Below are 57,671 nucleotides of genomic sequence, written 5' to 3'. Positions count from 1 at the left end.
TGGGTCGGGCCGATCTGAGGCTGCTCGGCGAAATATACCTCTATCTCTCGCTGGCGATGCTGTGGAACCTGCTTGCCGGATATGCTGGCCTCGTCTCCGTTGGGCAGCAGGCCTATGTCGGCCTGGGCGGATATGTACTGTTCGCGCTGACGGTATTCGGCGGGCTTCATCCGTTCACGGCCATTGGACTTTCCGTAGTGATCGGAGCGATCGTCGCGATACCGGTCGCCGCGCTTATTTTTCGGCTTCGTGGCGCTTATTTCGCGATTGGAACCTGGGTTATTGCCGAGGTGTTTCGGTTGGGTTTCGCCCAGGTGAGCGCGCTTGGCGGAGGGTCCGGGATTTCGCTGCCGGTGGATGTGGTGCGCTCGCTTGCCGACGGACGCGATGCGCGCGAGGCGACCAGCTACTGGCTGACGCTTGGATGCGCCGCTGCGGTTGTGGCCATCGCATACTTGTTTCTGCGGTCGCGCAACGGGCTGGCGCTGACGGCCATTCGTGACAATGAGCTTGCCGCTTCCTCCCTCGGCATAGATATCTGGCGTTCAAAATTCGTCGTTTACGTCGTCGTTGGCGGCCTGACGACGCTTGTTGGCTCGCTGATTTTTCTGCAAAAGCTGAGGATCTCTCCCGATGCGGCGTTCAGCGTCAATGACTGGACCGCCTATGTGATTTTCATCGTCGTGATCGGGGGAATTGGATCTCTGGAAGGCCCAATTATCGGCACGGTCGCATTTTTCCTTCTGCGCGAGACACTGGCCGACCTCGGATCAATTTACCTGATCGTGCTTGGAGCGATAGCGATTTCGGTTATGCTGGTGGCGCCGAAAGGTTTGTGGGGTCTCGTTCAGGATCTGACGGGTCTCCGTCTGTTCCCGCTTGGTTACCGGGTCGAGCCAAATGATTCTCGCAAAGAGTAACGCCTGTAATGGAGCCTTGCACGGAACGGAAAATGCGGGCCATTCAGCCCACATTCCAGTCGCGCCCTTGAGAAACTCTTCGGTTTATTCCGCTGCGTCAGGCCGTCTCGCCGGCATGTCGTCATTGTGCGGACGACGTTCCGGTCTCTCATCGCCATCGTCCGAGGTCACGCTTCCGACACCAGCATAGGCGGGTTGCGGAACGAAGGCGTTGCCGGTGATCCGACCCCACAGTCGCCTGATATTGTCGGGCATGGCCAGCATTGCCGGGATCATGACCAGGGTCAGCATGGTCGAAAAAGCCAGGCCGAAGATGATCGCGGTTGATAGCTGGACCCACCAGATCGCGGTGATGCCGCCGACGGAGATCGTCTGACTAAAGAAGTCCATGTTGATCTGCAACGCCATCGGCACCAGGCCAAGGATGGTCGTGATAGTCGTCAGCATGATTGGACGAAGTCGCTGGGCCGCAGTCTTGAGGGCGGCTTCACGCGTATCGGTCACGCCTTCCTCGCGCATCCGGTTGAATGTGTCGATCAACACGATCGCGTTGTTCACCACGATGCCCGCGAGCGCGACGATGCCTGTGCCGGTCATGATGATGGAGAAGGGCTGTGAGGTCACCACCATGCCGATCAGCACGCCCGAGACCGCCAGAATGACCGTCGAGAGCGTCAGGATCGTCTGGTAGAACGAATTGAACTGGGTAAGCAGGATGACGAACATCATGAACAGCGCGGCCATGGCGGCCTTGCCAAGGAATTCGCTCGCCTCCTGCTGCTCCTCGTCAGCACCCCGGAAACGCAACTGCACGCTTTCTGGGAATGTCTGCGTATCCAGCCATTTCTGGACTTCCTTGACCGCGTCGTCAGCCGTTGCAGGACGTCCATCGACCATGACGTCCTCTCCGAGATTGGCTTTGACGTCCATGGCGTATAGCCCGTCGCGTCTTGTGATCGATGAAACCTTGTGCTGGGCGCCCATGGTGATGAAGTTCGCGAGGGGAACCTGGCCGTTGGCGGTCCTCAGACGCAAGACCTCGAACTGGTCGAGCGTGCGTTCTTCTTCCGGCAGGCGCACGCGAATATCGACCTCGTCCTGGGAGTCGTCTGGTCGATAAGAGCCGATCAGGACACCGTTGGTGACGAGTTGGACCATCGATCCGACCTGGACGATACCGGCATTATAACGTCCCGCCAGTTCGCGATTGACGTCAATCTCCCACTCGATGCCCGGAAGCGGGCGAGCGTCCTCCTGATCGGTGAGCATCTCCATGGCGTCGAACTGCTCGCGGATGCGGCCAACGGTTTCAACCATCGTGTCGTAGTCCGTCGATTTCACTTCGAGACGCACATCCTTGCCGGTCGGCGGTCCGCCTTCGATCTTGCGCACTTCCACCTTGACGCCGGCGATGTCGGCTGTTCTCTGACGGATATCCTCGAAGATGTCGACCGCCTTGCGCCGGCAGCAATAGTCTGCGAGTTCAATCTGCAATTCGCCCACGACATCGGCCGGCTTGTCCTGGACGCCGCCGATTATCTGCGGGCCGCCACTACCGCCGCCGCCGGGAGCAGTTGCGGTCATCACGACGTTTTCAATGCCATTGATCCTGAGCACTTCATACTCGACCTCTGCGACAAGATCGCGAATGTCGCGGGCGGAGAGATTGCCGCGTGCCGATACCAGCACGATCGCAACATCCGGCTCTTCATCCACGAAGAATTCGACGCCCTGGTTGTTGGCGCCGAAATACATGTAGCTGCCTATGGTGGCGGCGATGATGACGACGATAACCGCGATGTTGCCTGCAAGTGATCCGACAGCGAGGTTCAGAAAGCGCAGATAGCCGCCCGTGAAGCCCGGCACTTTGGCGATGTCCAGCTTCGAATCCGAAGACAGCATCATCGCAACGTTGTCCGCTTCTGAAACGGCGTGGTCGCGACGCCGGTTGGCGATGAACTTCGATATGCGGTAAGTCAGAAACAATGCGATCGCCGCTGTCAGCGCTGTACCCGTAGCCTGTATGGTGAACCCCAACGGTGCAAGTGGACCGACAAAGGCGAATACGCCGGCAATTGCGGCCACGAACAAGGCGAGGATCGCATTGGACCGCTTGGAAACCACCGCAGCGATTTGAGCGAACAATGTTCCGGTAACCGGCAAAAAGACCAGGGCTGTGAGCAGAGACGCCGTGAGAACGATGATCACCATGCGGGGCAGGTAGCTCATGAACTCCCCGGACACGCCAGGCCATAGAAGCAGCGGCAGGAAAGCGGCGAGCGTTGTTGCCGTAGAGGACACCACAGGCCAGAACATCAGCTTCGACGCCCGCTGGTAGGCGGCGGCCGGCTTCATGCCTTCCGCGATCTTGCGGTCGGCGTATTCGGTCACGACGATCGCGCCGTCGACCAGCATTCCGACGGTCAGCACCATGCCAAACATAACCATCATGTTCACCACCATGCCGAGGCTGGCGAGAATCAGGAAGGCGAGCATGAACGAGCCGGGGATGGCGAGGCCAACAAGCAATCCGGAGCGTAGTCCAAGCGTTCCGACCACGCAGATCATGACCAGCAAAATTGCGGTCATGATCGACGATTGCAGCGACCCCAGAACTTCAAAGATGAAGCTCGACTGGTCGAGCAAATAGTTGACATGGATCGACTGAGGCCAGTCTTTTGTGTACTCGGCAACGACCCGGCGCACCTCGTCATTGTTCTCGATGATATTGGTGCCGATGCGTTTGGTGACTTCGATGGAAATCGCCGGCTGGCCGTTCACCCGTGTGAAGATGGAGGGATCCGTGAAGGTGCGTCGGATTTCGCCAACCTCGCCAAGCGTCACGACGCCTTCGCCGTTCTGCTTGATCGGAATATTGTAGACATCCTCGGCGTTCTCCACGAGCCCAGGCACCTTGACATTGAAGCGACCGTTGCCATCGTCGATAAACCCTGCCGCAACAAGCTGGTTATTTTGCGAAAGCGCATTCAGGAGCTCATCCTGCGTGATGTCGTAGGATTCCAGCTTCATGAGATCCAGAATGACCTCGAGAAGTTCTTCCCGGTCTCCCATCAGCTCGGCTTCGCGAACAGTTGAAACTGCTTCGATTTCGTCCTTCAGGCGGCGCGCGAGATGGGTCAGAGTGCGTTCGGGAACGTCGCCCGACAGCGTGACGATAATCGTCGGCTGGAGTGCGAAATTCGTTTCGGTGATCGTCGGTTCGTCTGCTTCTTCAGGCAAATCAGCCTGAGCCTGATCGACCTTGTCACGTATGTCGGCGAGCACCTCATCGGCTTCAGTTTCGACATTGAACTCAAGTACGATGCCGGCGTGTCCTTCAGACGCGATCGCGGTCAGTTCCTTCAGTCCGTCGAGCCCGCGCAACGTCGTTTCCATCGGCCGCACCAGCAGGCGTTCGGCGTCGTTGGGAGAAATACCTTGCTGAGTGATCGAGACATAATACACCGGAACGTCAATGTCCGGATTCGCCTCTTTCGGGATGCCAATGTAGGACATTATTCCGGCCGCGATCATGAAAACCATGAGCGCAAGGACCGTTTTCGGCCTTGTGATGATGGATTGGAGCGCAGAAGTCATGAGCGAGCATCAGCCTTCGCGGGAACTTGCCGGGCAATCTCGGCCGGAACCGGCTCCACGGTCTGACCCGCGATCACATAGTCCTGTCCGAGTGTGATGACGCGAGCTCCAGGCGCAAGCCCGGTCACCCACATGGTTTCAGGCGTGTGGGCGACGATCTTGACCGGATTGAAGGCGACGACATTGTCGCTGTCCACCGTTCTTACTCCAAGGACCCCATTGTCGTCGAGAGTGAGCCAGGACGCAGCGATTTTGTATGCCTCCGAGCCTTCAAGCTTTATCGTCGTTGTTGCAGTAACGCCGTCGCGCAGCTTGCCGTCGCTGTTGGGAAGTTCGATTTCCGTCAGGAAGGTGCGTGTCGCGGAGTCTGCGGCGGGCGCGACATAGCTGATCTTGCCATCGACCTTTTCTCCGGTGATCATTGATACTTCTGCGTCGTAGCCAATGCCGATGTCCCCGACATGCCGTTCGGAAACCTGTCCGACAAAGAGCATCGGATCCGGATCGATCAGGGTCACGCAGACATCGCCGTTCGAAAGATGGCTGCCGATTTCAGCAATCGGGTCGGTGACAATGCCGGACGCCGTGGCTTCAATCTCCACATGCGACATTTCATGCTTTGCGGAGGCCAACCGGGCGGCTGCGTTGTCCATGGCGTATTTCAGCGCCTTGACGCGGGTGTCCGAAATGTAGTCCTTTTCCTTCAGTTTAAGCGCGCCGTCATAATCGAATTTGGCCTGTTCCAGCGCTGCCTCGGCCTGAAGGATGTCGGTGTCCCTGACGCCCGGATCGAGCCGGCAAACCGGATCTCCGGCCTCCACCACATCACCTTTTTCCACGAAGCGCTCATGCAGTGTGCCGTTCGTTTCGGCGCGCACGGATATCACCGACTTTGCAGAAGTGCGGCCGTGTAACAGTAATGTCTCAAACCGCTGTTCGGGCTCGAGGGTGACGAAGCGGACCTTGAAAAGGTCGTCCTGATTTTCCTGACGTTCGGCCGGCGGCGCAACGGCGTGAGGCGAGTCGGCGTGGCCGCCGACGATGATCTCGCCCGACGACATCCATCCGATCACTGCGCCGGCAATTATCAGCGCGGTAATGTGCGAACCTTTGATGCGAAAAGCCATGGTTGCGTTCCTGTAATGCTCTATTCGGCGGCTTGCGCTTGGTTGTCTGGGACGAGCGCTTCGAGTTCGTGACGGTGTTTGATGAAGTATTCGAGCGCCTGCTGCTTGACCTGGCGGCCGAATTTAGCGACCCAGATTTTGCCGCCAGAAGTGTTGTCGCAATGTTCGAGAATCTGATCGAGCATCTCGATTTCGGCTTCCATGTCCTTCACGTGGCGGTCGATCGCCCGGACGATCGTCTCCCGATCGAGTATTTCAGCGCACATGGCCATCAGCAGAAATTCGGATTTGAAAGAGTCGCGTCGGGGAAGTACGCGAAGCGATTCATGCAATTCCTGGCGACCCTTGTCGGTGATGGAATACACTTTGCGCGACGGCTTTCCGGACTCAAACTCCTCGCGCACTGTGACGCATCCATCGTCCTGCAGGCGGGAAAGGGCTGGATAGATCGATCCGAAGCTGGCGTCGACGAAAAAGGAGAAATGCTCTTCAGTCGACATCTTCTTGATCTCGTAACCGGTGGCTTCGGAGAAATGCAGTATGGCCAGGCAGAGGGTGCGTACGTTCATTAATTGTCGGGTCCGGTACTGACGCTTGCGGCGAGAAGTCGCGAGCGAGTGCATGCTTCGCGGCTATATAGTGACTCAATATATATCGAACAAGTATATACTCGGTCGTTTTTGCGTTTGCAAAATACTGAAACCGAGATTGTATCGCAAAACCGTGTCTGGCCAGCCGAAGCCGATTTATGTTTGTCGTGCGAATACAGTTAGTTAATTGATATATATGAATCAATTTTCACGCTACGGATCATCCATGGTGCTGATGTTGCAACGCACAAAATAGACGAATACGCGTCGTCTTTCAACGGCTGCTGCTTCAATTCGGAGCCTGAAAAGCCTTGAAGCGCCCTTCGGGGACGTCAAAGAACATCCCGGTTTCGGTTAGCTCTGGATCGCATAATGCAACGAGACTGCCAGCGATTTCCGACGGATGCGGCAAGGTCATTGGATCTTCCCCGGGCATGGCGAGCGCGCGCATGGCGGTGCGCGTCGGACCGGGATTGACGCAATTCACGCGCAGCGGGCTGTTGATCGTCTCCGCCGCCCAGCAGCGCGCCAGCGCCTCCACGGCGGCCTTGCTCGACGCATAGAGACCGTGAAAGGGCCTGCAACTGTGGGCCGCTCCGGATGTTACAATGACGGCGCGACCGGCGTCAGATTTCGCGAGCAAAGGATCGACAGTTCGAATCACGCGCCAGGTCGCATTGACATTGGTGTTCATCGCTTTGTCGAATATGCGCGCTTCGTAGTGGCCGACGGGGGAGAGCGTGCCCAGAATTGCGGCGTTGGCGACAAGAATGTCGAGCTTGCCCCAGCGTTCGAATATGGCTGCTCCCAGCTTGTCGATCGCTTTCATGTCAAGGAGATCCTGCGGGACCAGTGTCGCCGATCCGCGTCCCTGTTCTCGAATTGCATCGTCCAGCTCCTCGAGGCCTCCAACGGTGCGGGCGACGGCGATGACATGCGCTCCTGCATCGGCGAGCGCAAGCGACGTGAAATATCCGATTCCCCGGGAGGCTCCGGTGACCAGAGCTATACGGCCCGTCAGGTCTGTCATTTGTGATTACCCGTTATTTGCGAGCAGGGAGAGGACGCGTGTGGAATCCGATTGTTCCTGATCGGTCAACGCCGTCGGATAGTCGCTTGTAAAACACGCATCGCAGAATTGCGGACATTGATCGTTGCGCTGCGGTTCATCTACGGCGCGATAAAGGCCGTTGATCGACAGAAACGCAAGGGAATCAACGCGGATGAAATCGCGCATCTCCTCGATCGACATGCGCGAGGCGAGCAGTTTGGATTTCTCAGGCGTGTCAACGCCGTAGAAACAAGACGCGGACGTGGGAGGCGACGCAATGCGCATATGCACTTCCGCGGCGCCCGCATCACGCACCATCTGGACAATTTTCTGCGACGTCGTGCCCCGGACGATGGAATCGTCCACTAGCACGATCCGCTTGTCCTTGATCGCCCATCTATTGGCGTTGTGCTTCAGTTTCACGCCCATGTGGCGTATAGCAGATTGCGGCTGAATGAAGGTCCGTCCCACGTAATGGTTACGGATAATCCCCAGATCGAATGGTATCCCGGCTTCCTGGGAGAAGCCGATTGCCGCCGGGGTGCCTGAATCCGGCACCGGGACGACCATGTCTGCGTTGACTGGCGCCTCGCGGGCCAGTTCCTGTCCGATCTTTTTGCGCACCTCGTAGACGTTGCGCCCCTCAATCGTGGAGTCAGGACGCGCAAAATAGACATATTCGAATATGCAGAAGCGCGGGTTGGTCTTTTCGAACGGAAAATAGCTGCGGGGGCCTTCCTCGGTGAGGACGATGACCTCGCCCGGCTGGATGTCCCTGACGATACGCGCTCCGATGATATCGAGCGCGCAGGTTTCCGAGGCGAGTATGTATGCGCCGTCGAGATCGCCGAGCACGAGAGGGCGGATGCCCAGCGGATCGCGCGCGCCGATCATCTTTTTGCCGGACAGGCCGACGAAGGAGAACGCGCCTTCCAACTGGGTAACGGCGTCGATGAATTTCTCCACGATACGATCTCGCTCGCTCACAGCAATGAGATGCAGCACGGTCTCGGTATCCGAAGTCGACGAAAAGATCGCGCCGCGTTTTTGCAGTTCGCGCTGTTTCGTCAACGCATTTGTCAGATTGCCGTTGTGCGCGATGGCGAATCCGCCGCCTGCGAATTCCGCGAAAAGAGGCTGCACGTTGCGCAGACCCTCGCCACCGGTTGTGGAATAGCGAGTATGGCCGATAGCGCGGCTGCCGGGAAGCCGGTCCATGACAGACTGTTTGGTGAAGGTGTCGCCGATCAGGCCGACATGTCGCTCGACCGAAAATTGCTTTCCGTCAAACGAGACAATGCCGGCTGCTTCCTGGCCCCGATGCTGCAGGGCATGCAGGCCAAGCGTCACGACCGCGGCGGCGTCCGGCTTTCCGAAAATACCGAAAACACCGCATTCGTCGCGGAAGCAGTCAGCCTCGTGTTCAGTTGCTGTCTGTTGCGTCTGAGTCACTGATTTGAGCCTCATCGTCAGAACCCGTTTCTGTTCCGCGCAGCCGTTCGATAATCGATGAATCGGCGTCTTCGGGAAGCAGGTTAACAAGCTGATCCCCAAGCGAATCCAGCATCGGTTTCGACTTGGCGTCCGCAACCCATTGCGGCTGCTGTGGCGGCGCAACGAGCCAGTTGAAGAACAGCATGGCTACCGCCACAAGCAGGATGCCACGCGCCGCGCCGAACAGGAAACCCAGCGTACGGTCGAGCGCGCCAATCCGGCTGTCGATTATGAAATCGGCGATCTTCATCGTAATAATGGAAACGACGATCAGCACCACGATAAAAATGGCCGCGGCCGAAATTATCAACGCCACATCGTCATTCGAAACATATTGCTGCACGAACGGCAGGAGCGTTGGATAGAACTTGTATGCGGCAAAGGCGGCAGCCGCCCATGACACGACGGCGAGAACTTCCCGTGAGAATCCTCTGACCATGGCGAGCACGGCCGAGAACAGGGTAACGGCAAGCACTAATCCGTCCAGCAGGGTAATCGGCATATTGAATCAACCTCGCGATGCAATCGAAAAGCCTGGTACTGCGCAGGGTCCTTACCCGGCGTCTCCGGTTCTGACTATTCTATTCCCCGACGTCTTGCAAATCCCGGATATCCGATCCGGCTATGCGCGCCACCAGATCGGACAGGTTTTCAACAAATCTCCATTCTCCGTGGGGTCTGGCAGGCATATCAGCGGAGCCTCCGGACAACACAGCCTGTGCGAATCCGAGCTTTTCGGCTTCCTTGAGTCGCTGCAGCGTATGCGCAACCGGGCGCACGGCCCCGGAAAGACTGATCTCGCCGAAATAGACGCAATCGGCGGGCAGGGCCAAGCCGGCAAGCGAAGACACCAGGGCGGCGGCGATCGCAAGATCCGCCGCGGGTTCCGTGATCCGATACCCGCCGGCGACGTTGAGATAGACGTCATGCTGACCGAGCCGGACGCCGCAATGGGATTCCAGGACGGCAAGAATCATCGAAAGGCGCGCTGAATCCCATCCGACCACGGCGCGCCGCGGCGTACCGAGCGGCGAGGGAGACACCAGAGCCTGGACTTCCACCAGAACCGGCCGCGTGCCTTCCATGCCTGCGAACACCGCGGCGCCCGGCGCCTTCTCGTTTCGTTCGCCAAGAAACAATTCGGACGGGTTTGCGACCTCACGCAGACCTGCGTCTGACATTTCGAACACGCCAATCTCGTCAGTTGGCCCGAAGCGGTTCTTGACGGTGCGCAGAATTCGGTAGTGGTGGCCCCTGTCGCCTTCGAAATACAGCACGCCGTCGACCATATGTTCGACCACCCGCGGTCCGGCGATCTGGCCGTCCTTGGTGACATGCCCGACGAGAACGACCGCTGCGCCGGTCTGCTTTGCGAAGCGGATCATTGCCTGTACGCCCGTACGCACCTGAGTAACCGTTCCCGGCGCCGAGTCCGCGAAATCACTCCAGAGCGTCTGGATGGAATCAACGATCACGAAATCCGGACGTTTGTTCTGATCAAGCGTGGCAAGAATGTCCTCGACATTGGTTTCAGCCGCCAGCATGACATTGCTGTCGGCTGCGCCGAGCCTTTGCGCGCGTAGCCGGACCTGGGCTGTTGCTTCCTCTCCGGAAACATAGATGACACTATGGCCGTTGCGGGAGAGGGCTGCGGCCGCCTGCATCAACAGGGTTGATTTGCCGATGCCGGGATCGCCGCCGACAAGCATGGCCGAGCCGCGCACAAAGCCGCCGCCGGTCACGCGATCGAGTTCGGCAATGCCGCTCGAGATGCGCGGCGCGTCCTCTATTTCCCCGGAAAGCGGCGTCAGCGCAACAGGGCGTCCTTTTCTTGCCTTGCGCTGCGGACCTCCGCCGATCCCGGCGGTGGGGTTGTCTTCGACGATGGTGTTCCACTCGCCGCAATTGTCGCACCGACCTGCCCATTGCCCGTAAACGGCCCCGCAATTCTGGCAAACGAAGCGTGCTTTGGCTTTAGCCATCGCCGGAGGGTTCCGATTGCTGCCGAATGTAATGGCGGCGGTATCGATTGCCGAGCGACGTCAGAACCTCGTACCCAATGGTGCCAGCCGCATCGGCAACGTCGTCTACCGGTATGTTCGGCCCGAACAGTTCGATGAAATCCCCGGCCGCAACGCTGCCTGCGGGCAGGTCGGTGATGTCGAAGGCGGTGATGTCCATGGTCACGCGTCCGAGAACCGGCGCCGCCTGACCGTTGATCCATCCGCTGGCGCCGTTTTCGATTACATCGCGTAACGGAACGCCCGACCCCGAGACGGAACGCAGATAGCCGTCGGCGTATCCGATGGAACACACTGCGATGCGACTGTCCCGCGAAAGCTCCACGGTTGCGCCGTAACTAACCGTCTCGCCGGCGTGGGCCTGGCGGATAGTCATGATGCGCGCTTCGGCGGTGGCGACCATTTTGAGCGGTGTGTTGCCCTGATTCGCCGCCCGCCCGCCATAAAGGGCAATGCCCGGACGAGTCAGATCAAAGTGATAGTCCGGCCCGAGCAGGATGCCGGCGGATGCGGCCAGGCTTGCTTCAACTCCGGCGAAGGCGTCCGCGACCCGACGGAACCGCTCCAGTTGAGCTGCGTTCTGGGGATGGTCCGGATCGTCGGAACTGGCGAGATGGCTCATTACCAGCACCGGCGCGAAACCGGCCGGACGCGAGACGTCGTTGGCGAGATCCAGCGCTTCCTCGACGGTTACCCCCAACCTGTTCATACCAGTATCGACCTGAAGGGCGCAGGGATGATCGTCCATCTCGATGCAATGAGCCGACCACCTGACAACCTGTTCCATTGATGCGAGAACCGGAACCAGTTCGCCCACTCGGCAAATCGTCTCGATGCCCGGGAGCATGCAGTTCATGACATAGATGCGTGCGTCCGGCGTATATGGACGCAATTTGGCGCCCTCACGCGCCGTCGCGACGAAAAAGTCCCTGCAGCCCGCTTCATAGAGAGCGTTGCTCGCCTGGACAGCGCCAAGCCCATAGGCGTCCGCCTTGACGACTGCCGCGCAACGCGCGTTGCCGCTCATTGCGCGGCAGCTCCGCCAGTTCTCAACCAGCGCATCGAGGTTGACAGTCAGTCGCGCCCCGTAGTCGTCATCGCCAGCAATCGCGCCTTCGATTTCGTCAGCGTTCAATAGTTCAGCCAATCCGCTGCCTGTTCATGTTATTCATGGCTGTATTGCGAATAGGAACTGTCTGCAAGGTCGGAGAAGCGCGTAAACTCGTCCTGGAAGCCGAGTGACACTGTGCCGGTCGGGCCATGGCGCTGTTTCGCGACGATGACGTCGGCCGTGCCGCGCACCTTCACCATCTTTTCTTCCCAGCGCAGATATTCCTCGGTCTTGATGTTGCCCGAGACTTCTTCTGGCGTTCGGCGCGGTTCCTGATTCTTGACGTAATATTCCTCGCGGTAGACAAAAAGCACTACGTCGGCGTCCTGCTCGATCGAACCCGATTCGCGAAGGTCGGAAAGCTGCGGGCGCTTGTCGTCTCGGTTTTCCACCTGACGCGACAGCTGCGACAAGGCAATGACCGGCACCGCGAGTTCCTTGGCAAGCGCCTTCAGCCCTGTCGTGATCTCGGTGATTTCCTGCACGCGATTGTCATTCGACTTCTTTGAGCCTGTCATGAGCTGCACATAGTCGATGACCAGCAGGTCGAGACCGCGCTGGCGTTTCAGCCGGCGCGCGCGCGCTGCAAGCTGGGCGATCGAAATGCCGCCTGTCTGGTCGATGAAGAGCGGCACCTTCTGCATCTCCTGGGAGCAGCCCACGAGAAGTTCAAAATCGGCTTCCGTGATCTCGCCCCGGCGAATTTTGGAAGAGGGGATCTCCGTCTGCTCTGAAATGATGCGGGTCGCGAGCTGTTCTGACGACATTTCCAGAGAGTAAAAGCCGACGACGCCGCCGTTGACGGCCTTGGATGAACCGTCGGCTTGCACTTCGGCCCTGTAGGCTTTGGCGATATTGTACGCAATGTTCGTTGCAAGAGAGGTCTTGCCCATGCCCGGACGCCCGGCCAGTATGATCAAGTCGGACTGCTGGAGGCCTCCCATCCTGCGATCGAGCGTGTGAATGCCGGTGGAAATGCCCGAAAGCCCGCCATCACGCTGATAGGCGGCTCCGGCCATGTCGATAGCGAGCGCGACGGCGTCGTTGAAACTCTGAAACCCACCGTCATAGCGTCCAGTCTCGGCGAGTTCGAAAAGCCGGCGCTCGGCGTCTTCGATCTGGCTCTGGGGCGGCATGTCCAATGGCGCGTCGAAAGCGATGTTGACCATGTCCTCGCCAATCGTGATCAGTGCGCGCCTCAGCGCCAGGTCGTAGATGGCGCGGCCATAGTCTTCCGCATTGATGATGGTGACGGCTTCGGCTGCGAGACGCGCAAGATATTGCGCAATCGTCATCTCGCCAACCTTTTCATCCGCCGGGAGGAACGTCTTGATGGTGACCGGGTTGGCCGTTTTACCCATGCGGATGATTTCGCCGGCGACCTCGTAAATCTTGCGATGAAGCGGCTCGTGCAAATGGATCGGCTTCAGGAAGTCAGAAACACGGTAATAGGCGTCGTTGTTAACGAGAATGGCGCCCAGCAGCGCCTGTTCGGCTTCGATGTTTCCAGGCGCCTCGCGGTAGATGCTGTTATTGTTGTTGGCGCTCTGGTCGATGCGTCTTGCCGGGTCGCTCATAATATCCCTTCTTCACTAGGCCCGTACATGTTCGGGCCGGTTCACCTGGCGGTATGGTGCGCCGTGATCACGCTGGAAATCATCTGCCTTACGGGCGACCGGTATAGGCACAAAATCAGGCGAAAACCGAAAAATGGTCGAGCCATGCTCAATGTCCACAAGCCTCATGTGGATATACAATTGATAGCTGATTCTGTTTGACAGTTGAAAGGGAATCAAAATTACAGCGATGAAGTGGCGAGACCTTGAAGACTTTTCAGTGTTTGCGCCACAGTCGGGGCCGGATAGCGAATCAGCTCCATCTCAAAGGAATAGAAAAAATGCTACTTCGCCGCGACGGGCTCTCTCACAGCGGCGGGGGAGGCCGCCGGGGCCATCCTGGCAGGCGCGTGCGCCATCTCGGTGATGTAATCGCGTACGATCGGCAGCGTATCAACCCTCTTCGCCATCTGAATCTGGAAGACAACGAGGTCCTGGTGGCGGAAACCCGATTCGGACGACGCGAGATAGAATTCCCACATGCGGCAGAAACGTTCGTCGTAAAGCTCTTTCGCCTTGTCGCGGTTCTGCATGAAGGCGTCGCGCCAGGCCTTGAGCGTTTCGGCGTAATGCAGCCTCAGTATCTCGACATCGGTCACTGCGAGGCCGGACCGCTCGATGGCCGGCAGCATTTCAGATAATGACGGAATGTATCCGCCCGGGAAAATGTACTTTTTGATGAATGCGTTCGTCGGCGAGGGCGGATGGGTCTGGCCGATCGTGTGCAGTAGCATGACGCCGTCATCGTCGAGTATCTTGGCGCATTTGTTGAAATAGGTCTGGTAGTGTTTCTTTCCGACATGTTCGAACATGCCGACCGAAACAATCCGGTCGAATTTCTGCTTTATCTTGCGATAGTCCAGCAGCTTGAACTCTGCCTGTGCTGCAAGCCCTTCGTCGCGCGCCCTGCGGTTCGATACGTTGAACTGTTCATCGGACAGGGTCACCCCCGTGACGCGGGCATTGAATTCGCGGGCGAGGTGAAGCCCCATGCCGCCCCAACCGGACCCGATATCGAGTACCGAAAGATCGTCCCGGTCCAGGTAGAGTTTTGCCGCGATATGCTTTTTCTTGGCGAGCTGGGCAGCGGCAAGATCGAAATCCGGCTTTTCATAGTAGGCGCAGGAATACTGACGATCCGGATCGAGAAACAGGTCGTACAGTTCGCCGGACAGATCATAGTGATGCTGGACATTCGCCCGCGAGCGACCGAGCGTGTTCCAGTCACCGAGATGGGACACGGCGCGGCGCAGGCCGTCCACAACCTTGAGCCAGGTCGAAGAGGTGGTGGCGTTGGAACCCGCATTCTCGAAAATTAACTCGAGAAAATCATAGATATCGCCCTGGACCATGTCGATGTCGCCGTCCATAAAGGCTTCGGCGAACTTGAGTGACGGATCGAGCAGAATCTTTCGTTCGGCATTCTTGCTATTGAGGCGGGCATGAACCGGTCGTCCCGCACCGTCTCCAAACTTGCTCGTCCTTCCTCCTGCAAAAGTTACGGTCAAATTTCCCGACTTGACCAGTCGGTTTATCAATCGCTCAAGAAAACGGTCCACGACAAAAGGCCTCGTGCTTGTCAGTCTCTGTCGCCGAACAATTTCGGCATTGTTTGGAGCGACTGTAACAATGAAAAAGCTGATAATCCAGTATCATGCGTCAGACTGTGTTACTTACGCCACAACATAAAAATGCCCGGTCATTGACCGGGCATTGAGATAGCCGCCAAGATACGTGTCCTCAGGCCTTTTCTTCGTCTTCCGCAGTGTCGTCTGCTTCTTCCGCAGCATCTTCGCCAAGCTCGTCGGATTCAGCAGTTTCAAATTCAACGCCTTCCTCGAAAAGTTCCTCGGCGTTGATGTCTTCTTCTTCATCGACGCCGTAAATGGCTTCGGCGGAGGTCAGGTCTTCTCCCTTGGCCTGTCTTTCGGCTTCGTCGGAGGAGCGAGCGACGTTGAGCTCGATCTTCACCTCGACTTCAGCATGAAGAGAGATGATGACGTCGTGCCGTCCAATGGTCTTGATCGGGTTTTGCAGCTCGACCTGATTGCGGCCGATACTGAAACCTTCGTTGTCGAGAATTTCAACAACATCGCGGGCTGCGACCGAGCCGTAGAGCTGGCCGGTTTCGCCGGCGGCGCGCACAACGATAAAGGACGAACCTTCAAGTTTGTCGGCAACCTGCTGTGCTTCGCCGCGGCGTTCGAGGTTGCGCGCTTCGAGTTGCGCCCGTTCCGACTCAAAACGGGCCTTGTTGCCTTCGCTGGCTCGTAGCGCTTTTCCCTGCGGCAGGAGATAGTTGCGTGCGTAACCGTCGCGCACCTTGACGGTGTCGCCCATCTGGCCGAGCTTGGCCACGCGTTCAAGAAGAATGACGTCCATTGTATAAGTCCTTTCAGGTGGTTGTGTCGTTCTTGTTTGGGGATGTCTGAGCTGATGTCCGGGTAGTCCCGAACAGGCCGGCGATGAAGAAGGCCACGAGCGGCATCATCGAAGCGATGAAGACCACAACATAAGCAAACCAGAGAAGCAGCAATCTCCAGGGTTTTCCTCGGGTCGCAAAGTGCAGCATGGCGAGGCCGGACAGGGTGAAACCGGCGGTAAAGGCGCCCGTGATCGCCAATCCGGCTGCAGACAGGCCGCCGCCTACAAAGTAGACAATAAGCCCTGCGCCGAGGATGGGTATTGCAATTGGCTGCATACGAAGGTGAGCGGGAAGATCGTCGCGGGGCCGCTTAGATCGCCCGAATTTATCCGCAAGCCTCGCCGACACATACCAACCGAAAAAGAGCAGCAGCACTAAGAAAGCGCCAAGCAGGAACGGCATGATTGCGAGGAATTGGTCTATTGCGGCTTCCATCGAGCTGAGAGGAATAGTCTCGGCTTCGGGAGTCTGCGCTATAAATTCTTCAAGCAACATCAAATAGGTGTCGCGCATTTCCTGACTGTCGCCTACGGCGAGAATTTGCAGGGAAGACAGGGCGGCCGAAATTCCACAAATGTAGAGGAATAAACGCGAGAGAGGATACCACGCCAATTCGCCTTCCGGTCCGCCGATTTCGTCGGCAGGGCGGGCTAGGTTGGTGAGATGCGCAATCCATGCCGCTGGCGCGAACAAGGCCCCGGCAAATAACGCCGCTATAAAAGGAGCGGTTGCTATTCCCAAGATTATGGCGCCGATGAAGACTGAGATGATTCCAGCGCGGTTCGACCAGCCAATTCCGGCGACGAGCACTGGAACGAGTGATAGAAACATGAAGAGAAAATTGAGAAGCGGAAACGCCAACGCGCTCAGCACCAGCATCGCCGAAGCAATTCCGGCGCAAATGCCGACAACAATGGATTGAGGCGCGGTGTTCATCGTTTCGCTGTCCTGCTTCTTCAAGCAGTTAGAGGCAAATCCGGAATCAGTCTCTCAATATCCGGTCGCCCCAACTTGGGGTTCTTATTTCAAGGCCGCCGCGCCCATCACGGCGGCCGAAGCCAAGGCGTTCCCCGGCCAAGTGTTTGCTGGCCTTACTTTACGAGATAGGGCAGCAGGCCGAGGAAACGGGCGCGCTTGATCGCACGGGCGAGTTCGCGCTGCTTCTTCTGGCTGACGGCAGTAATACGGGACGGGACGATCTTGCCGCGTTCGGAGATGTAACGCTGCAGGAGGCGTACGTCCTTGTAGTCGATCTTCGGAGCGTTGGCGCCGGAGAACGGGCACGTCTTGCGGCGACGGTGAAACGGGCGCCGTGTCGGAATCTGATTGATGTCTACCATGGTCAGGCTCCTTTAATTGCGGTCTTCGCGGGGACGACGCGGACGGTCGTCACGGTCACGGCCGCCACGGCGGTCATCACGGTCGCGTTTCTGCATCATCGCGGACGGACCTTCTTCAAGTTCGTCGACGCGGATGGTCATGTAACGCAGCACATCTTCGTTGATGCGCATCTGACGTTCCATTTCCTTGACGGCGTCCGAAGGTGCGTCGAGGTTCATCAGCGTGTAATGCGCCTTGCGGTTCTTGTTGATGCGGTAGGTCAGGGACTTCAGTCCCCAGTTTTCAATGCGCCCGACTGATCCGCCATTGCTTTCGATAATACCCTTGAACTGTTCCACAAGGGCTTCGACCTGCTGACCGGATACGTCCTGCCGGGCAAGGAATACATGTTCGTAGAGAGCCATGAATGACTTGCCTTTCCTTCGTTACATTTCATCACCCGGCAAAGGCGGCTAAGCCTCAACGACCTTCCGACCGCGCAAGCGGGATCAGGAAAGGCGTTCGTTTCGAGACGGTCGAGAGCGGAGACACGGGAGGCCGGAAGACTTTTCTTCCTGTCGTCCGGTATGAAGCGGACGGCCCTCCGTTCAGCCCCCAGCCAATTGACCGGGTGTTTCGAACAGCGCGCTTGTACACGTTTTTGCGAAGGTTGCAAGCCAAACCGGTTCAATGGCGGTGTGAATCCAATCGGCTTGGTCTTCCAGATCTGTGTTTCAGCCGGTGGAACGGACAATTTCATCCAAGCGGTCGATCTCATTTCAAAGGCCTGCGGAAGCTAGTCGCGGGCCTATTTGAAAAGACGTGTCTCGTCGAAGAGCCCCTCGAGCTGCTTCATGCGCTGGCTGGTCACACCCCAGATATCGGTCTCGATGGCGGCGATCAGCGCCTCGACGATGAACATCGTCACGACGGAGGAATCCCAGGCCGACGGCGCTTCGATCTGCACATTGAACCGGATCTCGGCGAAACGTGAGACCGGAGAGCCCCAGCGGTCGGTAAAAAGGATGATGGACGCGCCTCTCGAACGGGCCATGTCGGCCAGTTTCAGCGTATCGTTCTCGTAACGCCGAATATCGAACACGACGAGCACGTCGCCTTTGCGAATGTTGAGAACGAAATGCGGCCAGGTATTGGCGTTTGGAGGCAGCAGCGTCACATTTTCGCGGATTACCTGCATATGGGTGAACATATACTGCGCCAGCGCATGCGTAATGCGGCCGCCGACGATGAGGACGCCGCGTTTGCGGTCGGCTAGTCGCGTTCGCACGGCGTCGAAGTCCTCTGGATCGAGCGCGCCCAGCGTCTCGCGCATGTTCTGCATCACAGCATCGGCGAAGCGGTTGACGATATGGGTGTTCGGCGCGTGTTCGGCCCAGCTGTCGTGTTTGGCGATCGGATTGGAGATTGTCGCCTCCAGTTCGGCGCGGAGCGAGGCCTGCAGGTCGGGAAAACCTGAAAAACCCAGCTTCTGGGCCATGCGCAGGACGGATGGCGTGGACACGCCAGCGCATTCTGCGAGCCGTGTCATACTGGTCAGGCCGGCGACGGGGTAGTTTTCCAGAAGCGCGTCGGCCAGCCGACGTTCCGTGCGCGTCAGAGCGTCGTATCTGTCTCTGATGAGTTCAAGTACCGGCTTGTCCATCGTCTGCGTATTTTCCTCGATCGGGACATGCTATCGCGTCATTCCACAGCGTGCCACAACATTGTAACGAAAATTTCAGATTCCTATTGACGAGGCCAGAAATTCTGTACAGATTTTTACAGAACAGGGGATAATGGCATTGACCTCTCATGCGTCACTTCTGACTGTCGCGGATGGCGGACCGGTTTCCGTCGCCAATCCCGGCGGCGACAGCGACATCCTGCTTTTGTGTGAACATGCGTCGAACCGGATTCCGGCGGCTCTCGACACGCTAGGTCTCGAACCAGAAGTCCTTCAAAGCCATATCGCGTGGGACCCTGGCGCCGTCGAGGTGGCTATGGCGATGGCTGAAATCCTGGATGCGACCCTTATTTCGCAGAACTTTTCGCGCCTCGTCTTTGACTGCAATCGCGCGCCGGGCGCCCATGACGCTATGCCGGCGATCAGCGAAATATATGAGGTGCCTGGCAATCACTGCCTGTCCGAACTCGAACAGCAGCGGCGGATCATCGAAATATACACACCGTTCCACGAAACGGTCGCCGACACGATTGAGCAGCGGACGCATGCTGGCCGGCATCCGGTCGTCGTGACCATTCACAGTTTCACTCCTGTCTATCACGGCGCAATGCGGGAGGTGGAACTCGGCATACTGCATGACTGGGACGCTCGCCTGGCCGACGCGATGCTCGATCACGCCTCGCGTTTCACCGATAAGGTGACCCGCCGCAATGAACCCTATGGGCCGGGGCAGGGGGTCATGCACACGATCGACATTCACGCCGCGCCGCGCGACCTGCTCAATGTCATGATCGAAGTTCGAAACGACTTAATTGCAGATGAAGCAGGTCAGGTTTGCGCGGCCAACGAATTGGTCGCCATGTTGATGGCCGCGCTCGGGCGACCGGTTCCCCAAACACTATCCTTGCCCGCGAGGGCTTCTTGATGCCCGGCTTCATCGTCGTCTATATCCGGATCGTTGACCGGTTTAATCGCATTGTCGGGCGATTCGCCATGTATCTCATCTTCGCGATGATGGGCGTGCTTCTCTATTCCTCCTTTACCAAGACGTTTTTCATCCCGCCGCTCTGGACGTTGGAATCCGCGCAGTTCCTGATGGTCGGATACTACATACTCGGCGGGGCCTATTCGCTGCAGATGGGCGACCATGTGCGCATGGACCTCCTGTATGGCGCCTGGTCCGACAAGACGAAGGCCTGGGTCGACTGCTTTACGGTATTGCTGCTGATCTTCTATCTCGGCGTTCTGCTGTACGGCGGATACAACAGCACCGCCTACGCCATCGAGTATGGTGAAAGGAGCTATTCCGCCTGGCGACCCTATATGGCGCCGATCAAGATCGTCATGTGCCTCGGCATTCTGATGATGCTGCTTCAGGCAATCGCCTCGATGTTCCGGAGCATCTGCAAGGTGCGCGGGGTTGATCTGTGATGAGCTACGAGATGATCGCCATCCTCATGTTCGCGTCCATGATGGTGATGCTTCTCACCGGCCAGCGCGTCTTTGGGGCGATCGGCGCCGTGGCGGTGATCGCCTCGCTGCTGCTTTGGGGCGATGGCGGGTCGGAGATCGCCTTTTCAGCCGGCGTCAAGCTGATGAAGTGGTATCCGCTGCTGACGTTGCCGCTCTTCATTTACATGGGCTATATGCTTTCGGAATCAGGCATCGCCGATGATCTCTACAAGATGTTCCATGTCTGGTTTGGACCGTTGAGCGGCGGTCTTGCGATCGGCACGGTGGTTCTGATGGTGGCGATTTCCGCAATGAACGGGCTGAGCGTGGCCGGCATGGCGATCGGCGCGACCATTGCCCTGCCGGAGTTGCTGCGTCGTGGCTACGACAAGATCATGATCACCGGGGTCGTACAGGCTGGCAGCTCGCTCGGCATCCTCGTGCCGCCGAGCGTTGTACTCGTGCTTTACGGCATGATCGCCCGAGAGCCGGTCGGGCAGTTGTGGCTGGCAGGCGTTTTTCCCGGCTTGATGATGGCTGGTCTGTTCATCGTCTATATCGTCATTCGCTGTCGCATTCAGCCGGAACTGGGGCCACCGCTCTCGGAAGAAGAACGCGACATTCCCATGCTCGAGAAGCTTAAGCTGCTGCGGGCCGGCATCCTGCCAATTCTGATTTTTTTCTGCATGACCGGGTTGTTCCTGTTGGGCGTGACGAGCCTCGTCGAGAGTTCCGCCGTCGGAGCGCTCGCCGCGACTCTCGCCGCCATCGTGAAGCGACGGCTGACCGCGCATGTCATGGAAGAAACCCTGCGCAAGACGCTGGGTGTGAGCTGCATGTTCATGTGGATTATCCTGGCGGCTCTTTGTTTCGGCGCGGTGTTTGACGGTCTGGGCGCAGTACGCGCGATCGAGGGCTTTTTCGTTGGGCAGCTCGGTCTCGGCCCTTGGGAGATCCTCATCCTGATGCAGCTTTCCTTCCTGCTGATGGGAACATTTCTCGACGATACGGCCATGCTTGTGATCGTCGCGCCGCTTTACATTCCGCTGGTCGATGCGCTCGGTTTCGATCTCATCTGGTACGGCGTGCTTTACACGATTACCAGCCAGATTGCCTACATGACGCCCCCCTTCGGTTATAATCTGTTCCTAATGCGGGCGATGGCGCCGGCGGAGATTTCGCTGACCGACATATACCGGTCCATCGTGCCCTTTGTTTTTGTGATGCTGCTGGCGCTGGCGATCGTCATGGTCTTTCCGCAGATCGCCCTTTGGTTGCCGCAACACGTCTATGCCCGCTAATTGCAAAAGGAGATCGCGCCGCCGAACACGACAGAAGGGAACAACTGAACAAGAGGAGCGACGGAAAGGTCCGCGCATCTCGAAACGGGAGAATATCCATGACCAACAGACGTAATTTTCTGAAGAAAGCTGGCCTGTTCACGGCCGCCGCCGGCAGCGCCACACTCGCTTCCCCCCATGTCAAGGCGCAGGCGCCCATCAAATGGCGGCTCCAGACCTACGCCGGTCCGGCGCTTGCCCAACACGTGATCAAGCCGTCCATCGACCAGTTCAACAAGGCCGCCGCGGGCCAGATGGAAATCGAACTCTACTTCGCCGACCAGCTTGTCCCTACGGGTGAACTGTTTCGCGCCATGCAGCGCGGCACGATAGACGCCGTGCAAAGCGACGACGACTCCATCGCAGCGCCAGTCGATGTATCGGTGTTCGGCGGATATTTCCCGTTCGCGTCACGATACAGCCTTGATGTGCCGGTGCTCTTCAACGAGTACGGGCTGAAGGAAATCTGGGAAGAGGCTTACTCGGAAGTCGAAGGCGTGAAATGGCTCAGCGCCGGCGCCTGGGATCCGTGCAACTTCGCGACTGTCGATCCGATCAGGAGCCTGGAAGACCTCAAGGGCAAACGCGTATTCACATTCCCGACTGCCGGCCGCTTCCTGCAGCGCTTCGGAGTGGTGCCGGTGACGCTGCCGTGGGAAGACATCGAGGTCGCCGTTCAGACAGGCGAGCTTGACGGCATTGCCTGGTCGGGCATCACCGAGGACTACACGGTCGGATGGGCCGATGTGACCAACTACTACCTCACCAACAACATTTCCGGCGCTTGGGCGGGTTCCTATTTCGTCAATGAGGAACGTTGGAATGAACTGCCGGAGAACCTGCAGACGCTTTACATGCTTTGCATCAACAGTTCTCATTATCATCGCCAATATTGGTACTGGTGGGGTGAGGCGCATTACCGCACGACCGGCGGCAAGCTTGAGTTGACCTCGATTCCGGAAGAGGAATGGACCACTGTCGAAGATGAGGCCCTGAAATTCTGGGACGAAATCGCGGCCGAGAGCCCGCGTAACGCGAAGGTTGTCGAGATCCTCAAGAGATACCGCGAAACCATGCAGAAGGCGGGTCCGCCCTACCGCTACGGCTAGCATTTGACAAAGCGGTTGCCGCCGGAATCGTTTTCTGCGAAACCGGCGGCAATTTACTGATAACAGAACAAAATCCGGAAGGCTGAACACATGCCCGGCAATCTTAGCTTCAAGGAGCTCGAAAACGCGGTCGCAAGCGGTGAGATCGACACGGTCGTCGCCGTGCAGGTCGACATGCAGGGCCGGTTGATGGGCAAGCGGTTCCACGCTGACAACTTCGTCAAGCACGCCTTCAAGGAAACCCACAGCTGCAACTATCTGCTGGCCACGGATCTCGAGATGGAGACCGTCAGCGGATACGCTTCTGCGAGTTGGGAGCGCGGCTATGGCGACTATACAATGGCGCCGGACATGACGACGCTGCGGCGCACGCCCTGGCTCGAAAAGACCGCCTATGTGCTGTGCGACGTCATGGATCACCATACGCATGAGGAAGTACCGCATGCGCCCCGCGCGTTGCTGAAGAAGCAGGTCGCGCGTCTTAAGGACATGGGCATGATGGCCTATATGGCGCCGGAACTGGAGTTGTTCCTGTTCGACCAGAGCTTCGAGGAGGCGCAGGCAGGCGGCTATCGCAGCCTCACCACCATCGGCAAGTACAACCAGGATTACGCTGTCTTCCAGACCACAAAGGAAGAGGAGGTCATGCGGTCGATACGCAATGGCCTCTACGGCGCAGGCATCGCGATCGAATGCACCAAGGGCGAAGCGTGCGCCGGCCAGGAAGAAATCAACGTCAGATATTCGGATGCGCTGGATATCGCCGACTCGCACGTTTTCATAAAGAACGGCAGCAAGGAAATCGCCTGGGCGAAGGGCAAGGCCCTGACGTTCCTGGCCAAGTGGCATACGCAATCCGCCGGCAATTCCTGTCATATCCATCAGTCGCTCTGGTCCGACGACGGCGAGACCGCGCTGTTTTACGATCCGGACGGTCCCTACGGCATGTCGGAGTTGATGCAGAACTACCTGGCGGGCCTTTTACACAACGCTGAGGCGATCACCTGGTTTCTGGCGCCCTATATCAACTCCTACAAGCGGTTCGCCGAGGGCACTTTCGCGCCGACAAGGGCGATCTGGAGCACAGACAATCGGACGGCCGGTTTCCGGTTATGCGGCGAGAGCAGCAAGGCGGTGCGCGTCGAATGCCGCATCGGCGGGGCCGATCTCAATCCGTATCTCGCCATGTCAGCCCTCTTGGCCGCAGGCCTCGACGGCGTCGAGAACAAGCGCAGTCTCGAGGATGAGTTCAAGGGCGACGCCTATATGTCTGAAAAGGCGCGGTCCGTGCCGCGCACTCTGCGCAGCGCCATGCGAGCATTGGACGAATCCGACATGTTGAGGACGGCGTTTGGCGATGCGGTGATCGACCATTACGTGCGCGCAGCCGAATGGGAACAGGAAGAATACGACCGCAAGGTTACCGACTGGGAAGTCGCGCGCGGCTTCGAAAGAGCTTGATATGACCAAGACACTACAATGCGTATCGCCGATCGACGAAACGGTCTATGCCGAGCGGCCGGTATTGTCGCTCTCCGAGGCGAAAGAGGCCGTGAACAGGGCGACCGAGGCGCAGAGGGTCTGGGCTACGAGACCGTTGTCTGAGAGAATTGCGCTCGTGCGCGCAGGCGTCGCCCGCGTCGGCGAGATGAATAAAGAAATCGTCCCGGAGCTCGCCTGGATGATGGGACGCCCGGTGCGCTATGGCGGCGAGTTCCGTGGTTTCGAGGAACGCGCAAGCTACATGGCGGACATCGCCGAGGAAGCTTTGCAACCCATCGTCGTGGAAAACAGCGACAATTTTGAGCGCCGTATCCTTCGCGAGCCGCATGGTGTGGTTCTGGTCATTGCGCCGTGGAACTATCCTTACATGACGGCGATCAATACGGTTGCCCCGGCGTTGATTGCGGGCAATGCGGTATTATTGAAACACTCCACGCAGACCCTTCTCGTCGGCGAACGAATGGCAAGAGCCTTCTCCGAGGCTGGCGTGCCTGATGACGTATTTCAGAACGTGTTTCTGGATCATGAGACAACAGAAAGCCTGATCGCAGCAAAGAGCTTCGGGTTCGTGAACTTCACCGGATCGGTTGGCGGCGGTCGGGCCATAGAGCACGCCGCGGCCGGGACTTTCACAAATCTTGGTCTGGAACTCGGCGGCAAGGATCCAGGCTACGTCATGGATGACGCAGACGTCGAAGCGGCTGCAGAAACGCTTATCGACGGCGCCATGTTCAATTCCGGTCAATGCTGCTGCGGCATCGAGCGCATTTATGTCGTCGCCTCGCTTTTCGACGCCTTCGTTGAGAAGGCGGTCGCCATCGTCAGTGGCTACACATTGGGAAACCCTCTCGAAGAGACGACGACGCTCGGCCCGATGGCGACGTTGCGATTTGCCAATGAGGTTCGCGCCCAGACCGCCGAAGCGATTGAAGCCGGAGCCCGGGCGCTGATCGACCCGCAACTCTTCCCCCAGGATGGCGGCGCCTATCTCATGCCGCAGATACTCGCCGACGTGAATCATGATATGCGCGTTATGCGGGAAGAGAGCTTCGGACCCGTTGTCGGTATTATGAAGGTCGCTGATGACGACGAGGCCGTGTCGCTGATGAACGACAGCGAATTCGGCCTGACGGCGTCGCTGTGGACGCGTGATCCGGAACGCGCCGCCCGGATTGGCGCTCGCATTGAAACCGGCACCGTTTTCATGAACCGCGCCGACTATCTCGATCCCGGTCTGTGCTGGACCGGCTGCAAGAACACTGGCAAAGGCGGCGCGCTTTCAGTTATCGGATACCAGAATCTGACGCGCCTGAAATCCTATCATTTGAAGAAAGCCTGAACGATGAAAATGGTTGCAAACTGGAGCTACCCCAATCCGATACGCTTTGGCGCCGGACGTATCGCCGAACTTGGCGACGCTTGCGGTGAGGCCGGAATTAAGCGTCCGCTACTGGTGACCGACCGTGGCCTGGCCAACTTGCCGATCACCGCCCAGGCGCTTGATCTTCTGGAGAAAGCGGGTCTCGGACGCGCCATATTCTCCGACGTCGATCCCAATCCCACGGATGTTAATCTCGCCGCTGGCATTGAAGTCTACAAGGCTGGCGGACACGATGGCGTCGTCGCATTCGGCGGTGGCTCGGGTCTCGATCTCGGCAAATGCATCGCTCTCATGGCCGGTCAGTCGATCCCGGTCTGGGATCTGGAGGACATCGGCGACTGGTGGACGCGCGCCGACGCCGATGCGATCGCCCCGAACCTCGCAGTCCCCACCACCGCCGGCACCGGTTCGGAAGTTGGGCGGGCAGGGGTTCTTACGAACTCCCAAACCCATGTGAAGAAGATCATTTTCCATCCGATGATGCTGCCGTCCGTGGTGCTTTGCGACCCGGAACTGACGTGCGGCATGCCGCAGGCGATCACCGTCGGTACCGGCATGGACGCATTCGCCCATTGTCTGGAAGCCTATTCGTCAAATTTTTATCACCCGATGAGCCAGGGAATAGCGCTGGAAGGAATGCGGCTGGTCAAGGAAAACCTGCCAGTCGTTTTTGCAGAACCCGACAATCTGGAAGCCCGCGCCAACATGATGAGCGCCGCTGCAATGGGCGCTGTCGCCTTTCAGAAAGGGCTGGGCGCGATCCATGCGTTGTCTCATCCCGTCGGCGCGGTTTACAATACCCACCACGGTATGACCAACGCCGTCGTCATGCCTCCGGTGATGCAGTTCAATCGCGCGGTCATCGAGGACAGGATCGAGCGGGCCGCCGCCTATCTGGGCATAGAGGGCGGTTTTGACGGCTTTTATGATTATGTCGTTGACTTGCGCGCCAAACTCGGGGTTCCAAGCGGGCTGGCGGAGATGGGCGTATCCGAAGATCGCATCGACGAATTGACTGAAATGGCGATCGTCGACCCCACGGCTGGCGGCAATCCGGTCGAAATGACTCGGGAAAACACCGCACAGCTATACCGGGACTGTCTCTGACATCCAATTTTCGTTCTGTCTGCTTTTGAGGCGGCGGTTTGCCGCGGGAATTGTGCTTCCCGCTGCAACCGGCTGCTTTACTCAGAGCTTCTGATCTGGAACAAGGTTGCAACCGTAAATTTCATCCAGGGCGAGGGACGAAGCGATGACGGACAACCGCAAGAATACCGATCTGATGATGGTTGTGGCCAGCGATATATCGGGTCAATTGCGCGGCAAGGCGATGCCGTTGCGGGCGAAGGTTCTACGGACGGAAACCGGCGTCGGTTGGACCGGAACCTGTGTTCAGATTACTTCTTTCGGCCCAATTGCCGCAAGCCCTTGGGGTCCGCGGGGGGATCTCTTGATCCGGCCGGACTACTCGACGATGATCGACCTTGCGATCCCGGAATACGGCGTCAATGAGTGTTTTGTGATCGGCGACGTAATGACGCTGGAGGACGAGCCCTGGGAATGCTGCCTGCGCGGACAGGCAAAAGCCGCCGCCGAGCGGCTGGAAAAGGATCACGGGCTTATTCTGAAGGCGGCGTTCGAGCACGAATTCCATTACTCTGGCGGCCGACCGCAGCCGGGTCTCGGCTATGCGCTGCGCGCCTTTCGCCGTATGGGCGAGTTCCCGGACAGGCTGATGGTGACCCTTGATCGAGTCGGTCTGAAACTCGACACCTTCATGCCGGAATACGGTCCCGGTCAATGCGAGGTTACGATCGGCCCCAACGACGCGATCGGCGCTTGTGACGACGCCGTGGTGTTGCGAGAAATGACTCGCGCTGTTGCGCATGGCCTTGGCGAGCGGGCGAGCTTTGCGCCAATCCTTGATCCGGACGGCGTCGGCAACGGCGCACACCTGCACTTCTCGTTGCACGACGTCGACGGCAATCCGGTTGATTTCGATAATACCAAGCCTCACTTGGTATCCGAAAAGGCTGGCGCGTTCATCGCCGGCGTCGTGCGGCGACTGCCGGAAATCGTGTCCATGACGGCGCCGGCCGTTGCCTCCTACATCCGCATGACTCCGCATCGCTGGAGCCCGACCTGCAACAATTTCGGGTATCGTGACCGCGAGGCGGCAGTACGCATTTGCCCGGTTTTCAAGCCGCAGGACGAGAAGGATGTCGCGGGGAAGTTCCATTTCGAGTATCGCGTCTCGGACGCGGCAGCGAGCCCGTACCTGGTTATGGCGGCGCTTCTGAACGCCGGCCTGAACGGTCTCGACGAAGGCATGGCTACGCCGGAAATCACCGAGAGCGACCCCAACGATATGACGCCGGAGCAGCTTGCGGATACTGGATGCGCCCGACTGCCGACCAGTCTTGTCGCAGCTCTTGACCGTTTGGAAGCCAGCGACTGGGCGAAAGCTGCATTCGGCGAAACCTTTATCGACGTTTATCTCGCGCACAAGCGATGTGAGATCGACATTATGAACGGCCTGACCAACACGGAAATATGCGAGAAATACGCACAGGCCTACTGACCTATGATGGTGATCTGCCCCTTGACTTGCCCTTCGTTCGATGGTGTTAGGCGATCCCACTGCGGCATCGATGAAAGGCATTTGGGATGAGTTGGGCATTTACGTTTCCCGGACAGGGCAGCCAGGTTGTCGGCATGGGCAAGGAACTGGCCGACGCCTTTCCCGCAGCCCGGGCGGTTTTCGAAGAGGTCGACGACGCGTTGGGTCAGAAGCTCTCCACTATCATCTGGGAAGGGCCTGACGAAGATCTGACGCTGACTGCCAACACCCAGCCTGCGCTGATGGCGGTCTCATTGTCGATTGTCCGCGCGCTGGAATCGGAAGGTTTCGTCCTGAAGGAAAAGGTCGCCTATGTCGCCGGTCATTCGCTGGGCGAATATTCGGCTCTGGCCGCCGCAGGCGCTTTTTCGATTGCCGACACCGCGCGACTTCTTCGTATTCGCGGAGAGGCCATGCAGGCCGCAGTGCCGGTTGGCGAAGGTGCGATGGCCGCAATCATAGGTCTTGAACGCGATCAGGTCGATGCGATATGCAACGATAACTCCACAGGTGGCGTCTGCCAGATCGCCAATGACAATGGAGCGGGCCAGCTTGTCGTATCCGGCTCGAAGGCCAACATAGAGGCGGCGGCGCAACAGGCGAGCGAGATGGGCGCCAAGCGCGCAAGGCTGCTGCCGGTATCCGCGCCCTTCCACTCAGCCCTTATGGCGCCGGCTGCGGACGCCATGAAGACGGCGCTGGCCGAGGTCGACATTCAGGCGCCCTGCATCCCGCTCGTCGCCAATGTGGCGGCCGGTCCAGTGACTGATCCGGCGGAAATCGCGGATCTGCTGTTCAGACAGGTGACTGGTCAGGTGCGTTGGCGTGAAAGCGTCGGCTGGCTGGACGCTAAAGGCGTAACCGAAATTTTCGAGATCGGCGCCGGCAAAGTTTTGACCGGATTGGCGCGCCGCATTGCGCCGGACATGACGGCGAAGCCCGTCAACACGCCGCAGGACATTGCGGAACTTGCAAATCAATAAATGAAATTGGAGTTTGATCCATGTTTGATCTGAGCGGCCGCAAGGCCCTTGTGACCGGGGCGTCCGGCGGTATTGGCGAGGAGATCGCCCGCAGTCTTCACAAGGCCGGCGCGATTGTCGGGCTGCATGGTACGCGGATCGAAAGGCTGGACGCGCTTGCCTCGGAGCTCGGCGGCAATGTGCATGTGTTTCCCGCCAATCTCTCAAGCGCAGACGAAGTGAAGGCTCTTGGCAAGAAGGCTGAAGAGCAGCTTGAGGGCGTCGATATTCTCGTCAACAATGCAGGCGTCACGCGGGATGGCCTGTTCGTGCGCATGTCAGACGAAGACTGGAACACCGTCATCGGCGTCAACCTGACCGCCGTATTCCAGCTGACCAGGGAACTGACGCATCCGATGATGCGCCGTCGCCACGGCCGGATCATCAACATCACTTCGGTCGTAGGCGTGACTGGCAATCCGGGCCAGGCCAATTATTGCGCGTCAAAGGCGGGGCTGATCGGCTTTTCCAAGTCGCTAGCGCAGGAAATTGCTCCGCGCAACATCACCGTCAATTGCGTGGCGCCGGGGTTCATCCAGTCGGCGATGACCGACAAACTGAATGAAAAACAGAAAGACGCGATCATGGGAGCAATTCCCATGAGGCGCATCGGCGACGGCGCCGAAGTGGCGGCTGGAGTCCTGTTCCTTGCGTCGAATGAGGCAAGCTACATCACCGGGCAGACGCTGCACATCAATGGCGGCATGGCGATGATATGATATGACGCGACGCTGCGATCGCTGCCTGCGCGTGAAAGGTTTCAGTTTGGGCTTTGCGCCCGGAAGAAACCGTGTTAAGGGCCGCATCCAGTGTTGTTTGCGCCCGTAACGGCGCGGGCGCTATCCCGGATTTCTGGGGAAATCAAAGGCTTGTATTTTGACGGTGCCGATGCGCCGAACTATAAGGCGCTTTGAGCTTGAATGAGTGAGTGCATGCCGCTATCCAAGGCATAGCAAAACGTATAGGGGTCGAGGATACCGACATGAGCGATACCGCAGAACGCGTTAAGAATATTGTAGTCGAGCATCTTGGCGTTGACGCCGAGAAAGTGACGGAAGGGGCAAGCTTCATCGATGATCTTGGCGCCGATTCTCTGGATACGGTTGAACTGGTCATGGCTTTCGAAGAAGAGTTCGGTGTAGAAATTCCAGACGACGCCGCTGACACCATCCTGACCGTTGGCGACGCGATCAAATATATCGAGAAGTCCCAAAATTAAACGAATCGGCGGTGCACAGCCTGACAGCCAGTCAAATCCGAAAATTTGATCATGATCTGAAGGCTTTGCGCCACAGCCCGGATTTTCCGGGCTGTATTGTCTTGTCAGCCGTCAAATCTGGCGCCGCGCCGCGGCTGGTACACGTTCTTCAGAGCGTACTTTAAGACATAGGGAGGGCAACACATGCGTCGTGTTGTAATTACGGGAACCGGAATGGTTTCCCCTCTTGGCGATGGCACGGAGGTCAGTTGGCGCAGGCTCCTGGCCTCTGAAAACGCTGCCGCGAAGATTGAAGCGTTCGAAGTTGACGATCTGCCGGCGAAGATCGCCTGTTCGATCCCCAGGGGTGATGGTTCGAATGGCACATACGATCCCGACAAATATATGGAGCCGAAGGAGCAGCGAAAGGTTGATCCGTTCATCGTCTATGCGATTGCGGCGGCGGACCAGGCGCTTGCCGACGCCGACTGGTCTCCGCAGTCGGACGAGGATCAGATTGCAACAGGCGTTCTGATAGGCTCCGGGATCGGCGGCCTTCAGGGCATTATTGAAGCCGGCTACACTTTACGTGACAGGGGGCCGCGCAGGGTATCCCCGTTCTTCATTCCCGGTCGGCTGATCAATCTCGCCTCTGGTCAGGTTTCCATCAAACACAAGCTGCGTGGGCCGAACCATTCGGTGGTCACCGCTTGTTCTACGGGCGCGCATGCGATCGGTGACGCCAGCCGACTGATCGCGCTGGGCGACGCCGACGTGATGGTGGCGGGTGGGGCGGAATCGCCCATCTGTCGCATTGCGCTCGCTGGATTCGCCGCTTGCAAGGCGCTCTCCACCGATTACAACGACGAACCGCAGCGCGCCTCACGGCCCTACGATATCGACAGGGACGGTTTCGTAATGGGCGAAGGCGCCGGCGTGGTGGTGCTAGAGGAACTGGAGCACGCCAAGGCGCGCGGCGCCAAGATTTATGCGGAAGTCATCGGCTATGGCCTTTCTGGCGATGCATTTCACATCACCGCGCCGGCCGAGGATGGCGAAGGTGCGTATCGGTGCATGTCGAGCGCGTTGAAACGGGCGGGCATAGAAGCCTCCGACATCGACTACATAAATGCCCATGGAACGTCGACAATGGCCGACACGATTGAACTCGGAGCGGTCGAGCGCGTTGTCGGAAAGGCTGCCTCAGGAATTTCGATGTCGTCGACAAAATCGGCTATTGGACATCTGCTGGGCGCGGCAGGCGCTGTCGAGGCTATCTTCTGCACATTGGCGATCCGGGACAATATCGCGCCTCCGACACTCAATCTCGACAATCCGGCGGTCGAAACCGAGATCGATCTTGTTCCGAAGGTCGCGCGCAAACGCGAAATCAATGTGGCGCTGTCGAATTCTTTCGGCTTTGGCGGCACCAACGCCTCGCTTGTGTTACGGCGTTATGCAGGTTAACAAACGACGGGCGGTTCAGCCATCTATTGCCACAATCCTGTATTTTATTGCGTGCTGTAACAAAGTGGTGATTCCCAGTTTAGAGGTTTCAAGGTGAACGACGGCAGAAGTTCAGGACGAGGCGCCGACTATGGGCCCACAATAGACGGCGGACCAGTCCTTCCACGCACCGCCAGCCAATCGTTAAAACCGGAAGAAGCGCCACAGCCGCCGAAACGTTCCAGGCGCGCGCGCAGCCAGTTTGTTGTTTTCCTGAATTTTCTGATGACGCTCGCTGTCGTGCTGCTGATCGGCGCCGCGATCGCGGCCTATTACGGCAAGCTGAAGTTTGACGAAAGCGGCCCGCTCGGCCGCAATACTGAGTTTCTGGTCCGACAGGGTTCAAGTGTAAAGGAGATTGCAGATCTTTTGGCGCGCCGAGATATCGTCTCCAACTCGCTGATTTTCCAGCTCGGGGTTCGGACATACATGCCCAACGATTCCCTGAAGGCCGGCGAGTACCAGATCAAGGCCGGGTCTTCCATGCGGGAAATCATGGATCTCCTCCGGTCCGGCAAATCCATTCTGTACAGCGTCACTGTTCCCGAAGGCCTGACGGTTCAGCAAATCATCCAGAGGCTCAGCGAAAACAGCCAGTTGACTGGCGATCTTCCGAAAGAACTGCCGCCCGAAGGCTATCTGCGCCCCGAAACATACAAATTCACTCGCGGCACCACGCGCCGCGAGGTTCTTGAGCAGATGCACAAGTCCCAGACGGCGTTAATCGACGAAATCTGGAGCCGACGCAGCGATGACCTGCCGATCAGCACAAAGGAAGAATTCGTGACGCTCGCTTCTATCGTCGAGAAAGAGACGGGCCGCGCGGATGAGCGTTCCATGGTGGCGTCAGTGTTCCTGAACAGGCTGGATCGCGGCATGCGCCTGCAATCCGATCCGACGATAATCTATGGCATCTTCGGCGGAGCCGGAAAGCCATCCGACAGGCCGATCTATCAGTCGGATATCGAAAAGGTAACGCCCTACAACACTTATCAGATCAATGGTCTGCCGCCGACGCCGATCGCAAATCCCGGCAGGGCTGCGCTTGAGGCTGTCGCTAACCCATCCAAGACGGGCAATCTCTACTTCGTAGCGGACGGCTCGGGCGGGCATGCTTTCTCTGAAACGCTTGAACAGCACAATGCTAATGTCAGGCGCTGGCGCCGGATTGAAGCCGAACAGGCGAAAGAGGCGGAAGCGACCGCCGGAGACGGGCAGTAATTGCATTCCCTCCGTCCCGGTGTTCAAACAAAATGCCGGCTGTCACGCCGTGCAGGATATTTTCGCTTGCGGTCGTTCCCGTTTGGTTAGCTCTTAACGGCTCTGCGTGTGGTGGGAATTCTTTATGAAATCTGGGGTTTTAGCCGCTGCCGAAGGGGTGCTTAGCTGTTGCTTGCCTCCCGAACCTCGTAAAGTGGCCTCGGAGAAATAAAGAATAACGATTCGGAATGCAGGCGCCGGCGCTGGCTTTAAAGCGCCGCATAACTGGTAGAGCCATGACGATACAATCGATGACCGGCTTCGCCCGACAGGAAGGCGTCTGTGGAACGCTCCGCTGGTCCTGGGAGGTGCGGTCCGTCAATGGTAAGGGGCTGGATTGCCGAATACGCCTTCCAGTTGGCTATGATCGGCTGGAGCCGATGGTTCGCGAAGCGTTGAAGAACGGGTTCCAGCGCGGGAACATTCAGGCGACGTTGACGCTCGCGCGTGAAGGTCAGGCTGTCCAGGCCGTCATCAATCAGGAAGCGTTAGACGCCATCGTCCAGATGATGGAGAGCCTGGGCGACAGGATAGAGGCTGCGCCGCCGCGTTGGGACGGTCTGCTTAATATTCGAGGCGTGCTCGAACTCAGGGAACCCGATCTCGATTCAGAAACTCTCGCAGCGGAGCAGGGCGCAATCCTCAAGGGACTGAACCTTGCAATCAGCGATCTGCGGGCGGCGCGGCTTGCCGAGGGCGGGAAAATCGCCGCTTATGTGGAAGCAAAGGTCACCGAAATTCATTCGCTTGCGGTTCGTGTAGACGAAGATCCGTCGCGAACTCCGACGGCGATTGGCAAGAGGCTGGCGGAACAGGTGAAGCTTCTACTGGATAGCGGCGCCGAACTTGATATGAACCGCATTCACCAGGAAGCGGCGATGCTTGCATCGAAGGCTGATCTTCGTGAGGAGATTGACCGGCTTTACGCCCATGTCGAGGCCTGCAGGCGCCTGCTGGAGGAGACAGGACCTGTAGGGCGCAAGCTCGATTTCCTGGCGCAAGAGTTCAACCGCGAAGCCAACACGATCTGCTCCAAGTCCAACGCCGCGTCTGTCACTGCGATCGGGCTGGAACTGAAGGTGATCATTGATCAGTTTCGCGAGCAAATTCAGAATCTGGAGTAGCGCTGTGACAACCGATCGGAACAGCACAGGTATCAAGCGTCGTGGATTGATGCTTGTTCTTTCCTCCCCCTCCGGCGCTGGAAAATCGACGATTGCCCGCACCCTTCTCGAACACGATGCCGATCTGAAGCTGTCTATCAGCGTTACCACGCGTCAGCGACGTGGCAGCGAGATAGACGGCGTCCATTACCGTTTTGTCTCTGAGTCGGAATTTGCGAGAATGCGGGACACGGACGCGCTGCTCGAATGGGCGGAAGTTCACGGAAACTTCTACGGAACTCCGCGGGAACCGGCTGAATTAGCGTTGGCCGCGGGCCGAGACATGCTCTTCGACATCGATTGGCAGGGCGCCCAACAATTGCTGGACAAGATGGCCGCTGATGTCGTCTCCATCTTCATATTGCCGCCCTCGCTGGCGGAGTTGCGCTCGCGGCTGAAAAGGCGCGCCGAGGATACGAACGACGTAATCGAACGACGCCTCGCCAATGCATGCGAGGAAATTCGTCACTGGATGGACTATGATTTCGTCGTCGTCAATGACGATCTCGACCAGGCCTATTCCTCGGTGAAGGCGATTGTACAGGCTGAACGTCTGCGCCGAGATCGTCGGCCAGGACTGTTCGATTTCGTCTCCGGGCTTCTTGAAGAAAAGTCCGACTGAACTCTGCAGTCTGGCGCGAGAAACGTCCAGCGCCTGCAAGTATTCTGTGCGGCAGCAATTTCGATTATAACAGTAAAAATAAGGACTTGAGCATGATGGCGAACATCGCCTTCATGCCACTCAGCGTGCCCGGAAATATTCAGTTACAAATTTCCGCCTGCGAGAAACTTCCAGATATTTGCTGATCAACGCCGGATACGTTGTTGATCTATGTTGCGGGCTCATCAGGATCGTTCCGCCATACTACGTCCGACATCGCAATTTCATCGACGAGAGGACAAGGTCGCGCATCATGCGCGCCTGCGCGGAACAGAACGCGAGATGACCTGACACCCAAGCGTCCAGCGAAATGCTGTCCAAAAAGATTCCGGGAAAAGAATAAAAAATGATGATCAGTGACACGTACGATTTCGCATTTGTGCCCAAATGCGGCGGTAGCATCGCTAAACATTTCATCAGGAGTTATAATCAGACAGATTTTACTTTCATGGGCATACGTGAGCCTCCCGCTGCGGGAAGGCTCGGTTACGCACACATTCCTCTGGAAACTTTAAGGGAACATTTCGCCAAGAAGTTCTTGAAGATTGAGCAATACAAAGCATTCACTGGTGCGTAATCCACGGGAACGGATTTTCTCCGCTTTGTCGCAAAATTAAAGAATGTGCTCCGAAACCGAACTCGCGATTATGATCAGCAAGGAAATCATCCGCGAATGCGAAAAGATCTGTAACTATCTGCAGACATTGAACGGATTCTGCGATCCGGAGCGAATTCACTTCGAGATGCAAACCCGATATCTGAACCTTGACGGCAAGCGCTTGGTGGACGTCGTTCTACCCTTGCACCGCATTGACCTTTTGATCGCTGAGATCGGTGATGTAGTCCAGCGGAAGTTGACGATAGGGGATCCAGTCAACCAAACGCGTATGCAACGGTTCGGTTTAAGAAAATCGCTGGCGGAAAAAACAAAAAGACGTATGAGCCAATTCGATATTTAGCATTGTCCCCTTGTATCAGAAGAAAATGACAAGAAAGATCCTGTATAGGGGTTTCCGTTATGAGAAATTGATTCCCGATATGTCTGAAGAATTATTGTCGTTTGTCGATTAATATTACAGAGAAGATGCTGTATCTTATCAGAATGCTTTACAAGTTCATGAAGGGTGGGCTTCGCGAACCTGATTTATGACAGACGCGAGAGTGCAGAATTCCTCCACGGAGAGGGTTTCAGCCCTCCGTTGCGGGTCAATGCCGGTTTGCGCAAGAAGCGTCTCTCCGCCAAGCGCTTTCAGGCTTTGCCGCAACATCTTGCGTCGCTGACCGAAAGCGGCCTGCGTTACCCGTTCCAGCGCAGAGACATCGCATTGCAGCAGTTTGTGCCTTGGGTGAAGCTGGACTATGGAAGATGTGACTTTCGGTGGCGGCGTAAAAGCTTGTGCGGGGACGTCGAAAAGCAGACGGGTATCACAACGCCAGCCGGCGAGCACTGACAGCCTGCCATAGGCGCTTGCGCCGGCTTCGGCGATGATACGCTGCGCCACTTCGCGCTGAAACATCAGCGTCAACGATTCATAATATGGCGGCCAGGGCTCAGCGGTTATCCAGTCGATAAGCAGGCGAGTGCCGATATTGTATGGCAGGTTCGCGACGATCTTTACCTTGCAGTCATCGAGGTCCAACGGCCGAAACTCCAGCGCATCACCCTCAATCACGCGCAGTCGGCCGGGATAGTGATTAGAAATCTCGGCAAGCGCCGGAAGACAGCGGCCGTCTCTTTCGATCGCGATCACGCGGTCGGCGCCTTCGGCAAGCAAGGCGCGCGTCAGGCCGCCTGGTCCAGGGCCAACCTCAATTACCGTTCGGCCTTCAAGTGGGCCGGCGGCTCGGGCGATTTTCGCCGTCAGATTAAGATCGAGCAGAAAGTTCTGACCGAGCGATTTGCGCGCGTCGAGCCCGTGACGCGCTATGACGTCGCGCAGCGGCGGCAGATCGTCAATCACCGGCATGACGCTGCTTTCGCTGGTGCGCGGCCATACGGGCGGCGAGTCTTAAGGCGGCAAGGAGGCTTCCCGAATGCGCCTTGCCGGAGCCCGCAATGTCGAACGCCGTTCCGTGATCAGGCGAGGTTCGGATGAACGGCAGCCCCAACGTCGTATTTACGGTATCGTTGAACGCCAGCGCTTTGGCCGGAATAAGCGCCTGATCATGATACATGCAGAGCGCAGCGTCATAGTCGCGCCGCGCCTCTGCATGAAACATGGTGTCAGCGGGAAGGGGGCCGAAAGCGTTCACGCCCTGGGCGCGCATTTCCGCTATTGCCGGCGCGATGATCGCAAGATCCTCAGATCCGAATGATCCGGATTCACCTGCATGTGGATTGAGACCGGCGACGGCGATGCGCGGTTTGGAAATTCCGAAGCGGGATTCCAGATCGCACGAAGTTGTCAGGCCTGTTTCGACGATGAGATCTGTCGTCAATTGCTCTGGCACTTTTCGTAGCGGGATATGAACTGTCACCGGTACGACATTCAGGTCCGGGCCGGCTAGCATCATCACCGGCATATGCGCTTCGTCCGTACGCTGCTTGGCAAGTTCCGCCAGGAACTCTGTATGGCCCGGAAATCCGAATCCGGCGTCGTACAGGATGGCTTTGGCTATTGGGTTGGTGACAACGGCCGCGGCCTTGCCCGACATGGTTAGATCGACGGCGCGCCGGATTGCCTCCAGAATGGCGTCGGCATTGTTTCTGTCCGGTTTGCCGGGTTTCGCCGAAACCCTATTTTCAAGCGGTAGAACCGGCAAAGTTTCGGCTTGCGACAGGGCGTCGGAGGCTTGGTTTATCTCGGCGACTGCAATTTTCGCATTCAATTGTTTTGCGCGCTCCGCCAACAACTCGGCGGAGCCGAGAACGGCAAAGGGCGGCAAGTTAAGCTCTGCGCGTCGACGCCATAGATCAATCGTAATATCGGGTCCGATCCCGGCTGGATCGCCCATCGTAACGACAAGGGGCAGGGACATCGCGTTCATCAATCCTCACCCGATAGAATGGGGTCGTCGGGTCACCGCTCAGTGATAGGATATGCGCGCTTTTTCCTGCAACTCCTTCAGGAACTTCTCGCTGTTGGCGTTGCTTTCGTCACTATCCTGCTTCTCACTGCGAAACACCATTTCGGCGGCAAGGTCATCTGACACCTGCCTCGCGCGGCACACGGCGAGGAATTCCACGCCCTGTTCCGTCACCTGAACTGGTGTCGTGCCGCCTTCCGGAGTCTTTTCGACTGCAGTTTTCCAGTTCTTCGGCAATTCCGGCTGCATGATGCGCCCAAGGTCGCGCACGGAAACATCGAGTAAGCCCTTGGCGAATTCGTGGCTCGAATCGCACCCCACAAACCGGCTGCGCATACTGGAAGCCTCTTTCTTCCGCCGGTTCAGGATGGCGCTGCGCTTGGATTGCGGAACAACAAAAATGACCTGTTGTAGGATATATTCGGTTGTGGTGGGTTTTTCACCGCCGCGCTCGAGCATGTTTTTGACCAGTTCTTCCGTCGACATACGACCACCGGAAGTGGCGAATCTCGCCTCGACCAACTTGGGCCATGTCATTTGGGTCTTGATAAATTCCTTGAAGTGGTCCGCTCCGACGCCGGACTGGTCGAGCGCCTTTTCCATCTGCTTGTCGGACATCTTGTTGCCCTTGGCGAAACGTGTGAATGCTGCGTTCACCTGCGTGTCGCTGGCGCTATAACCAAGTCGATCGGCTTCGCTCAATTTGAGCGCCTGTTCGATCATCTGCTCCTTGGCTTTTTCCTTCAAGTTGCCTTTTTGCCTCTGTAATTGCAGCAGCTTTGATCGGCGTTGCAGGTCAAGCGTCGTAATGACCCTGTCATTCACCACGATTGCGATCTTGTTGGCGATTGCGGTTCCGCCATAGAAGAGCGACGCCGCAAGCACGACAATTGTCAGCGCCAGGCGAATTCCTCCGGCTGATATCTCCCTTTTGAGACCGATTGTCATTGTCCGTTTCCTGTTCAATCTCGTGTGGTAGTGTACGCGTAAACCGATATTATGTGTCAATTGCACATCGTTTTGGCACAATAAAGACCTTTAAAGCACCAATATGCACACTTCCAACGCCCAGTGGCGTGGTCTGGCTTGTCGGTTTTGCGATTTCTTTCGTCAGTAGACCGTGGTGAACGGTGAAGAACCGTTGTCGTTGTTGTCCCACAGTTTGCTGTCATAACCGACATCTTCGCTTCGGCCAACTTTGAAGTCACCCAGCGTTCTAAGGCTGATTCTGACGCCGATGCTCCAATCCACAGCCTCGTTCTCGTCACGCGTCTGCGTATAGGCCAGCGATATGGCCGTGCATTCGTCGTCGTAACCGAAGCCCCAAGTATTGTTGGTGATGATGTCGTTTTCGAGATCCCACTCGATGGCGCCGAATGCTCGCCAGTATTCTGCGAACCGCACAGACGCCGCTCCTTTGAATTCATGTCGATAGGAATCCGTGCCGTAACCGGGCTGCGGGACGACCGACGTGTACGAGATTGCGGTGCTGAAGTTGCGTCCTGAATATGATCCGCCCAAGTCGACGCGCTGCAAGCTGAAATCGGCTTCGTCAAAACGTCCTTGGGTGGTGAAGGTCAGACCGTTTGGCAGATCTAGCCCTATGCCGCCGACATAATCGGAGCGTGCGGTTTCGAGACCGGAAGAAGCGCCGACATTGACCAGGTCGTCGGTCGCAAAGGAATTCAGCCCGGCAAGTTGGAAGGATTGACCGAACACGCCCCTGAGGGACATACCGTTGTCGAATGTGCCCGTATAGCGAATTCCAAGATTGGCCCTGGTTCCGCCCTCGATCCGGTCATACCCGGAGAATTTGTCCTGTTCGAAAAGGTTTGTGGCGTCGAAGATGAAGCTTTGTGCATCTTCGTTCGGCAATCCGCCGGCATATTGCTCATCGGGTCTGACGAAGATTTGGGCAATTGGCTCAACAATATGGGAGCTGTTCTCAGTCGAAAACAATATTGGGTACCGCGCCTCAAGACCCGCGGTCGCCATGTAGCGACCGACGCTGTCAGCGTCGACGAATGGTCCCGGGTAGGTCAATGGGCGGTCTACGTCGAGATAGTTGACGTCGCCGCGTAGGCCGAAGATGGGCGTCAACAGGAGTCCTACATCGGTGTAAAACGTCCGGCGCCAATCAAGTTCGGCAGTCAGGCGCGTGTTTGTTCCCTTTACGCCGCGATAGGCGTCAAAGAACGGATATTCTTCCGCTTCGCGGCGGGTCAGACTAAGGATATTGGCGTCGAAACTGAGTTCGCCTCCGGCCACCGGCTGATCGAACGTCTTGTTGTAGTCCAGCGAGGGGTGGACGATTGGCTGCTGTTCTTCCGCCATGTTCTGCGGATTAATTGACTGCACATCGTAATAGAAGGCTTGCAAGTCAAAGAAATTCCTGCCTTCCAGCCCCGTCAGGTAGATATTGGAAGGGACAGTGCGGTTCCGGTAGCCTTCGATGCCGTAGGTGTTCGAAAAGCTGTTGTCGCTTTGGAGCATGACATCCCATCCGAAGATCCATCGCGGATTGATTCGGAAGTCACCCTTGGAGGCGATCATACCACGTGCGTCATTCTCGGCGTCGACTGTTCCCTCCTCGAAGGCGCTGCTGTCGAGCTGATAAATTCCGGCGGTCGTTAGCACATGTGCGCCATTGTCGAATTGCCTGCGGAATTCCGCCTGACCGAGGAAACCCTGCCTGGTATAGCCAGTGACCTGAAAAGTTATGTCGCTGCGGGGCCCTGTCACCAGGAAATACGGCACGGTCAGCCCGACCCCGAGTTCGTCACTGACAACGAAATCAGGCGTCAAGAAACCGGATTTGCGCTCCACAGTATGGTCGGGCACCTGAAGGGTCGGAATATAGGCGATGGGCATTCCGAACAGTTCGAAGCGAGCGTGCTGAAGGGTAATCGTCTGGGTGTCGCCGTTCTGGATTACCCGCCGCGCCTTGACCTGCCACAACGGCGCCTTGTTGCTTTTCGGTTTATCCTCGCAGACCTCGCAGGCGGTATAAACGCCGTTGTTGAAAATGGCCTGATCGCCGCCGATTCTCTGGGCGCTATCCGCCACGATATAGGTGTCGTCGGGAGTTTCGATCCGCAGCGCGTTTACGAACCCGTCGGCGAAATCATCCGTTACGTCGAGTTCTTCCGCATAAATGACATTGCCGCTCGGCTCGATCAGTTCGATGTCGCCATAGGCTTTCAGCCGTCCGGAATTCTGGTCGTAGACCAATCGTCGGGCGACCATCTTGTATTTGTCGTAGTCGATCTGGACGTTGCCCGAAGCGGTAATGATCTGATTGTCATAGTCGTAGACGAGTTCATTGGCCGTCAGGATAAGACGGGCGTCGGGAGACACATTGATGTTGATATCGGAGCCGGAATTGGGTGTGCTCTGCGCGATAGCTGGAGGTATTGCGACCGAACCCGCCAGAACAGCGGACAGTGCGGTAACCAAGCCGACGATACGCGTACTCTTCTTTTCGCGGCTTCTCGACAAATCCACTACCCATCCTCCTTGTGGAGAAGTACTGTTACTCCAAGCGCCATCGCAACGATAACAGGCAGCCATGCTGCAACAAAAGGTGGCACTGTCCCCGCCGTTCCGAAAGCTTTCGCCAGAACAGATACGACATAAAGCAGAAACCCGGCCAAGATGCCAGCCAAAATGATCCCGACTGATTGTCCGAACCGTATAAATTTGAGAGAAACGGTTGCGGCAATCAGAGTCATTGCAACGAGAAGTAACGGCAACGCAAGCAGGGATTGATACTGCATGGCGAATGCATTCGCGCCCAGGCCAAATGAGCGCGCCACTTCTATTTTGTCGGGCAGTTCGAAGAAAGAAACAGCCTCAGGCGCGGCAAGTGATTCTTCCACGGCTCTTGGATTGAGATTGGTTTGGATTACGGCGCTCTTGATTTCCGCAGGTCCCGGACCTGCGACGCGTTTGACGTTGGACAGGACCCATTGACCATCCTGGAGTTCAGCAGTCTCGGCGTCCAGTCTCTCGATGATATCGCCTGCCTCGTTGAATCGGATGAACTTTGCGCCACCCAGCAACAGACCGCGGTCTGCAATGGTTTCGGCTCCGATGATCGTTACGCCCTCATTGGTGCGCTGACGCAGCCACGGCGTACGTTCGATTTCGCCGACTGTCCCACGCTGCATGCCGAGGGAAACCTCGTACCCGTGCACGATGGCAAGGGCCCTTGCGGAAAGCGGGTTGATTGCGGTGATCAGAAATACGCCGATCAGCAGGCTCGCCACGCAAAGCGGCGACAGAAACTGCCAGGCTGATACGCCGGTCGAGCGGGCGACGACCAGTTCGTAGCGTCGATTGAGCATCAGAAGCAGTGTCATTGCAGAGAAAAGAATGACGAACGGCGCCGTGACCTGGATGATTCCGGGCAGCCTCAGTATCGAAAGCTTGATGCCCAGACCAATGGTGTAGTTCTCATGCCCGGAAATGCGGCTTGCGAATTCAGTGAAATCGACGAGGAAGATCAAAGCGACCATTCCAAGAACGAACCAGCCGGTTACGACAAGATAGCGTCGAAAGAGATAACGCCAGAGCGTGAGGCCCATCATGACGCGCGCCTCCCGCCATAGCTGTCGATTAGCCGAAACCGGAGGAGCAGGGGACGCGCGGTCCGCATCGCAAATGCTGCAAGGCTGGTCGCGCCGTCGATAAGGAACTGCGGTGTGCGAAAGGTTATGTTGGTCAGGATAAGGGATCCGAAAGCAACGATGCCGCCCGCCGGAATCGCGTAGCAAAGAATCATGTAGATGACTTCCCTGCCGGATTTGTCGGTGACAAAATAACCCAATCCACGCAGGAAGAAGCCGATCGCCGCGGCGAAGATCATGCTCCAGATCTGTTCGCTTCTGTGGGAATGCGCCTTACCGAGAAAATAGATCGTGATCAGGGCGAACAGAACCGGATAGAGCCATTCGGAGAACCGTCTGTTTATTTCCGAATAATAGTTCTGCGGCCTTCTCTGATAAATCGCGTCGTTGGGATCGGGATTGAACAGATACGCCGTGGTCTGTTCCTTGGGATAGTAGAAGGCGGCGCTGGACTGACTGTCACCGATCAGACTGAGATCAAAGGCGTACGTGGCGAACTTGATGACTGACACGTTGCCGTCGGCCTTGATTTTCCTGTGCAGTTCACCGTCCGACATCACCAGGAAGTTCTTGCCTTCGCTTTCAATGAAGGCGCCGTATTTCGCGTAGTAGACCAGTTCTGTCGCCGGATCTCTCTCGTCGGAGAGAAAGATACCGCCAAGCGACCCGCCGGCGAGCTTGTCGGCCACATGGACGTATAGGTTGTTCTGCAGCTTGTGAAAAATGCCCGACTGGACAGCGACCGAGAGCAGATCGGTCCGCGCCTCCACCAGAAGGTTCCTGAGATTGCGGTTGGCCCAAGGCTCGGCATAGAGGCTGGTCGCGAGTGATGCCAGAGACATCAGCATGGCCAGAATCAGGATCGGTTTGGCAGTCAGCATCCTGGAGCCGCCGGACGCCTCGATCACCGGTAGTTCCGAGTCGCCATTCATTGTGCTGAGAGTCTGCGAAGCGCCGAGCATCAATGCGAACGGCGTGACCACCACGAGCATGGACGGAATCAGCAAACCTGCAAGCCGAAGGAAGGTCATTAGCGACTGACCGGTCGAACTCATAAGGTTCACGTGGATCAGAACCTGCGTGATCATCGCGATCGCCGTAGTGACGAGGAGGGTGGCGACCGTCAGCAGTAGGACCCTGCGAAATATATAGCGTTCAATCAGATTCATGCAGTCCGGCTTCCGGGTCCCGCCGTTTCTCTCTTCTCAGATCATCGCCACTATAGGGAACTATACCTAATGAGCGACCAATACACATAGTAAACAAATGGTTAAGCCCAAAACTCCGGTTTTCTTGTATTTCATGCAATTGTGCACACGGAATTGGCGCCTGTGTGGCGCCTTTGTGACACGGTCGGGCGCCCGAACGTTGCTTATTGTCTGTGAAAACGTCAACAACATGACAAATCGACCCTGGCGCTCGTTGCGGTCTACGTGGTTCGGAATATATTCATGAGCGAACCATCATTGGAGAAATTATGACCAAGCAAGTGAATATCAGCTTCTCGAAATCGGCAAAGCTCAATGGCGGACTGGCGATTATGCTCTGTGCAAAAGGGGGCGGACTTGTCACAAACGCCAGCGACGTGGATCCGGCCGACGTTTCGAAGAAGGCGATAGCCATCTCCGCCTATGAGAGCAAGCCCCTGGCGACGCTGGAGGTTATGGCGCCGGAAGCCAGCAAAGCCGACCGTTTCTGCCTCCTTGGAATTGGAGATCCGGGAAAGGTGGAGAGTCACGATTGGCTGAAGCTGGGCGGCGTAGCGTTTGCCCAGTTCAGGAACAGCGAGAAGGTGACGGTCTACACCGACTTGCCGGATATGGACATTTCGGGCGAGGTCGTGGCGAAAATGGCCATGGGCATGTTGCTTCGCGCCTACAATTTCGACGTCTACAAGACACGCAAGAAGGGCAAGGGCAAAGACAAGTCGCCGAAAAAATATTCGGTGACGATCGTCACGCAGGCCGCTTCCGTCGCAAAAAGAGCCTTTGAAGACCTCAAGGCGATCGAACAGGGAGTCGCGCTTGCCAGAAACCTGGTCAACGAGCCGCCAAATATCCTTGGACCGGTCGAATTCGCGGATAAGGCAGCGGCGTTGGCGGAACTCGGCGTCGAGGTCGAAATCCTCACCGAAAAGGAAATGAAAAAGCTTGGCATGGCTGCGCTGCTCGGCGTCGCCCAAGGCTCCGTTCGTCCGCCGCGGCTTGCAATCATGCAGTGGAAGGGCGGCAAGGAAAAGCAAAGACCCATCGCCTTTATCGGCAAGGGCGTTGTGTTCGATACGGGCGGTATTTCACTCAAACCCGGCGCCGGCATGGAGGACATGAAGGGCGACATGGGCGGCGCCGCAGCCGTGATCGGTCTGATGCATGCGCTTGCCGCGCGCAAGGCGACAACCAATGCGATCGGCATTCTCGGACTGGTCGAGAACATGCCGGATGGCAACGCGCAAAGACCAGGCGACATCGTTACGTCGATGTCCGGCCAGACCATCGAAATCATCAATACGGACGCCGAAGGCCGGCTCGTCCTGTGCGACGCGCTGTGGTACTGTCAGGATCGCTTCAAGCCGGAATTCATGATCAATCTCGCGACCTTGACCGGCGCCGTCATTGTGGCGCTCGGCCACCATCATGCAGGTCTGTTCTCTAACAACGACGAATTGAGCGAGCGGTTGACGCAGGCAGGTTTGTCGACGGAGGAGCGTGTCTGGCGCATGCCGCTCGGCCCCGACTACGACAAACTCATCGATTCCAAGTTTGCCGACATGAAGAACACCGGAGGACGCTCGGCAGGAGCGATTACCGCCGCGCAGTTCCTTCAACGTTTTGTCAACGATGTTCCCTGGGCTCATCTTGATGTCGCCGGCACCGCCATGGGATCGCCCAATACGGAGATCAACCGCTCCTGGGGATCGGGCTATGGCGTGCGGCTTCTGGATGAGCTCGTAAGAGCCAATTACGAAAGCTAGAACATTTGGCGGAACTGCTTTTCTATCATCTGACGGAGTCCCGCCTGGAGGAAGCCCTGCCGCCGTTGCTCGAGAAGAGTCTCGGGCGCGGTTGGCGCGTTGTCGTTCAGACGGGCTCGGATGAAAGGCGGGACGCGCTCGACCAACTCCTCTGGACCTGGCGAGACGACAGTTTTTTGCCGCATGGCATTGAAACAGCCGATCACGCGGATATGCAGCCTGTGCTTCTATGCAGCAGCCAGTCCAACGCCAATAATGCGAGCGTGCGGTTTCTGGTCGACGGCGCGGAACCGCCGGATCTCGTATCCTACGACCGCGCCGTTTTCATGTTTGATGGCCATGATCAGGAACAACTGGAGGCTGCTCGCGGGCAATGGAAGCAGTTGAAGGGCGCCGGCCACGAACAGACCTACTGGCAGCAAACTCCTGACAGGCGCTGGGAGCGCAAAGCCTGAGCGGCGGCCTCTCGATTCACTCCGCTTCCGGTGGACGCGTCACCAGGATAAAGTCCGTGCCCCGGTCTGTCGTTTCGCGGCTGAGACCCTCATCGGATATCGCCAGCGACGAGCCGGCGACGATCATGCCGTTGATCCGTTCGCGAATCGCCGGTGGCATCTCGATACGGTCGAGCGCTTCCGCGATATCCGACGATACGGCTGTTCTGCCATCCTCGGAAAAGACGATCTCGGACAGAATCGACGCTTGCGGCTGGTCAGGCAACGAGAGGCTTTGCCAGTAAATCCTGTCTTCGCCCGGTGTTTCGGCAAGGGCGGACAGAAAATGCGCGCCCAACGGTTTTTCCGGTTCGGAGATGTCGACCGGGGCGTCGAACACTGATTTGAAGTTGCGGCGAACATAGATATGGCCGCTCTTGAAGGGGCCGCGGCCCGAAGCTTCGTGCAGTTTTCTGGCGAGATCCATGGAAAGCGTTCCGGTTGGATCGAGATCCAGGCTCTTTTCGAAGCGGATTATGGCGCGACTGGTTGCAGGCCCCATCCAGCCGTCTTCTTTTCCCGCATTGAAGCCCAGTTCATTGAGCATCACCTGGATGTCGCGAACGAGTTCGCGCCCGGTTCGCCGCGAGATGAGAATGCGCACAGGATCGGTGGCTTCCTGCGCGAATTCCGGTTCCTTTTTCGCCGCCTCTACGGGATCCTTGACGTCTACGCCGGATCTCAGCGAATATTCCGAGCCAACGTCGGACTCGGAATTCGCAGTGGACTCTGAACTGACCATTACAAGGGAAGCCTGTTCGACCACCGAGGACATTTTCGCTTTTTCCTGCGGATCTCCAGCAACCTCGGCCGCCGGTTCGACGGGCGGATAGAACAGATTGTCGTGCGTGATTGCAAACGGTGATTTCTCTTCACCTACGATAATGACATGCGCTCCAATATCTGTGTATCCGAAGAGCTGACGTGCAAATTCTTCCGGCAGGCGCACGCAGCCATGCGACGCTGGCTGATCGGGAACGCTGTCAGACTCGTGAAGCGCGACGCCGGACCATGTCAGGCGCTGCATGTAGGGCATTGGCGCCTGGCTGTAGATGTTCGACTTGTGATGACGGCGTTTTTCCAGAATGCTGAATACGCCCGTAGGTGTGCGGTGACCGTCTTTTCCGGAAGAGACGTTCGAGGTTTTCACAAGCTTGTCGCCCGAGAAGACCCTGATCGTCTGCTTGTCCAACGAAACGATCAACAGGATAGGTTCTTCGGAACGATTGTCGGGATGAGACCATTCGATGACATCTTTTTCGGTTCCCGAGCGAGCATTCGCCCAAGATTCGTGAACACCAACGGAAAGACACGCCATCATTCCTGCGACTGGTGCGAGCACGACGCCTCGGACAATATAATCAATTCTCACGGCAACCCCCTACAAAAAACCGCATCCACCAAAACAACTACCTCGACCGGCGCGTATTACCCCGTCTTTGCAAGGCCGAACATAACCTCTTTAGAATAGTTGCATTAGTTTTCAGTAAATCAAGCGAATAACAGGAATAACTTACGCCATATCTATCTCAATTTCGCGTGAATTGAGGTTTCTTGTAAGCTTATGCTTCTCGGTCGTTTAGGTCTTGTTTCTGCGGTTATCTTCGCATTGCTTTGCCTTCAAACATTCCATAAACCTGTCCGAACGCCTATCGCAGGCGCTTGTTACAGGGGAGGCAAATCATAATGAGCAAGCCGGTTGAGTTCTTTTACGACTTCGTAAGCAGCGCGTCCTATGTGGCCTATAAACGACTTCCGGCAATGCTGGAGAAAACGGGCGGACACATAGTGTGGAAACCGATGCTGCTCGGCGGTCTATTCAAGGCTGTAGGCAACACCACGCCCGCTCATGTCCCGGCCAAGGGGCGCTGGATGTTCGAAGATCTCAGTCGGACGGCCGAGAAATTTGGCATACCGTTTTCCGTCAATCCGGCCTTTCCGCTCAATACAATTCTGGCCCTACGCGGTGTGATTGCAGCTGAAAAACTCAATCCGGGTTACGTGAAACCCTACATGGACGTGATGTTCGATGCTTCTTGGGCGGAGGGCGGCGACCTCGGACGTCCCGAAGTCGTCATGGAGCTTATGGAGAAGGGCGACCTTCCGGCCCAGGAAATCGCCAACCTGGCGCAAGGCCAGGCGGTCAAAGACGAATTGCGGACAAATACCGAGGAAGCAGCAGAGCGCGGAGCCTTCGGAGCGCCGACTTTCTTTGTCGATGGCGAGATGCACTGGGGGCAGGATCGTCTCGACTGGGTCGTGGAAGCCGCCGCAAGATAACGTCGCACAAGGCTCGCGGAACGTTGAAAGGGTAATGACCGATGGATTATGTCGTACCAATTATCATCGTTCTCGCATTTGTCCTGATCGGTCCGATACTCGGTACAGTCGCCTTCTTCCGCATGCGGACTTTGCGGCGCGAGTTCGACGCATTCAAAGCTCAGTTTGGCGCGCTGCCTGATGTTGGACAAAGCGCCTTGGCCAGGGTTGCGGCAGAAAAAACGGCCAAGCCGCCATCCGATAGCCAAACCAACGATGCCTTGGCGCCCGAGCCGGAGGAATTCATCCCCCAGCCTCAGGAGGCCAGCGTTCGTTCGGCGGAGGAATCGGAGCCTGAGAAACCGCCCGCCGCAGCGTCTGCCACGCTGGAGACGAAGCCAGACAGGAACTTCGAAGAAACTTTCGGAGCGAAATGGGCCGTTTGGATCGGCGGAGTTGCCTTGGCGCTCGGCGGCGTCTTCCTCGTACGATACTCGATAGAGCAGGGGCTTTTGGGACCCGGCGCCCGAGTGCTCTTTGGAGCATTGTTCGCCATCGCCATGGTGGGAGCAGGCGAGTGGACACGTCGGGCTGGCAATCAGTGGTCTTTTTCCCGATTTGAATCAGCCAACATTCCTTCAATCCTGACAGCGGTCGGAACGCTCACCGCCTTCGCGACCATCTTTGCGGCCTATGCGTTGTACGGTTTTCTGTCCCCCTTCATCGCGTTCGCTGGCCTGACGATCGTCACTCTGCTGACCATGGCGGCCGCCTTGCTGCACGGTCCACTGCTGGCGGGGTTTGGCATTCTCGCAAGTTTTCTGGTTCCTTTCCTGGTCGCGACCGACAACCCAAGCACGATCGGACTGGCCGCCTATGCGCTGGCGGTCTCGATCTCGGCGTTTGGCGTCGCCCGCCTGAAATTCTGGCTCTGGATGGCGATCGTCGCTGCGCTCGGCATGGTGTTCTGGGGCATGGTTCTGCTGTTTTCTGCGGAGGACGGTTATCGGGCGGTCGTCGCCGCCTACGCCGTCATTTCCTGGACGATCATCTGCTTTGTATTTGTTGTCAGCCTTTATGATCGATCCGTCGACGCGGTTACCGACCCCGATCATGCGGCGTGGCCGCTCCTGTCCCTTGCATTGTTGCCGTTGCTTGGCCTGACGCCGGACCATACCGATACGCTCAATGTGGTGATACTTGTCCTCATGCTTGGCGCGCCGTTATTGGTGGCGCAAGAATGGACTGCCTCACGCTACGTCGCGCCGGTAGCGGTTGTTATCGTGGCTCTCGGATATAGCGGTTGGGACATTGCGCTTGAAAGTCTGACAGAATGGCGTCTGCCACAGGCGCCGGACGCCGCGCCGGCGCTTGATATGCTGCCGGGTTTCCAGCAGAAACTCTTGTCCACATACGCCTTTCTCGGAGCAGGGCTGGGGGTGCTTGCCGTCCTTCTGGGTATGCGCGGCTCTCTGGTTTCGACGGCGAGAATACCCGTCGCCATCGGTGGAGCATTTCTTCCGGTTCTCGTTGTCGCAGTCGCGTATGCGCGGATGGAAGCCCTGCAGATTTCCTTCCGCTTCGGCCTGCTTGCAATCGTGCTAAGCGTCGCGCTCTTCGGGCTAGCTGACATTCTAAAGCGCCGATTGCTTGCGGAAGCGCTTGGACGCGACGGGGCGATCGCGGTTTGGCTCATAGCCTCTCTCTCCGCCTTCACGCTCGGTCTGTGCATGATGCTCGATCGCGGGGCGCTAACGGTTGCGCTTGGTCTGATGGCGCTGGTTGTCGTTGTCGTCTATGTCCGTTATCCGCTGGTTTCGTTGCGGGTGGTCTCAATTCTGGCGGCGGCGTTGTGGGCGGCGCGGGTCGCCTGGGATCCGGCGATCGTGGGAGATGATCTTGGCGCGACACCGGTCTTCAACTGGCTGTTGCTCGGCTACGGCGCGCCGGCGGCCGGCTTTGTTGCGACAGCCTATCTTATGGAGCTTCGCGGTCGCGATGTCTGGCTCGAAATCATGGAGGCGATCGCTACGCTCGCTGTCACCGTGACGCTGGCGCTACTTGGGCTGCATGCGATCGATCCGGACAGCCTTTTCACAGCAATCGATACACTCGCCGAAGCCGCTATGCTCGCGGTGATTGGCGGCGGCATGGCGTTGGCGCTGCTACGCCTGCCGCGCACGTCTGCGAGCATCACCCTGCAGCGTCTGTCGGAAATCCTGGGCGGCATTGGCATGGCGATCGCCGGTCTGGGGCTGCTCTTTGTCTACAATCCGCTGATTACGGGTGAATGGATCGGCCAGAGTCTGTTCTTTAATGTGCTGCTGTTCGCCTATCTGCTGACGGCGCTTCTGTACGGAGCGTTGGGCTTCTTCAGTCTTGGTCGACGTCATCCCTATTACAGCAGATCAGCAGTCGCCCTGTCTGGAGTGCTTTTCTTCGCGTGGATTTCTCTGGCGATCCGACACGGCTTCCATCCGGGCCGGCTCACGGTGGGAGAGACTGGCGACGCAGAGTTGTATGTGTACTCCGCCGCCTGGCTGCTCATCGGTATCGTCACGTTGCTTGCCGGGCTCGCTACGGGCGTGCGCTATCTGCGCATCATCTCCGGGTTCATCATCGTCGCTGTTATCGCGAAAGTGTTCCTGTTCGATATGGCGGCCCTGACAGGATTCCTGCGGGCCCTGTCATTCATTGGCCTGGGCGTCGTGCTCGTGGGCATCGGCCTTGTCTATCAGCGCCTATTGCGGCAGGCCGAATAGAGTGGCGTTGCGGTCATTCGGCGGCAATGGCTTCGTCATACTCGGCTGAGAGCTCCAGCCATTCTTCCTCCGCGCTGGAAAGGCTGCGCTGCGCCTGATTGCGCTCGCGCGCTTTGTCGGCTGCGAGTCCTGGCGAACGGTCATAGATCGTCGGGTCTGCAAGTTCGGCGTCGAGTTTCTGAATCTGGATCTCAAGTCTTTCGGTCAAGGATTCGATTTCCTTGATTTTTCTTCGCAACGGCGCCAACTGCTTCCGGCGATCCGCCGCAGCCTTGCGCTGATTCGATTTGGACAAGCCAGGGTCGGAAATCTCCGGGTCGGTATCTGTCTTCTCACCTTTGAGGATCAGGGTCCGGTAGTCGTCGAGGTCGCCTTCATAGGGGCGCACCGTTCCGTGATTGACCAGCCATAATCGGTCCACCGTCGCTTCGAGCAAATGGCGGTCGTGCGAAATCACAATGACCGCGCCGTCATAGTCGTTCAGCGCTTCGACAAGAGCCGTGCGGCTGTCGATATCCAGATGGTTGGTCGGTTCATCGAGAATAATGAGATTTGGATGATTGAAGGCGGCGAGCCCCATGAGCAGACGCGCCTTTTCGCCTCCAGACAGGTCGCGAGCCACCGTTCCCATCTTCTCCGTTGAAAGCCCCATCTGCGAAACCCGGGCGCGCACCTTCGCTTCCGGCGCGTCCGGCATCCGGGCGCGGACATGATCGACCGCGCTTTCCGACGGCACAAGATCGTCGAGTTGATGCTGCGCGAAGTAACCGACTTTCAGGTTGGGCGCGCGCACCATGGAGCCCGTGTCGAGGTCCAGACGACCGGAAATCAGCTTTGCAAATGTGGATTTGCCGTTGCCGTTGGCGCCAAGAAGGGCGATGCGGTCGTCATGATCGATTCGCAGATCAAGGCCGGCCAGTATCGGTTTCCCTGTCTCGTAGCCGACCGACGCCCGTTCCAGGAGAACGATCGGAGACGACGCCTGTTTGTCTGGCTTCGGAAAGCTGAACCCCTGAGTATGCTCCTCAATGACGGCTGCGACAGTTCCCATTCGTTCCAGCGCCTTCAGACGCGATTGCGCCTGCCTGGCCTTCGACGCCTTGTAGCGGAAACGCTCGACGAAAGACTCCATGTGCTTGCGTTTTGTCTCAACCTTCGCCCGCATCTTCGTCTGCAACTCACGAGCTTCGGCGCGCTGACGCTCGAACTGGTCGTAAGGTCCGCGGTAAAAGACGAGCTTCTTCTGCTCCAGATGGACGATGGAGTTCACGGCATTGTTGAGCAGGTCCCGGTCATGGCTGATGATCAGCACCGTATGCGGATATCGCCGGACATAATCTTCCAACCACAGGGTTCCCTCGAGGTCCAGATAGTTCGTCGGCTCATCGAGCAGCAGGAGGTCGGGCTCTGCGAAAAGCACCGATGCAAGCGCAACGCGCATTCGCCAGCCGCCAGAAAAACTGGAAGCGGGTCTTTGTTGCGCCGCTTCGTCGAAACCGAGGCCGGCGAGAATGCTGGCGGCTCGTGCTTCCGCTGAATGGGCGTCGATATCGACCAGCCGCGTATGAATTTCGGCGATCCGGTGCGGGTCCGTCGCCGTTTCTGCCTCGCGCATCAGCGCAAGCCGTTCCGTGTCTGCACTCAGCACGATCTCGATGAGTGGCTGTTCCGTCCCTGGCGCTTCCTGGGCCACCTGGCCGATCCGGCAGTTTTTCGGAATGGAAACCGAGCCTGTTTCCGAGGCGAGGTCGCCGGATATGACGCGGAAGAGGGTGGACTTCCCCGTGCCATTGCGGCCCACCAGTCCGGCTTTCGAGCCGGTGGGCAGCGTTACGGAGGCCTGGTCGATCAACAGTCGGCCAGCTATGCGTACGGACAGGTCGGTAATTGTCAGCATTGCGGTATCGAATTTTTAGCGCGGACGGGCGGGATCGCGACTACGAGAAGCGCGCGCCTTCCTCGGTTCGCTGGTAATAGATGAGATCAAGCGGAGGCGGTTCATGACCGAGCACCGAGAGGATCATGTGCAAGTGTCCCCGGTGATGGGTCTGGTGATTGAAGAAATGCGCAAGAGTAGGTGCTAACCGCTGCGTCACCTCAACCGGGTTCGTTACCGGTGTGTAGGTGAATTCGCCTTCAAGCGTTTCTTCATCCAGCAAACCGATCCATGAGATGATGCGTCTGTCTTCCAGGATACGGGCTTGTCGAAGCGTGCCGAAATCATCAAACAGAATTGCATCGAGACTGTTTGACGCTTCTCCTTCCCCCGTAAAGCGACGCAACCAGATTCGATCGGCCACGATCATGTGGTTCAAAGTCCCGTGAAGGGATTTGAAGAATGCGCCGCAATCGCGGACATAGTCTTCGTCCGACACGCCGTCGACGGCCGCGCAGATGCGATCGTTCGCCCACCTGTTGTAGGCTGCAAACATTTCAAAATGTTCTTTCATGTCCGCGCGTTCCATTGTTGTCTTCGTATTTGGCCGCACTCATACCGCAACCGCGAATGGCTGCAAAGACGGCATTGCGACGTGAATTGAAATGACATCGAAAAACGGCAGAATGCCATGACCGCTCAATCAGGAGGACCCGATGACGATCATAGTGTACGAACTTGTTGGCGGTGACGCATCCCGGCCATTCAGCCCGCACTGCTGGAAGACGCTTATGTCTCTGGCTCACAAGGGGCTGGAATATCGTCGCGAGGCGGTGCCGTTCACCGACGTTCCAAAGGTCGAGAGTGGGGCCGGAAAGACAGTTCCGATCATCCGCGACGGGGAACGTGTTGTCGTCGATTCCTTCGACATCGCGCTTTATCTGGATGAAGCCTATCCTGACCGGCCATCGCTGTTCCGCGGCGAGGGCGGCAAGTCCATGGCGCGCTTCATCGAGGCATGGGCCGCGACACAGATCAACGCCGTGATCATCGGGCATATTGTGCAAGAGATACACCAGATGCTGTCGCCGGAAGACCAGACCTATTTCAGGCACAGCAGGGAAGCGCGTTTTGGCATGTCGCTCGAAGATTGCAGACAGGCGACTCAGGAGCGCTTCGATAGCCTGAAGAGTCGACTTGATCCCTTGCGTTTCATGCTGAATCGCCAGCCTTTTATTGGCGGTGAAAGCCCGCTTTTTTGCGACTACATCGTCTTTGGCGCATTCCAGTGGTCGCGCATCTGCTCGCCGGTCAAGATGCTGGATCCGGATGATCCTGTTCACGATTGGTTTGAATCGCTGCTCGATCTTTATGACGGTCTCGGAAGGTCTGTGCCCGCAGCCGCCTGAATTCGGTCGTGCAAGCGCACTGGGCCTTGTCTTGTCGCCGGCGCGCCGCTATAGAGCGCGCAAATCTCAGCCAACATTTGCAAGGAAACGACATGGCGATCGAACGCACATTTTCGATGATCAAACCCGACGCGACAACGCGCAACCTCACCGGTGCGATAACAAAGATGCTCGAAGAGGCGGGTCTTCGCGTCGTAGCCTCCAAGCGTGTCTGGATGAGCCTGCGCGAAGCCGAAGGCTTCTACGCCGTGCACAAGGAGCGCCCCTTCTTTGGTGAACTGACCGAATTCATGTCTTCGGGTCCGACGATCGTTCAGGTTCTGGAAGGCGAAAACGCGATTGCCAAGAACCGCGAAGTCATGGGTGCGACCAATCCGGCGGACGCCGCCGAAGGCACGATCCGTAAAACCTACGCCCTGTCGATCGGCGAAAATTCTGTCCACGGCTCGGATGCGCCGGAAACCGCCGCAGAAGAGATCTCATACTGGTTCTCGGGCACTGAAATCGTCGGTTAATCAACCGCTTGCTCCGAAATGATGAATCACCGCCTGACCTCGGTCAGGTGGTTTTTCTTAACAAATTTTGAATTTCGGCACATTGCTCCGGTAGCTTGATACCGGGATTTGATGGTTCGTTTCAGGCCAGGGGTGCAGAGATCGGCGGTCCTGCATTTGAGAGCAAAGTCGTGATTGTTGCTTTCCGGCGCTGACCGCTTCTTTCCATTGACGGCTGACAGTACTAGCGAAGTCGATGCGCCTCATTTGATCCGTTCATCGTTGGCCATGTCGTCGATGAGAAAGTCGGCTACGGGAAGTTGAAGACATCATTCCGGAAAGGAGGAACTTCAAGAGCTACCTATTGGCTGCTCACAACTGATGCACAGGCCCTGAGTGGCTCAAGACGCGATCCGCAAAGCACCTGCGGACAATCAATGATCGACTTGCAATTGCCGGCAGTCGAAGGTTATCAATTAACGAGATGACGAGAGACGCTGGCTTGCAAACACTTAATCCTCTGAACGAAGCTATCAGCTTAGCCGCTAACGGATTGGCGTTACGGTCCAGTCTGCTGGCGGGATCCCATGTTGATGGCGACTCCGACGAGTCGCTCAGACTTTCATTTGATCAGCCGGCCGGCCGGGGAACGATTGAGTTCTTCGAATTCGATCCAGATTTCAGCATTATCGTGAGCGATTGCTTCTGGCAGCAGGACGGTTTCGTCAAATATGCAGGCGAAGGCTGGATTCGGTTTAATTTCTGCCTCGACGCCTGTGCCTCGTTCGATTTCGACGATCTCGGGCGGTTTGAGCTGCGTGGTCAAGAACTGCGGGTTTTTCACCAGCCAGACGGGGTCGATTGCGGACACTATATTCACGGGAACGCCCGCTCTGTCTGTATTACGATTTCGATCCAGCGCCATTATCTAGGCAAAATTACCGGTGTTCTTGGCAACTGGTTTTTGGATGCTGCTTCCCAAGGCGGATCAGACGGCTTCTTCTTCCATCGCTGCGAGATGGGGAGCGACGCGCTTCGCGCAGTCGCCGACATGTTGTCGATGCGTCATGGCGGCTCACTCAGGCTGCTCTACGCAAAGGCAAAGACCGAAGAACTCCTCGTCAGCGCGCTGTCGGCCGCGCACCCTGATGTCGAAAGGACAGAGGTTCGACTGGGTAAACAAGACCGGAAGCGCATAACGCAGGCCCGCGAGATACTCGATCGACAATTCGCGAGTCCGCCGTCAGTATCAGAGCTTGCACGGCGTATCGCCGTAAACCGAAACAAGCTCACCTATGGGTTTCGGGACATGCACGGCTGCTCGATGAGCGAGTACATAGCCGAACGCCGGCTGGAAACCGCGTGGCGGTTGTTGAAGGAAACTGAATTGCCAGTCAGTCACATTGCCGAAGATGTGGGATATAACCATCTTCCGAGTTTCTCCGCTGCATTCAAGAAACGCTACCGGATCTCCGCGCGGGCGCTTCGCCGGTCGCTCGAGTCGGAATCGTGACGATCAAATAACAAGCAGTGACGCCGACCTAAGACAAGTGCCTCCCTTCCTGACACGTTTGATTTTATCGACAAATCAGGTTTGGGACGGAACTCAATGACCGACAATCACGACAAGATCACATTCGTGCTGGTGCACGGATCCTGGCATGACGGCAGATCGTGGCGGCACGTCGAAAAGCAACTCCACGCGCTCGGACATTCCACTCTGGCGCCGACGCTGCCGGGGCGTGGAGAAGGGAGTTCATCCAAAATCACCTTTAAGGACTGCGTCGACAGTTTGGTCGATGCGGTGACTATGGCAGGCCTGTCGGGTTTCGTGCTGGTCGGTCATAGCGCCGGCGGAGCGGTTGTTCGAAAGGCGGCGGAAAAACTCCACGACCGGATTGCGCGTCTCGTCTATATTTCGCCGCTGCTCGCCGGCAACGGCGAACCAATTCTCGCGGCGGTCCCGCCCGACTATGGCGCTCTGTTTAAGGAAATGGCTGCTCAATCGCAGGATAATACAGTCTTTCCACCTTGGCCGGTCTGGCGAGACGGCTTTATCGGCGACGCGGACGAGGCGACCGCAAAAGCTGCATTTGACGAGCTCTACCCGGAGCCCTTTGCGCCGATTGTCGAACCAATAGAATTGAAGATGTTCGAGACCTTGCAAATTCCCACAAGCTACGTCAATCCGACCGAAGATGTGGTGTTCCCGGTTGGGGAATGGGGCTTCTTTCCGCGGATGTACCAGGAGGTTGCGCCCTGCCGCCTGGTTCAGCTTCCGGGCAGTCACGAGGTGATGTATTCCAATCCGGAAGCTCTGGCCAATGCGCTGGTTGCTGCTGGCAGACCCTGACACCGATGATTTCGGACCGGGATTACGCGCGCCGTGACGCCACAGCGCTGGCAAAACTCGTCAAGGCCGGAGAGGTTTCTGCCGAAGAACTGCTCGAAGCGGCAATTAGAGCATCGTGTGCTTTGAGTGAATCAGGGATGCTTCCAATTGTGCCGGCGGTGTGATTCTTTGGGTCGAGGAGATGATTCGATGACCCATGCACTTTCCAGTGACCTTCGCCGGCGTGT

At 57.5% G+C, this 57,671-nt stretch carries 50 protein-coding genes (1 of these 50 running past the window's edge); 25 read left to right on the top strand and 25 right to left on the bottom strand.

Annotated elements, in window-relative coordinates:
* Positions 1 to 920 carry the 3' portion of a branched-chain amino acid ABC transporter permease gene (locus AAFN47_RS23060; RefSeq protein WP_499811616.1) on the top strand. 109 nt of this gene lie to the left of the window's left edge, so 920 of the gene's 1,029 nt are visible here — the last part of the coding sequence; the start codon falls outside the window, past its left edge; it ends in the stop codon at positions 918 to 920.
* Between the two features lie 84 nt (positions 921 to 1,004).
* On the opposite strand, the gene AAFN47_RS23055 is transcribed toward AAFN47_RS23060, so the two are convergent.
* The 15 genes from AAFN47_RS23055 to AAFN47_RS22985 all read right to left on the bottom strand — a co-directional run bounded on the left by AAFN47_RS23055 (position 1,005) and on the right by AAFN47_RS22985 (position 18,935).
* Positions 1,005 to 4,517 (bottom strand): efflux RND transporter permease subunit, encoded by a 3,513-nt coding sequence (locus tag AAFN47_RS23055; protein ID WP_499811615.1) that lies wholly within the window; start codon positions 4,515 to 4,517, stop codon positions 1,005 to 1,007.
* Positions 4,514 to 5,644 carry an efflux RND transporter periplasmic adaptor subunit gene (locus AAFN47_RS23050; RefSeq protein WP_499811614.1) on the bottom strand — a complete coding sequence of 377 codons (1,131 nt, stop codon included), beginning with the start codon at positions 5,642 to 5,644 and terminating at the stop codon, positions 4,514 to 4,516. Before AAFN47_RS23050 ends, AAFN47_RS23055 begins: the two co-directional genes overlap by 4 nt.
* Before the next feature lie 20 nt (positions 5,645 to 5,664).
* Positions 5,665 to 6,213 (bottom strand): PadR family transcriptional regulator, encoded by a 549-nt coding sequence (locus tag AAFN47_RS23045; RefSeq protein WP_499811613.1) that lies wholly within the window; start codon positions 6,211 to 6,213, stop codon positions 5,665 to 5,667.
* 310 nt (positions 6,214 to 6,523) lie between these two features.
* Positions 6,524 to 7,264 carry an SDR family NAD(P)-dependent oxidoreductase gene (locus AAFN47_RS23040; RefSeq protein ID WP_499811612.1) on the bottom strand — a complete coding sequence of 247 codons (741 nt, stop codon included), beginning with the start codon at positions 7,262 to 7,264 and terminating at the stop codon, positions 6,524 to 6,526.
* Positions 7,265 to 7,270: 6 nt separating this feature from the next.
* Complete coding sequence (purF, locus tag AAFN47_RS23035; RefSeq protein ID WP_499811611.1) at positions 7,271 to 8,737, bottom strand: amidophosphoribosyltransferase; 1,467 nt, start codon at positions 8,735 to 8,737, stop codon at positions 7,271 to 7,273.
* Positions 8,709 to 9,281, bottom strand: coding sequence for a CvpA family protein (locus AAFN47_RS23030; protein WP_499811610.1), 573 nt, complete (start codon positions 9,279 to 9,281; stop codon positions 8,709 to 8,711). Before AAFN47_RS23030 ends, purF begins: the two co-directional genes overlap by 29 nt.
* A gap of 79 nt (positions 9,282 to 9,360) precedes the next feature.
* Positions 9,361 to 10,761, bottom strand: coding sequence for a DNA repair protein RadA (gene radA, locus AAFN47_RS23025; RefSeq protein WP_499811609.1), 1,401 nt, complete (start codon positions 10,759 to 10,761; stop codon positions 9,361 to 9,363).
* Positions 10,754 to 11,935, bottom strand: coding sequence for an alanine racemase (alr, locus tag AAFN47_RS23020; protein ID WP_499811678.1), 1,182 nt, complete (start codon positions 11,933 to 11,935; stop codon positions 10,754 to 10,756). The genes radA and alr overlap by 8 nt, the downstream gene beginning before the upstream one ends.
* Before the next feature lie 29 nt (positions 11,936 to 11,964).
* Positions 11,965 to 13,488 carry a replicative DNA helicase gene (locus AAFN47_RS23015; protein WP_499811608.1) on the bottom strand — a complete coding sequence of 508 codons (1,524 nt, stop codon included), beginning with the start codon at positions 13,486 to 13,488 and terminating at the stop codon, positions 11,965 to 11,967.
* Between the two features lie 323 nt (positions 13,489 to 13,811).
* Entirely contained in the window at positions 13,812 to 15,086 is a 1,275-nt protein-coding gene (locus AAFN47_RS23010) for a cyclopropane fatty acid synthase (protein ID WP_499811607.1), read from the bottom strand.
* Between the two features lie 181 nt (positions 15,087 to 15,267).
* Complete coding sequence (gene rplI / locus AAFN47_RS23005) at positions 15,268 to 15,909, bottom strand: 50S ribosomal protein L9 (protein ID WP_499811606.1); 642 nt, start codon at positions 15,907 to 15,909, stop codon at positions 15,268 to 15,270.
* Between the two features lie 13 nt (positions 15,910 to 15,922).
* On the bottom strand, positions 15,923 to 16,912 hold the full coding sequence (locus AAFN47_RS23000) for a YybS family protein (protein WP_499811605.1): 990 nt from the start codon (positions 16,910 to 16,912) through the stop codon (positions 15,923 to 15,925).
* 131 nt (positions 16,913 to 17,043) lie between these two features.
* Positions 17,044 to 17,292, bottom strand: a complete 249-nt coding sequence (gene rpsR, locus AAFN47_RS22995) for a 30S ribosomal protein S18 (protein WP_136658698.1) — start codon at positions 17,290 to 17,292, stop codon at positions 17,044 to 17,046.
* 12 nt (positions 17,293 to 17,304) lie between these two features.
* Positions 17,305 to 17,697 carry a 30S ribosomal protein S6 gene (gene rpsF, locus AAFN47_RS22990; protein ID WP_220230595.1) on the bottom strand — a complete coding sequence of 131 codons (393 nt, stop codon included), beginning with the start codon at positions 17,695 to 17,697 and terminating at the stop codon, positions 17,305 to 17,307.
* 383 nt (positions 17,698 to 18,080) lie between these two features.
* The gene (locus tag AAFN47_RS22985) at positions 18,081 to 18,935 is read right to left on the bottom strand and encodes a MurR/RpiR family transcriptional regulator (protein WP_499811604.1); all 855 of its coding nucleotides are present in this window, start codon (positions 18,933 to 18,935) and stop codon (positions 18,081 to 18,083) included.
* Between the two features lie 139 nt (positions 18,936 to 19,074).
* On the opposite strand from AAFN47_RS22985, the gene AAFN47_RS22980 reads away from it, so the two are divergent.
* The 16 genes from AAFN47_RS22980 to AAFN47_RS22905 all read left to right on the top strand — a co-directional run bounded on the left by AAFN47_RS22980 (position 19,075) and on the right by AAFN47_RS22905 (position 36,130).
* Positions 19,075 to 19,881: an N-formylglutamate amidohydrolase gene (locus AAFN47_RS22980; protein ID WP_499811603.1), complete on the top strand. Its 807-nt coding sequence runs from the start codon at positions 19,075 to 19,077 to the stop codon at positions 19,879 to 19,881.
* Positions 19,881 to 20,387: a TRAP transporter small permease subunit gene (locus AAFN47_RS22975; protein WP_499811602.1), complete on the top strand. Its 507-nt coding sequence runs from the start codon at positions 19,881 to 19,883 to the stop codon at positions 20,385 to 20,387. The genes AAFN47_RS22980 and AAFN47_RS22975 overlap by 1 nt, the downstream gene beginning before the upstream one ends.
* The gene (locus tag AAFN47_RS22970; protein ID WP_499811601.1) at positions 20,387 to 21,709 is read left to right on the top strand and encodes a TRAP transporter large permease; all 1,323 of its coding nucleotides are present in this window, start codon (positions 20,387 to 20,389) and stop codon (positions 21,707 to 21,709) included. The genes AAFN47_RS22975 and AAFN47_RS22970 overlap by 1 nt, the downstream gene beginning before the upstream one ends.
* Positions 21,710 to 21,807: 98 nt before the next feature.
* Positions 21,808 to 22,857, top strand: coding sequence for a TRAP transporter substrate-binding protein (locus AAFN47_RS22965; RefSeq protein WP_499811600.1), 1,050 nt, complete (start codon positions 21,808 to 21,810; stop codon positions 22,855 to 22,857).
* Between the two features lie 90 nt (positions 22,858 to 22,947).
* Positions 22,948 to 24,318 (top strand): glutamine synthetase family protein, encoded by a 1,371-nt coding sequence (locus AAFN47_RS22960; protein ID WP_499811599.1) that lies wholly within the window; start codon positions 22,948 to 22,950, stop codon positions 24,316 to 24,318.
* A gap of 1 nt (position 24,319) precedes the next feature.
* Complete coding sequence (locus tag AAFN47_RS22955) at positions 24,320 to 25,699, top strand: aldehyde dehydrogenase family protein (protein ID WP_499811598.1); 1,380 nt, start codon at positions 24,320 to 24,322, stop codon at positions 25,697 to 25,699.
* Positions 25,700 to 25,702: 3 nt separating this feature from the next.
* The gene (locus tag AAFN47_RS22950; RefSeq protein ID WP_499811597.1) at positions 25,703 to 26,848 is read left to right on the top strand and encodes an iron-containing alcohol dehydrogenase; all 1,146 of its coding nucleotides are present in this window, start codon (positions 25,703 to 25,705) and stop codon (positions 26,846 to 26,848) included.
* 145 nt (positions 26,849 to 26,993) lie between these two features.
* A complete protein-coding gene (locus tag AAFN47_RS22945) occupies positions 26,994 to 28,322 on the top strand; it encodes a glutamine synthetase family protein (RefSeq protein ID WP_499811596.1) in 1,329 nt (442 codons plus the stop codon).
* A gap of 86 nt (positions 28,323 to 28,408) precedes the next feature.
* Positions 28,409 to 29,344, top strand: coding sequence for an ACP S-malonyltransferase (gene fabD, locus AAFN47_RS22940; protein ID WP_499811595.1), 936 nt, complete (start codon positions 28,409 to 28,411; stop codon positions 29,342 to 29,344).
* A gap of 20 nt (positions 29,345 to 29,364) precedes the next feature.
* Positions 29,365 to 30,102, top strand: coding sequence for a 3-oxoacyl-[acyl-carrier-protein] reductase (fabG, locus tag AAFN47_RS22935; protein WP_499811594.1), 738 nt, complete (start codon positions 29,365 to 29,367; stop codon positions 30,100 to 30,102).
* A 263-nt stretch (positions 30,103 to 30,365) separates the two neighbouring features.
* Positions 30,366 to 30,602, top strand: a complete 237-nt coding sequence (locus tag AAFN47_RS22930) for an acyl carrier protein (protein WP_220230343.1) — start codon at positions 30,366 to 30,368, stop codon at positions 30,600 to 30,602.
* Positions 30,603 to 30,785: 183 nt separating this feature from the next.
* Positions 30,786 to 32,048 (top strand): beta-ketoacyl-ACP synthase II, encoded by a 1,263-nt coding sequence (gene fabF / locus AAFN47_RS22925; RefSeq protein WP_499811593.1) that lies wholly within the window; start codon positions 30,786 to 30,788, stop codon positions 32,046 to 32,048.
* A 264-nt stretch (positions 32,049 to 32,312) separates the two neighbouring features.
* Positions 32,313 to 33,308, top strand: a complete 996-nt coding sequence (gene mltG, locus AAFN47_RS22920) for an endolytic transglycosylase MltG (RefSeq protein ID WP_499811592.1) — start codon at positions 32,313 to 32,315, stop codon at positions 33,306 to 33,308.
* A gap of 275 nt (positions 33,309 to 33,583) precedes the next feature.
* Positions 33,584 to 34,471, top strand: a complete 888-nt coding sequence (locus tag AAFN47_RS22915; RefSeq protein WP_499811591.1) for a YicC/YloC family endoribonuclease — start codon at positions 33,584 to 33,586, stop codon at positions 34,469 to 34,471.
* A 49-nt stretch (positions 34,472 to 34,520) separates the two neighbouring features.
* A complete protein-coding gene (gmk, locus tag AAFN47_RS22910) occupies positions 34,521 to 35,132 on the top strand; it encodes a guanylate kinase (RefSeq protein ID WP_499811677.1) in 612 nt (203 codons plus the stop codon).
* A gap of 686 nt (positions 35,133 to 35,818) precedes the next feature.
* On the top strand, positions 35,819 to 36,130 hold the full coding sequence (locus AAFN47_RS22905) for a hypothetical protein (protein WP_499811590.1): 312 nt from the start codon (positions 35,819 to 35,821) through the stop codon (positions 36,128 to 36,130).
* A 156-nt stretch (positions 36,131 to 36,286) separates the two neighbouring features.
* Here AAFN47_RS22905 and rsmA read toward each other — a convergent pair whose 3' ends face one another.
* The 6 genes from rsmA to lptF all read right to left on the bottom strand — a co-directional run bounded on the left by rsmA (position 36,287) and on the right by lptF (position 43,995).
* Complete coding sequence (gene rsmA, locus AAFN47_RS22900; protein ID WP_499811589.1) at positions 36,287 to 37,138, bottom strand: 16S rRNA (adenine(1518)-N(6)/adenine(1519)-N(6))-dimethyltransferase RsmA; 852 nt, start codon at positions 37,136 to 37,138, stop codon at positions 36,287 to 36,289.
* Positions 37,125 to 38,159: a 4-hydroxythreonine-4-phosphate dehydrogenase PdxA gene (gene pdxA, locus AAFN47_RS22895; protein WP_499811588.1), complete on the bottom strand. Its 1,035-nt coding sequence runs from the start codon at positions 38,157 to 38,159 to the stop codon at positions 37,125 to 37,127. Before pdxA ends, rsmA begins: the two co-directional genes overlap by 14 nt.
* 39 nt (positions 38,160 to 38,198) lie before the next feature.
* Positions 38,199 to 39,146: a SurA N-terminal domain-containing protein gene (locus AAFN47_RS22890; RefSeq protein WP_499811587.1), complete on the bottom strand. Its 948-nt coding sequence runs from the start codon at positions 39,144 to 39,146 to the stop codon at positions 38,199 to 38,201.
* Positions 39,147 to 39,308: 162 nt separating this feature from the next.
* Positions 39,309 to 41,444, bottom strand: coding sequence for an LPS-assembly protein LptD (locus AAFN47_RS22885; RefSeq protein ID WP_499811676.1), 2,136 nt, complete (start codon positions 41,442 to 41,444; stop codon positions 39,309 to 39,311).
* 257 nt (positions 41,445 to 41,701) lie between these two features.
* The gene (lptG, locus tag AAFN47_RS22880) at positions 41,702 to 42,787 is read right to left on the bottom strand and encodes an LPS export ABC transporter permease LptG (RefSeq protein WP_499811586.1); all 1,086 of its coding nucleotides are present in this window, start codon (positions 42,785 to 42,787) and stop codon (positions 41,702 to 41,704) included.
* A complete protein-coding gene (gene lptF / locus AAFN47_RS22875) occupies positions 42,784 to 43,995 on the bottom strand; it encodes an LPS export ABC transporter permease LptF (RefSeq protein WP_499811585.1) in 1,212 nt (403 codons plus the stop codon). Before lptF ends, lptG begins: the two co-directional genes overlap by 4 nt.
* A gap of 308 nt (positions 43,996 to 44,303) precedes the next feature.
* Here lptF and AAFN47_RS22870 point away from each other — a divergent pair, with 308 nt between their 5' ends.
* Both AAFN47_RS22870 and AAFN47_RS22865 read left to right on the top strand, forming a co-directional pair.
* Positions 44,304 to 45,797: a leucyl aminopeptidase gene (locus AAFN47_RS22870; protein ID WP_499811584.1), complete on the top strand. Its 1,494-nt coding sequence runs from the start codon at positions 44,304 to 44,306 to the stop codon at positions 45,795 to 45,797.
* A gap of 5 nt (positions 45,798 to 45,802) precedes the next feature.
* Complete coding sequence (locus tag AAFN47_RS22865; protein ID WP_499811583.1) at positions 45,803 to 46,252, top strand: DNA polymerase III subunit chi; 450 nt, start codon at positions 45,803 to 45,805, stop codon at positions 46,250 to 46,252.
* Between the two features lie 16 nt (positions 46,253 to 46,268).
* On the opposite strand, the gene AAFN47_RS22860 is transcribed toward AAFN47_RS22865, so the two are convergent.
* On the bottom strand, positions 46,269 to 47,663 hold the full coding sequence (locus AAFN47_RS22860) for a L,D-transpeptidase family protein (RefSeq protein WP_499811582.1): 1,395 nt from the start codon (positions 47,661 to 47,663) through the stop codon (positions 46,269 to 46,271).
* A 314-nt stretch (positions 47,664 to 47,977) separates the two neighbouring features.
* Here AAFN47_RS22860 and AAFN47_RS22855 point away from each other — a divergent pair, with 314 nt between their 5' ends.
* Positions 47,978 to 48,571, top strand: coding sequence for a 2-hydroxychromene-2-carboxylate isomerase (locus AAFN47_RS22855; protein WP_499811581.1), 594 nt, complete (start codon positions 47,978 to 47,980; stop codon positions 48,569 to 48,571).
* A gap of 41 nt (positions 48,572 to 48,612) precedes the next feature.
* Entirely contained in the window at positions 48,613 to 51,312 is a 2,700-nt protein-coding gene (locus AAFN47_RS22850; protein WP_499811580.1) for a DUF2339 domain-containing protein, read from the top strand.
* Between the two features lie 13 nt (positions 51,313 to 51,325).
* Here AAFN47_RS22850 and AAFN47_RS22845 read toward each other — a convergent pair whose 3' ends face one another.
* Positions 51,326 to 53,209, bottom strand: coding sequence for an ABC-F family ATP-binding cassette domain-containing protein (locus AAFN47_RS22845; protein ID WP_499811579.1), 1,884 nt, complete (start codon positions 53,207 to 53,209; stop codon positions 51,326 to 51,328).
* A gap of 40 nt (positions 53,210 to 53,249) precedes the next feature.
* Positions 53,250 to 53,762 carry a DinB family protein gene (locus tag AAFN47_RS22840; protein ID WP_499811578.1) on the bottom strand — a complete coding sequence of 171 codons (513 nt, stop codon included), beginning with the start codon at positions 53,760 to 53,762 and terminating at the stop codon, positions 53,250 to 53,252.
* 142 nt (positions 53,763 to 53,904) lie between these two features.
* On the opposite strand from AAFN47_RS22840, the gene AAFN47_RS22835 reads away from it, so the two are divergent.
* The 4 genes from AAFN47_RS22835 (at position 53,905) to AAFN47_RS22820 (ending at position 57,444) form a co-directional block, all read left to right on the top strand.
* Complete coding sequence (locus tag AAFN47_RS22835) at positions 53,905 to 54,597, top strand: glutathione S-transferase family protein (protein ID WP_499811577.1); 693 nt, start codon at positions 53,905 to 53,907, stop codon at positions 54,595 to 54,597.
* Between the two features lie 92 nt (positions 54,598 to 54,689).
* Positions 54,690 to 55,112, top strand: a complete 423-nt coding sequence (ndk, locus tag AAFN47_RS22830) for a nucleoside-diphosphate kinase (RefSeq protein WP_499811576.1) — start codon at positions 54,690 to 54,692, stop codon at positions 55,110 to 55,112.
* A gap of 463 nt (positions 55,113 to 55,575) precedes the next feature.
* Positions 55,576 to 56,604 (top strand): helix-turn-helix domain-containing protein, encoded by a 1,029-nt coding sequence (locus AAFN47_RS22825; RefSeq protein ID WP_499811575.1) that lies wholly within the window; start codon positions 55,576 to 55,578, stop codon positions 56,602 to 56,604.
* A 96-nt stretch (positions 56,605 to 56,700) separates the two neighbouring features.
* Positions 56,701 to 57,444, top strand: coding sequence for an alpha/beta fold hydrolase (locus tag AAFN47_RS22820; protein WP_499811574.1), 744 nt, complete (start codon positions 56,701 to 56,703; stop codon positions 57,442 to 57,444).
* Positions 57,445 to 57,466: 22 nt separating this feature from the next.
* Here the strand turns inward: AAFN47_RS22820 and AAFN47_RS22815 are convergent.
* The coding region (locus tag AAFN47_RS22815; RefSeq protein WP_499811573.1) for a hypothetical protein at positions 57,467 to 57,671 on the bottom strand (205 nt) is incomplete at its 5' end.

This window comes from Hoeflea sp. CAU 1731 (genome assembly GCF_039888615.1).
Taxonomy (GTDB): Bacteria; Pseudomonadota; Alphaproteobacteria; order Rhizobiales; family Rhizobiaceae; genus Flavimaribacter.
This window is presented reverse-complemented; position numbering and strand designations above follow the sequence as displayed.

Coding starts and splice junctions, on each gene's coding strand:
- AAFN47_RS23055 (WP_499811615.1), bottom strand. CDS start 4,517: ATGACTTCTGCGCTCCAATCCATCATCACAAGGCCGAAAACGGTCCTT.
- AAFN47_RS23050 (WP_499811614.1), bottom strand. CDS start 5,644: ATGGCTTTTCGCATCAAAGGTTCGCACATTACCGCGCTGATAATTGCC.
- AAFN47_RS23045 (WP_499811613.1), bottom strand. CDS start 6,213: ATGAACGTACGCACCCTCTGCCTGGCCATACTGCATTTCTCCGAAGCC.
- AAFN47_RS23040 (WP_499811612.1), bottom strand. CDS start 7,264: ATGACAGACCTGACGGGCCGTATAGCTCTGGTCACCGGAGCCTCCCGG.
- AAFN47_RS23030 (WP_499811610.1), bottom strand. CDS start 9,281: ATGCCGATTACCCTGCTGGACGGATTAGTGCTTGCCGTTACCCTGTTC.
- radA (WP_499811609.1), bottom strand. CDS start 10,761: ATGGCTAAAGCCAAAGCACGCTTCGTTTGCCAGAATTGCGGGGCCGTT.
- AAFN47_RS23015 (WP_499811608.1), bottom strand. CDS start 13,488: ATGAGCGACCCGGCAAGACGCATCGACCAGAGCGCCAACAACAATAAC.
- rplI (WP_499811606.1), bottom strand. CDS start 15,909: ATGGACGTCATTCTTCTTGAACGCGTGGCCAAGCTCGGCCAGATGGGC.
- rpsR (WP_136658698.1), bottom strand. CDS start 17,292: ATGGTAGACATCAATCAGATTCCGACACGGCGCCCGTTTCACCGTCGC.
- rpsF (WP_220230595.1), bottom strand. CDS start 17,697: ATGGCTCTCTACGAACATGTATTCCTTGCCCGGCAGGACGTATCCGGT.
- AAFN47_RS22985 (WP_499811604.1), bottom strand. CDS start 18,935: ATGGACAAGCCGGTACTTGAACTCATCAGAGACAGATACGACGCTCTG.
- AAFN47_RS22975 (WP_499811602.1), top strand. CDS start 19,881: ATGCCCGGCTTCATCGTCGTCTATATCCGGATCGTTGACCGGTTTAAT.
- AAFN47_RS22970 (WP_499811601.1), top strand. CDS start 20,387: ATGAGCTACGAGATGATCGCCATCCTCATGTTCGCGTCCATGATGGTG.
- AAFN47_RS22965 (WP_499811600.1), top strand. CDS start 21,808: ATGACCAACAGACGTAATTTTCTGAAGAAAGCTGGCCTGTTCACGGCC.
- AAFN47_RS22960 (WP_499811599.1), top strand. CDS start 22,948: ATGCCCGGCAATCTTAGCTTCAAGGAGCTCGAAAACGCGGTCGCAAGC.
- AAFN47_RS22955 (WP_499811598.1), top strand. CDS start 24,320: ATGACCAAGACACTACAATGCGTATCGCCGATCGACGAAACGGTCTAT.
- AAFN47_RS22950 (WP_499811597.1), top strand. CDS start 25,703: ATGAAAATGGTTGCAAACTGGAGCTACCCCAATCCGATACGCTTTGGC.
- AAFN47_RS22945 (WP_499811596.1), top strand. CDS start 26,994: ATGACGGACAACCGCAAGAATACCGATCTGATGATGGTTGTGGCCAGC.
- fabD (WP_499811595.1), top strand. CDS start 28,409: ATGAGTTGGGCATTTACGTTTCCCGGACAGGGCAGCCAGGTTGTCGGC.
- fabG (WP_499811594.1), top strand. CDS start 29,365: ATGTTTGATCTGAGCGGCCGCAAGGCCCTTGTGACCGGGGCGTCCGGC.
- AAFN47_RS22930 (WP_220230343.1), top strand. CDS start 30,366: ATGAGCGATACCGCAGAACGCGTTAAGAATATTGTAGTCGAGCATCTT.
- fabF (WP_499811593.1), top strand. CDS start 30,786: ATGCGTCGTGTTGTAATTACGGGAACCGGAATGGTTTCCCCTCTTGGC.
- mltG (WP_499811592.1), top strand. CDS start 32,313: ATGACGCTCGCTGTCGTGCTGCTGATCGGCGCCGCGATCGCGGCCTAT.
- AAFN47_RS22915 (WP_499811591.1), top strand. CDS start 33,584: ATGACGATACAATCGATGACCGGCTTCGCCCGACAGGAAGGCGTCTGT.
- gmk (WP_499811677.1), top strand. CDS start 34,521: ATGCTTGTTCTTTCCTCCCCCTCCGGCGCTGGAAAATCGACGATTGCC.
- AAFN47_RS22905 (WP_499811590.1), top strand. CDS start 35,819: ATGATCAGCAAGGAAATCATCCGCGAATGCGAAAAGATCTGTAACTAT.
- rsmA (WP_499811589.1), bottom strand. CDS start 37,138: ATGCCGGTGATTGACGATCTGCCGCCGCTGCGCGACGTCATAGCGCGT.
- pdxA (WP_499811588.1), bottom strand. CDS start 38,159: ATGAACGCGATGTCCCTGCCCCTTGTCGTTACGATGGGCGATCCAGCC.
- AAFN47_RS22890 (WP_499811587.1), bottom strand. CDS start 39,146: ATGACAATCGGTCTCAAAAGGGAGATATCAGCCGGAGGAATTCGCCTG.
- AAFN47_RS22885 (WP_499811676.1), bottom strand. CDS start 41,444: ATGGTCGCCCGACGATTGGTCTACGACCAGAATTCCGGACGGCTGAAA.
- lptG (WP_499811586.1), bottom strand. CDS start 42,787: ATGATGGGCCTCACGCTCTGGCGTTATCTCTTTCGACGCTATCTTGTC.
- lptF (WP_499811585.1), bottom strand. CDS start 43,995: ATGAATCTGATTGAACGCTATATATTTCGCAGGGTCCTACTGCTGACG.
- AAFN47_RS22870 (WP_499811584.1), top strand. CDS start 44,304: ATGACCAAGCAAGTGAATATCAGCTTCTCGAAATCGGCAAAGCTCAAT.
- AAFN47_RS22855 (WP_499811581.1), top strand. CDS start 47,978: ATGAGCAAGCCGGTTGAGTTCTTTTACGACTTCGTAAGCAGCGCGTCC.
- AAFN47_RS22850 (WP_499811580.1), top strand. CDS start 48,613: ATGGATTATGTCGTACCAATTATCATCGTTCTCGCATTTGTCCTGATC.
- AAFN47_RS22845 (WP_499811579.1), bottom strand. CDS start 53,209: ATGCTGACAATTACCGACCTGTCCGTACGCATAGCTGGCCGACTGTTG.
- AAFN47_RS22840 (WP_499811578.1), bottom strand. CDS start 53,762: ATGAAAGAACATTTTGAAATGTTTGCAGCCTACAACAGGTGGGCGAAC.
- AAFN47_RS22835 (WP_499811577.1), top strand. CDS start 53,905: ATGACGATCATAGTGTACGAACTTGTTGGCGGTGACGCATCCCGGCCA.
- ndk (WP_499811576.1), top strand. CDS start 54,690: ATGGCGATCGAACGCACATTTTCGATGATCAAACCCGACGCGACAACG.
- AAFN47_RS22825 (WP_499811575.1), top strand. CDS start 55,576: ATGACGAGAGACGCTGGCTTGCAAACACTTAATCCTCTGAACGAAGCT.
- AAFN47_RS22820 (WP_499811574.1), top strand. CDS start 56,701: ATGACCGACAATCACGACAAGATCACATTCGTGCTGGTGCACGGATCC.